This window comes from Pelomonas aquatica (assembly GCF_026712205.1).
Taxonomy (GTDB): domain Bacteria; phylum Pseudomonadota; class Gammaproteobacteria; order Burkholderiales; family Burkholderiaceae_C; genus Pelomonas; species Pelomonas aquatica.
Genome location: NZ_JAPPUW010000014.1, coordinates 110,799 through 167,834, shown reverse-complemented (window position 1 = coordinate 167,834; position 57,036 = coordinate 110,799). Strand labels below are relative to the sequence as shown.

Below are 57,036 nucleotides of genomic sequence, written 5' to 3'. Positions count from 1 at the left end.
AAATTCAGGCGCTGTTTGAAACCTGGACTTCCAGGCCTGGCCACCGCGCCAGCCGCTCGTACAACGATGCCCGCGAAATCTGCAGCAGCCGCGCAGCAGCCATGCGGTTGCCGCCGGTGGCCTGCAGCGCGCGGGCGATCGCCTCGCGCTCCAGCGCCTCTATCAGCTCGGGCAGCGGCGCGACGGCCTGGGCGGTCGTCACGGCGGCGGCCTGCGCAGCGGGCGCCTCGACCGGAGCGGGCGCCGCGACGAGTCCGTGGCCACCTTGGAAATGCTGCGCCGTCAGCTGCATGTCGTCGCTCATCAGGCTGACCTGCTCCAGCGTGTTGCGCAGCTCGCGGATATTGCCCGGCCAGGCCTGCTGCATCAGCCATTCGATGGCGTCGGGGCTCAACAGCTTCTGAGGCATGCCGCTGCGGCGGGCGATGTCTTCGCCCAGCGCCTCGGCCAGCGCCTCGATGTCGTCCAGCCGCTCGCGCAGCGCCGGCACGCGGATGGGCAGCACGTTGAGGCGGTAGTAGAGGTCGGCGCGGAACTGGCCGGCGGCGACCATGGCGGCGAGGTCGCGGCTGGTGGCCGCGATCACGCGCACGTCCACGCGCATCACCGTGTTGCTGCCCAGCGGCTCCACCTCCTGCTCCTGCAGCACGCGCAGCAGCTTCGCTTGAAGCGCCAGCGGCATGTCGCCGATCTCGTCGAGGAAGAGCGTGCCGCCATCGGCCAGCTTGAACTTGCCGTCGCGGCCCTTGCGGTCCGCGCCGGTGTAGGCGCCGGGCGAGACGCCGAAGAACTCGGCTTCCAGCAGCGTCTCCGGCACGGCAGCGATGTTCACGCCCACCAGCGGGCGGTGCGCGCGGCGTGAGGCCGAGTGGATGGCGTGGGCCATCAGCTCCTTGCCGGTGCCGGTCTCGCCCAGCAGCAGCACGGTCGAGTCGGTCTGCGCGACGCGGCGTGCCTGGCGCTTCACTTCGAGCGCGGCGGGGCTGGCGCCGATGAAGCTCGCGATCGTGTACTTGGGCCGGCGTTTTGCTGAAACTTCGGCGGCGAGCTGGCGCCGCGTGTCCTCCAGCTCCTGCTGCAGCCGCCCGAACTTCTGGATCAGCGGCTGCATCGTCGTCTCGGGGTGGTCCAGCAGCACCAGGCCGAGCGCGCCGATGACCTCGCCCGCGTCGTTCCTCAGCGGCAGCCGGCTGACGAGGAAGGTGCCGGCCCGGTTGGTCAGCAGGTCCACGAGGACGGGCTTGCCGGTCTCCAGCACCTGCAGCATCTGCGTGTTGGGCACCACGTCCTCGACCGGGCGGCCGACGAACTCCTGCTCGTCGGCAAAGCCGAGCGCCGGCAGGAAGCGCTTGTAGCCGTCGCTGATCCAGACCACGCGGTGATGGCGGTCGATGACCATCATCCCTTCCGTCGACCGGGCCAGCACGTCGAACATCGACTGCGCGGCCAGGCGCAGCAGGCCGTCGACATCCTGGGGGATGTCGGCGACGGCGCTTGTCTGGTTTTTGGACAGGGGCATGGCCGGCGCAATGTACCGCGCCAGGCTCCCTGCCGGACCAGGTTTCAGGACATGGACGGGCACTTAGAACTTGTAGGTGCCGCCGACCGTGAAGCTGCGCGGCGGGCCGTAGAAGGCGTCCAGCACGCCGAGGGCCGCGATGTCGTAGCCGTCGGTCTTGTAGGCCCTGTTGGTCAGGTTGCTGCCCTGCAGGAAGAAGCTCAGCCTGCGATCCTTTTCCCAGATCAGGCCGGCATTCACGAGCGCGTAGGAATCCTGGGCCAGCGCCTCGTTGTGCTGGCCGGGGTTGTCCGGCGGCAGCATGGTCGGATACACCTTGCTGCGGTAGCTCAGGCCCAGGCGTGTGCGCAGCGTGCCCACGGGCATCGGGCTGATGTGCTCCACATTGAGGCCGGCCTGGAACTTGGGCGTGTTGGTGAACTTCATCACGCTGGCGATGTTCACGTCCTGGCCGCCCTTGCGGTCGATGTACTCGTCGTACTTGGCATCGGTGCCGGCGATATGGCCGCTGAGGCGCCATGCCGTGCTGGGCATCCACAGGACTTCCAGCTCCGCGCCGTTGACCGTCGCCTTGCCCGCGTTCAGCATGTCTCCGAAGAAGCCGGACGCACCGCTCGGGAGCTTGTAGCTGGTGAACACCGACAGCTGCACGTTCTTGTAGTTGTTGTGGAACAGCGCCGCATTCAATTCGAGGCGGCCCTGGTCCAGCACGGTCTTGGCGCCGAACTCCAGCGAGTCCAGCTTCTCGTCCAGGAAGGGCTGGTCCGATCTGGGGAAGACCGCCGTGTTGGCGCGGATGTTGTAGCCGCCGCTCTTGAAGCCGCGCGAGGCCGTGGTGTAGAGCTGGACCTCCTTGCTGAGCTTGTACTCCAGCGACAGCCGCGGCGAGGTGTTGCTGACGGAGAGCGTCTTGTCGAAGTTGGCCAGCGTGGCGATCGGCGCGCCGCTGAACGTGGCGTTCGCGAAGGCCTGGTTCAGCACGACGGCATGCTTGTCCTCCTGCGTGTAGCGCAGGCCGGTGCTGACGCTGAATTGCGGCGTCAGGCGCCAGCTCCAGTCGCCGAATGCCGCCTTGCCCTTGGTGTAGACGGTGCCATTGGTCGTGCCGAACGAGCGGTTGAAGAAGTTGTTGCTCACCGTACCGCCCGCGCGGCCATCGAAGGCGTAGACACCGATGACGCCGGAACTGGCCTGCCCCTCGAAGATGGCCTGCAGCTCATGGCTGTTCGAGCTGTCGTGGTACTCGGCGCGCACGTCGGCGATCTTGTTGGGCAGGCCGTCGAAGTCGATGGCCGTGCTGGTGTCCGACGCGCGGTGGGCGCCGATGTACTTCAGGCTCCAGGCCTCGCCGACGCCCCAGTTCAGCGTCAGCGACTCGCCCTTGCTGTTGGTCGAGTTGGCGTTGGGCATGCCCGCCGCGATGTCGTAGCGGCTGTCGCCGGGCGGCGTCTGGGCCGGGTCGAACCGGTTGACCGCCAGGCGCTGGAAGCCGCGCATATGCGAGGCGTCCTGCGTGCGGTCCACCGACAGTTGGGCGCTGAAGGTGGAGCCGGTCGGGAACCAGCCGGCCGAGAAGCGGCCGCTGGTCGTGTCCTGGTCGCTGACCGGGCTGCCGTCGGTCAGATTCCTGCCGTAGCCGTCGCGATTCAGGCTGGCGCCGGCCACGCGCAGGCGCAGCTGGCCATCGGCCACCGCCGTGCCCACGGCGCCCTTGGCCGTGACCTGGCCGTAGTTGCCCATCGCCAGCGTCACCTGCCCTTCAGTCTGCGTCGGCAGCGGCTTGGAGACGTATTTCACGGCGCCGCCCACGGTGTTCTTGCCGTACAGCGTGCCCTGCGGGCCGCGCAGCACCTCCACGCGCTGCACGTCGTAGACGTCCAGCAGCGCGCCCTGCGGGCGGGCGATGTAGACGTCGTCGAAATAGATGCCCACGCCCGGGTCCACGCCCCACAGCGGGTCGGCCTGGCCGACGCCGCGGATGAAGGTCGTGATCGTCGTGTTGCTGCCGCGCGCGGCGTAGATGGTCAGGTTGGGCACCTGGCCCTGCAGGTCGCCAAGATCCCTGATCGCGAGCCGCTCCAGCTGCTCGGCCGTCAGCGCCGTGACGGCCACCGGCACGTCCTGCAGCGACTCCTCGCGCTTGCGCGCCGTGACCTTGACGACCTCCAGCGTCGCCACCTGGGGCTCGGCGGCGGCCGGCGCGGTCTGCGCGGCCGCGGGCAGGGGCGCGCCGAGCGCGGCGAGGATGGCGAAGTGCAGACGCGAGCGCGCCGGATGGCGTCGGGGCATGGCTTGTCTCCTGGTGGTCTATGTCGTTTCGAATGCCAGGCGCCCAGGCGCAAAAGCCATGCCCGCGCCAGACCGGGGCGGATCAAGTGAAAACCCTTGCGCGCTTACCCGTGGTTTTGCTGCCTGCAAGGCCGGCACTGTCCGCAGATCAGTCATTCCGATCGGCGCGCGCTGTCCAGCCGGCAGACAGCAGCCCTGCGTGCTGCAGGGGCGCGGCGGCGTCGCTATGCTGCGCCGCTGCCCGCCATCCTTCCGGAAACCCACCATGCCCAAGCGCCTGCTTCCCGCCGCCCTCACCCTGGCCCTCTGCGCCACCACCGCCCTCGCCGCCGGCCCCCAGCTCAAGGGCCAGGCGCCCGGCTGGTACCGGCTGCAGCTCGGCGATTTCGAGATCACCGCGCTGTCCGACGGCAGCATCGACCTGCCGGTCGACGAGCTGCTGCAGCAGCCCAGGCCGCTCACGCGGAAGGCCCTGCAGCGCGCCTACCTGGGCCTGCCGCTGGAGACCTCGGTCAATGCCTATCTGGTCAACACCGGCGCCCGGCTCGTCCTCGTCGACACCGGCGCGGCCGGCCTGTTCGGCCCCACCGCCGGCCGCATGCTGGCCAACCTCAAGGCCTCGGGCTACACGCCCGAGCAGGTCGACGAGATCGTCGTCACCCATATGCACGGCGACCACATCGGCGGCGCGGCGGCGGCCCTGTTCCCGAACGCGACGCTGCGCCTGGACAGGCGCGACAGCGACTTCTGGCTGAAGCCCGAGCAGGTCGCCAAGGGCGGCGACGAGGGCAAGGCCGTCGCCGCCATCGTCAAGGGCTTTGCCGACGCGGGCCGCTTCAAGCCCTTCGACGGCAGCAGGAGCGGCGTCGACATCGTGCCCGGCGTGAAGGCCTACCCCGCCTACGGCCACACGCCCGGCCACAGCAACTACGTCGCCGAGAGCCAGGGCCGGAAGATCATGTTCTGGGGCGACCTGATGCACGTCGCCGCCGTGCAATTCCCCGATCCGTCGGTGACCGTGCAGTTCGACTCCGACCCCAAGGCCGCCCGCCCCGCGCGCGAGGCCGCCTACGCCGCCGCGGCCAGGGAGGGCTACTACGTCGCCGTGACCCACGTCAGCTTCCCCGGCATCGGCCAGCTGCGCGCCAACGGCAAGGGTTATGACTGGCTGCCGGTCAACTACTCGACGAATCGTTGATCGCCGCCCGGCGACCCTCGCGCACCGGGCGCGCGAGGATCGTCAGCTTCCTTCGCCCGGCGGCGTGTCTTCGACGACGGTCTCGGCGAGCTTCGCCGCCCTGCCCGGCCAGGCCTCGCCCGCGCTGAAGCAGGCCCAGGCCCAGCCCACCCAGCGCAGCAGCGAGGCCGCCAGCCACAGCGCCCAGGCCAGCATGGCCGCGCGGTAGAGCCACAGCGGCGCGCTGAAGCACCAGGCGCCGGCCGTGTGCTCCGCAAAGCGGTCGCTGGTCCAGTTCAGCAGATGGCTGTTCGAGCCCGGCCCGGCGACGAGCAGGTCCGGGTAGCCCAGCAGGCCGGTGCGCAGCACGTCCAGCAGCGCGCCGATGGCGAACAGCGTCCACAGCACCAGGCCCAGCTGCACGACGCTGCGCAGGGCGCGCGTGCCGTGGCCGGCCCAGCGCCGCCGCGCCTCCAGCCCGGCGAACCAGCCGGCCAGCACGGCCAGGGCGGACAGCGACACCGGCGCCACGCCCAGCACCAGCAGCACCCAGGCCGGCCGGCCCATCAGGCCCCTGAGCCCTTCCAGGCCGCGCGGCGCGAACCAGGCCAGCGCCAGCGCGATGACGAGGGCGCCCCAGATCAGCACGGCCGGCCCGATCAGCGGGCCGCCGACGGCCAGCACGATGCGGTCCGCGGGCACGTTCAGCGTCAGCTGGTCGTTGACGCCGCCCAGGCCCAGCGCCAGGCCCGCATGCCGCCACCAGGCGCCCATGCCCGCCGGCTCGCGCCAGCGGATCTCGGCCGTCTGCGCGCCGGGCGTCAGCGCACCGTCGCGCAGCTGCAGGGCCAGCGGCTCGCCATTGAGCTTCACGCCCAGCAGCTCGGCGCCGGCCGGCAGCTTCAGCGTGTGCGGGCCGCCGAGGCTGGCGCGCAGCTTCAGCCCTAGCGCCACGTCGCTGCTGCGTTCGCCGGGCGTCACCGTCGTCTGCGCACCGTCCAACGTCAGCGTCTGGCCGCCGACGCCGGCCGGCTTCCTGACGCTCAGCTTCAGCGTCTCGCCGGGCCAGGGCCGCCACTCGGGCAGCCACTCGCCGTCCTGCTGCAGGGCCGTCGCGGCCAAGCCGCCGGCCTCGGCATGCCATTGCGTCGACGCGGCCAGCGTCCATTGCTCGACCTGGTGGGGCTCGCGGCCGGCCCGCAGCGTCAGCGCCTCGCCGGGCTGCAGGCTGCTGGCCACGTCGGCCTCGTCCTCGGCGCCCAGCTGCAGGCTGGCCACGCCGCCGTCCACCGTCACGCGGGCGTCGCTCACGGCCTCGCCGGGCAGCAGGGCCCAGCGCACGCGCAGCGGCGCGCGGCTGGGCGCGATGCGCTCGACGTGAGTCTGCACCTGCCAGCGCAGGCTTAAGGACAGGCGGCGCTGCACGCGCACCAGCGGCGGCAGCGCGTCGCGCTGGGTGCCGGCGTCCTCGGTGCGTCCAATGCCGCCGGCCGCCACGGCCTCGCGGCTCAGCGAGATCGCGCCGCTGGCCTGGCCGCGCGGGTCCAGGCCGGCCAGCGTCCAGCCCTTCAGCTCGGACTGCAGCTCGCGCGGCGGCAGCGGCAGCGCGATGTCCAGGCCGCTGGCATTGCCGACGTCGGCGGCCAGCACGAGCTGGTGCACGCCGGCCGGCACGGCCAGCCAGAGGCGCCCCTGGTCGTCGCGGCGCGTCGCGGCCGGCTGGCCGTCCAGCAGCAGGCTGGCCGGCTGCCAGCCCTTGCCCTGGCCGGGCAGGGGCACGGCCACCAGGGCCTGGGCATGGATTTCGGCGCGCAGCTGCACGGCCGGGCCTTGCGCGCTAACGAGCAGGCGCGCCAGCTCGGCGCAGCGCGGCAGGCAGCCCGGCGGCGTCGCGAGCTTGGCGCGCAGGGCCTGCAGCTGGTCGTCGCTGGGCCAGGCCGCGCCACCGTCCTCGGCCTTGGCGGCGGCGGCCGGCGCGGCCGCGTCGGCGGGTGCGGGCGCGAGGCTCAGCGCGGCCAGCAGCGCCACGGCGACGCCGGCGCCACCGCGAGGTCTACGGAGCACGAGAGGCAGCCGCCAGCCCGCCATGGCGGCCAGCGCCAGCACGAGCAGGGCCAGCCCGATCAGCTTCGTCAGCGTCGTCGCCCAGGGCGGCAGCAGCCAGAGGTTCAGCGTCTGCTCGGGCGTCACGGGCCCGCTCCAGCTCAGCGCGTGGCTGCGCCACTGCCAGGTCGGCAGGCCGGGGCCGGTCTGCACGCGGGCCGTCGGGTCCACATGGGCCATCTCGCTGCTTGACGATAGGGAGAGCTCGCGCGGCGGTATGAAGGCGGGAGCCGGCGCGCTCTTGCGCTGCAGCCCGTCGCGCAGGCGCTCGCCGGCAATGCGCTTCTCTTGGAGGACCACCGCGGCAGGGGCGGCGGCGGGTTCCTCGGCCATGGCCATGCCCTCATGCTCCAGGCTCGGGTAGATGGACTGCCGCACCTCCTGCACCGCGAACGGCAGCAGCACGAGGCCGATCAGCACGGCCAGCGCGAGCCGGCCGCGCGCGAAGCCGGCCTGCATATGCCCCGCCGGCAGCGCGCGCGCCAGCGCCGTCAGCGCGAGCAGGCCGAACCACAGCGCGGCCGGCGGGCTGCCGGGCGTGTGCCAGGTCAGCGCCAGCGCGACGCCGAGCAGCAGGCCGACGCGCCAGCCCAGCAGCCGGTAGGCGGCCAGCGCGGCCAGCAGCACGAAGAAGAAGTCCCACAGCGTCCACATCGACACCCAGGCGCCGTCGGCGCGGCTGGGGCCCTGGGCGTAGAGCAGCCGCCAGCCGGGCGGCAGCTGCAGCGTCGCCTGGAGCTGGTTCACGCCGACGCTCCAGCCGCTGGCCGGCAGCGCACCGTCGCGCGGCCAGCGGCTGTCGGCATCGAAGCTGGCCGCGAGCGAGCGCACCTCGATGCCCTCCGGCCCCTGCGGGTCAAGGCGGGTGATGGGCTGGTCGTCGCCCATGATGGAGGCCCGGCCGAGCTGCCCGGGCGCGGCCATCGTCAGCCGCGAGCTGGCCGACAGCTGTCCGCTGAACTGGTCGTTCGCGGTCAGGCCGCCGCCGTCGAAGTCCAGCCACAGCCGGCGCCGCAGCTGCAGGCTGTCCGGCGCCGGCTTGGCGTTGCCGCGCTGCAGCTCGGTCAGCTTCAGCGTCTCGCCGGGCTTCACGCGAAAGGCCGGCAGCGCGCGCCAGGCCTCGGGCATCTCGACCTGGCGCGGGTCCACGGCCGCCGGGCCTTCGGGCCGGATCAGGCGCAGCGCCGGCTCGGCCTTGACGACCCAGACTTCCTCGCCGCCGCCCCCCTCCGGCAGCTTGAGCGCCTGCAGCGGCGAACTCAGCCTGGCCTGCAGCTCGACATGCCAGGCGCCGGGGCGGGCCTGCACGACGAGGCGGCCGTCCTCGGCCAGGCGCGCGGGCAGGGGGCTGTCCAGCTGCATCGCGACGAAGCCCGGCAGCAGCGCGCGCGGCAGCTCCACCGCGCGGGCGCGGCCGGCCACGCGCAGCTCAAAGGCGGTGGTCACGCGCAGCGGCAGGTCGTCGTCGACGAGGCGGGCGGTCTTCAGGTCCAGGCTGTCGCTGGCCTCGGCGGGGCTGGCGACGGCGCGCAGCCACAGCCGCCCCTCGGCATCGGGCACGCGCCCCTGTGTGGCGCCGTCGCTGCTGACGACGATGGCACCCAGGCCCGCCGGCACGGCCAGGTTCTGCGGCATCTCGCGGGCACCCCAGGCGATGCGGCCCTCGACGACATGGGCGCCCGGCGGCAGCCAGACGGCCGGGTGGCCGTCGTTCTCGGCCACGGCCAGGGCCTTGCCGGCGGCCTTCACGTCCTGCGGCCAGGCGCCGGCCTCGCCCGGCAGGGCCACGCGCGCGGGCGCGCCGAAGACCTGCACTTCGAGCCTGAAGCCGGCGTCGCGCGGGCCGACGTCGAGCTGCAGCCGGCCCGGCCACACGCAGACGGCCGGCACGGCCGCGTCATGCGGTGCCGGGCAGCCCAGCGGCGGCTGGCCCTGCAGCGCCCAGGGCAGCCAGTCGCGCGCGGCGGCGGGCAGCTCGGCGGGGAGCAGCGGCGCGGCCGGGGCTGCCAGTGCGGCCAGCAGCAGGCCGGCGATGCAGCGGGCGCCCAGGCGGCGGATCAGGTTCTTGGCGAACATCGGCGCTCTCCCTGTTGGGAGGCCGATGGTCGCAGACTCGGGCAGCCCCGGGCATCGGTGCTGCTGCGGGTCCGGCGGATCCGGGATCAAGACTTGACCCGCGCGCCGCGTCCGCTCGAACAGGTGCTTATCCGTCCAGCCTTTGCTGGAACACCAGGCCGGCGTGCTCGCGCAGCGCGTGGAACTTGATCCTGGGCCAGTTGGCCTCGATGGCACGCAGCTCGGGCGCGTATTCGACGAGCACGGTCGGCGCGTCGACCGCGTCGTAGGCCATGCGGTGGTCGTTGGCGTCGATGAAGCGCTTGAGCTCGGCCGCGTCGTCGCAGGTGACCCAGCGCGCCACCTGGAAGCGGCTCGGCATGATGCGGGCCTTGCAGCCGTACTCGTGCTCCAGCCGGTGGGCCACGACCTCGAACTGCAGCTGGCCGACGGCGCCCAGCAGCAGCACGCTGCCGGCGATGGGGCGGAACACCTGGATGGCGCCCTCCTCGCCGAGCTGCTGCAGGCCGGCCTTGAGCTGCTTGGTCTTCAGCGGGTCGGCCACTTCCACCGAGCGGAACATTTCCGGCGCGAAGAAGGGCAGGCCGGTGTACTGCAGGGCCTCGCCTTCGGTGATGGTGTCGCCCAGCTGCAGCACGCCGTGGTTGGGGATGCCGATGATGTCGCCGGCGAAGGCCTCGTCCAGCAGCTCGCGGCGCTGGCTCAGGAAGCTGACGACCGTGTTGGGCCGCAGCTCCTTGCCCGAGCGCACGACCTTGAGCCGCATGCCGCGCTCGAAATGGCCCGAGGCCACGCGCAGGAAGGCGATGCGGTCGCGGTGGGCCGGGTCCATATTGGCCTGGATCTTGAACACCACGCCGCTGAACTTGGGCTCCTCGGGCTGCACGGTGCGCTGCATGGCCTGGCGCGCGTCCGGCGCGGGGGCCAGCTCGACGAGGGCGTCCAGCACCTCCTGCACGCCGAAGTTGTTGACGGCCGAGCCGAAGAACATCGGCGTCTGCCGGCCGACGAGGAACTGCTCGGGGTCGAAGGCCGGCGCGGCCGCGGAGACCAGCTCGATCTCGCCCTTGGCGTTGTCGTACTGCATGCCGAAGCGCTCGGCATAGGCCGGGTTGTCCAGGCCTTCCAGCACCTCCTCGGTGCCGGCCACGCGGTCCTCGCCGGGCGAGAACACGCGCATGCGCTGCTGGCGCAGGTCCATCACGCCGTGGAACTGCTTGCCCATGCCGACCGGCCACGTGAACGGCACGACCGTCATGCCGAGCTCGCGCTCGATCTCGTCCATCAGCGCCAGCGGCTCCTGCACCTCGCGGTCCATCTTGTTGACGAAGGTCAGGATGGGCGTGTTGCGCGCGCGGCAGACCTGCAGCAGGCGGCGCGTCTGCGGCTCCACGCCGTTGGCCGCGTCGATGACCATCAGCGCCGCGTCGACGGCGGTCAGCACGCGGTAGGTGTCTTCCGAAAAGTCCTGGTGGCCCGGGGTGTCCAGCAGGTTGATGACGCAGTCGCGGTACTCCATCTGCATGACCGACGAGGCCACCGAGATGCCGCGCTGCTTCTCGATCTCCATCCAGTCCGACGTCGCATGCCGCGAGGCCTTGCGCGCCTTCACCGAGCCGGCGATCTGGATCGCGCCGGAGAACAGCAGCAGCTTCTCCGTCAGCGTGGTCTTGCCCGCGTCGGGGTGGCTGATGATGGCGAAGGTGCGGCGGCGGCGGACTTCCGTCTCGATGCGGCTGGCGGTGGGTTCGGACATGCTGGGGGTGGCGGGCGCTGGTGCCCGCGGACAGGCAAACGCATGATTATCGAGGGCTCGACTGCTTTCTCCGTGCGGGGCTCGGTGTTGCGCTTCAGTGCCTGCCAGCCCCCCGCACCCGAGGGGGCGCGGCATCCGCGCTACGCACAGTGACGGTGATTTCGTTTGAAATGCGCGCCTTGCCGTTGAATCCTAAGCTCACTGTCTCATGACGCACCTGAACAAATTCGTCCTTGCCATCGCGACTGCCGCCATGGCGCAATTGGCTCATGCTGCCCCCATCGCGCTGACCAACGCGGGCTTCGAGGCCAACTGGACGAGCGTGGCTTTCGCCGGCTCCGACGGCCACGTGACCTTCAACTACGCGCCGACCGGCCCGAACGTGGGCTGGTCGTTCGGCGCCGGCACGGGCGTGGCCGGCGCCTACGATCTTCTGGCGGCATTCGAAGGCTCGCGCTTTGCGCTGCTGCAGGGTGCCAGCAATCCCATGAGCCAGACCTTCTCGCTGGCCGGCGCGATGGATGTGAACCTGAGCTTCGAGTTGGCGCTGCGCCCACGCTATGCCCCCGGCCAGGTGGTTCGCGTCAGCGTCGATGGCCAGACCGTCGGCGAAGCGACCGCTGCAACGGGCTGGCATCTCCATGCCCTGGACCTGGGCCTGCTGTCCAGCGGCACGCATGAATTGGCCTTCCAGGGGCTGTCTGGCTCTGTCGGTGACACGACCGCGTTCCTGGACGACGTGCGGCTGGATGGCCAGGCCTCGCGGGCGTTGCCCGAGCCGGCCGGCCTGCCGATGACGCTGCTCGCTGCGGGCGTGGGCCTGGTGGCCTGGCGTCGCCGCGCTCGCTGAGTTCGAGCACCCGCTTCGCCGCGCGGACCACAGGGCTTGAGCCTGATCGCCGCGGGGCGATCAGCCCCTAGTCAGTCGGCAGGAAAGGCTTGACTACGCCGAGCAGCCGCTCGACATAGCCGTCCTTCTCGCCCACCGGCGCTACATAGTGCAGCGCGCCGCGTGCCGCCTCCAGGCCGGCGCCGCGAGCCATGACCCAGGCGGCCAGGTATTGCGAGGCCAGGCAGCCGCCGGCCGTCGCGATGGGGCCGCGGGCGTGGAAGGGCTCTTCCAGCACGCGCACGCCGGCCTCCACCACCCAGGGCTTGGTCGTCGAATCGGTGCAGGCGGGCATGTCGGCCAGCAGGCCCAGGCGGGCCATCAGCAGCGTGCCCGAGCATTGGCCGCCGATCAGCTGGCGCACCGGGTCGAGGCGCAGCCGGTCCAGCAGCGCGCCGTCCGCGGCGATGGCGCGGCTGTGGATTCCGCTGCCGAACAGCACGACGTCGGCCTCGTTGGCGAACTCCAGCGGCTGCTGGGCCTGCACGGTCACGCCGTTCATCGACCTGACCTGGGCGGCCGGGCTGGTGATCTCGGCCTTCCAGCCCAGCGCGTGCAGCCGGTTGATGAGGCCGAGCGCGACGAAGCTGTCGAGCTCGTTGAAGCCGTCGAAGGTCAGGATGGCGACCTTCATCCGACTGCTGCCCTTATTCCGCCAGGATGCCGCGCAGCATCCACGCCGTCTGTTGGCTGCGCCGCCAAGCCGCTGGCGCTGCGCGCCGGTCCGCTTCGCGTCCCATGGCTACTCCTCCAGCAAGCTCCGGAGCATCCATGCGGCTTGTTCGTGCACGGTCAGGCGCTGCGTCAGCAGGTCGGCGCTGGGCTCGTCGCCGGCCTTGTCGACCAGCGGGAACAGCGAGCGGGCCGTGCGCGCGACGGCCTCGTGGCCCAGCATCAGCAGCTCGACCATCTTCATCGCCTTGGGCGGCGCGGCGGGCGCGTCGGGCAGGCCGCTGAGCTTGGCGAACTGGGCATAGCTGCCGGGCGCCGCGTGGCCCAGCGAGCGGATGCGCTCGGCGATGGGGTCGACCGCGTTCCACAGCTCGGTGTACTGGGCCATGAACATCGCGTGCAGGCTGTTGAACATCGGCCCGGTCACGTTCCAGTGGAAGTTGTGCGTCGTCAGGTAGAGGGTGTAGGTCTCGGCCAGCAGCTTGGACAGGCCGGCGGCTATTGAACCGCGATCCTTCTCGCTGATGCCGATGCCGAGCGTGGGGGCGGCGGATTTCTTGGCCATGGGGCACTCCAGAACAGGACCGCGCGAGCCTAACGGATTCGCGGCGCCATCGCATCCCGCCGCGTTTGCGGTGGGCCTTGTGGACGCTGCCGCCGGCCGTCGCTAGAGTGGGCGCGGGGAGTGTTTGGCGATGGCGCCGCGATGCCCGGCTGCCCTGCACAGGAGAGGCCATGCTTGCAATGTTCAAGTCCCTGCGTGCCCAACTGGTGGCACTGGCGGTGTTGTCCATGTTCCTGGGCCTGCTGGCCCTGGCCGTGGCGAACTACCTGACCGCGCGCGGCCAGGTGCTCGACGACCTGCAGAAGAACACGCTGGGCCTGGCCCAGGCCCAGGCCCAGGCGATCTCGGATTGGGCGGCGTCCAAGGCGGCCGTCGTCAAGTCGACGACGCCGGTGGCCGCCGTGCCGGAGGCCGATGCGCAGAAGTTCCTCGTGCAGGCGCACGACTCGGGCGGCTTCGACAACAGCTATGTCGCGTTCGAAGACAAGCGCATCCTGTTCAACGCGCCGCAGAACCTGCCGCCGGGCTATGACCCGACCGGCCGGCCCTGGTATCTGCTGGCCGCGGGCGCCGGCGGCCCGGTGCTGACCTCGCCCTACAAGGACGCGGCGACGCAGCGCATGGTCGTGACCTTCGCCGTCGCGGTGAAGGAGGGCGGCAGTACCAAGGCCGTGGCGGCGGGCGACGTGTTCCTGGACAACGTCGTCAACATCGTCAAGTCCATCAAGCCGACGCCGAGCAGCTTCGCCTTCCTGACCGACAAGGACGGCAACTTCATCGCCCACCCCGACCTGAAGCGCGGCGGCACGCCGGCCAGGGACGTCGTGGCCGGCCTGACGCCGGAGCGGCTGCACCAGCTGGCCGCGGGCGCCAGGCTGGAGCCGGCCGACATCGACGGCGTGGCCCACGAGCTGCTGGCCACCGAGGTCAAGGGCACGGACTGGGTGCTGGTCATCGCGCTGAACAAGTCCGAGGCGCTGGCCAGCCTGCGCAGCCTGGCGGTCAGCTCGCTGCTGGCGGCGGCGGTCGTGCTGGTGCTGGCGGGCCTGGTCATCGGCGGCCTGGTGGCGCAGCGGCTGCGCCGCCTGGCCCAGCTCGACGAGGTGATGCGGGACATCGCCTCCGGCGACGGCGACCTGACGCGCCGCGTCAGCGCGGCCGGCGAGGACGAGCTGGCCGCGATTGCGCGCAGCTTCAACACCTTCGTCGAGAAATTGAGCGGCGTGCTGCGCGAGATCCGCGACAGCAGCGAGTCGGTGCGCACGGCCTCGCAGGAGATCGCGATCGGCAACCAGGACCTGTCGGCCCGCACCGAGCAGACGGCCAGCAGCCTGGAGCAGACCTCCAGCTCGGCCGAGCAGCTGACCGACACGGTCAAGCTCAACGCCGAGCGCGCGGCCCAGGCCAACCAGCTGGTGTCGGCCGCGTCGTCGGTGGCGCAGCGCGGCGGCGATGTCGTGTCGCGCGTCGTCAGCACGATGCAGGACATCAGCGCCAGCTCCAGCCGCATCGCCGACATCATCGGCGTCATCGACGGCATCGCCTTCCAGACCAACATCCTCGCGCTGAACGCGGCCGTGGAGGCGGCGCGCGCGGGCGAGCAGGGGCGCGGCTTCGCGGTGGTGGCCTCGGAGGTGCGCTCGCTGGCCCAGCGCTCGGCCGATGCGGCCAAGGAGATCAAGACGCTGATCTCGGCCTCGGTGGAGCGCGTGGAGAGCGGCTCGCGCCTCGTGCACGAGGCCGGCGAGACGATGACCGAGATCGTCGGCTCGGTCGGCCAGGTGACCGGCATCATGCAGGAGATCGCCGCGGCCAGCAGCGAACAGAGCGGCAGCATCGCCGAGGTCAGCACGGCCGTCGGCCATCTGGATCAGCTCACGCAGCAGAACGCGGCGCTGGTGGAGGAATCGGCCGCCGCAGCCGAGGCGCTCAAGCAGCAGGCCGAGCGCCTCGCGGCGGCCGTCGGCGCATTCCGGCTGGCCGGCTGAACCGGGCATTTCGGGCGTCCCCTCGGGGGACCGGCCGGCCACGCCCGCGTTCAGCGATGCGGGGCTGGCCGAGGGGCTTCACCGAATGTCGAAGCGGTCGAGGTCCATGACCTTGGCCCAGGCGGCGGCGAAGTCGGTGACGAACTTCGCCTTCGCATCGGCACTGGCATAGACCTCGGCATAGGCACGCAGCACCGAGTGGGAGCCGAACACGAGGTCGGCCCGCGTGCCGGTGTACTTCAGCGCGCCGCTGCTTCGGTCACGGCCCTCGAAGACCTCGGCCTCGGCGTCCACGGCCTTCCACGTCGTGCCCATGTCGAGCAGGTGGACGAAGAAGTCGTTGCTCAGCGTGCCGGGCCTGTCGGTGAAGACGCCGTGCGCGCTGCCGTCGGCATTGGCGCCCAGCACGCGCAGGCCGCCGACCAGCACGGTCAGCTCCGGCGCGGTCAGCGTGAGCTGCTGGGCGCGGTCGATCAGCAGGGCCTCGGTCGGCGCGCCGATGCGGCCGGCGCGGTAGTTGCGAAAGCCGTCCGCCTTGGGCTCCAGCACGGCAAAGGACTCGACATCGGTCTGGTCCTGGCGCGCATCGACGCGGCCCGGCGTGAAGGGCACGCTGACGCTGACGCCCGCGGCCTGGGCCGCCTGTTCGACGCCGACGCCGCCGGCCAGCACGATGAGGTCGGCCAGCGAGGCCTTGCCCGAGGCCTGCTGGATCTCGGCCAGCCGGGCCACGGCCTTGGCGACGGGCCGGTTGACGGCCCAGTCTTTCTGCGGCGCGAGGGCGATGCGCGCGCCGTTGGCGCCGCCGCGCTTGTCGCCGCCGCGGAAGGTCGACGCCGAGGCCCAGGCCACCGAGACGAGCTCGGCCACCGTCAGGCCCGAGGCGGCGATGCTGGCCTTCAGCGCGGCGATGTCGGCCGCGCCCGGGTTGTGCGTGGCGGCGGGCAGCGGGTCCTGCCAGAGCAGATCTTCCTTGGGCACCTCGGGGCCGAGGTAGCGGGCCTTGGGGCCCATGTCGCGGTGGGTCAGCTTGAACCAGGCGCGGGCGAAGGCATCGGCGAAGGCCTGCGGGTCCTCGTGGAAGCGCTTCGAAATCTTGCCGAACTCGGGGTCGAAGCGCAGCGTCAGGTCGGTCGTCAGCATCGTGGGCTTGTGGAACAGGCCCTTCACATGCGCGTCGGGGATGACGGCCTCGGCGTCCTTGGCCACCCACTGCTTGGCGCCGGCGGGCGAGGTCGTCAGCTCCCATTCGTACTTGAACAGGTTCTCGAAGAAGCCGTTGCTCCACAGCGCCGGGGTCTGGGTCCAGGTCACCTCGATGCCGCTGGAGATGGTGTCCTTGCCGTGGCCGCTGCCGAAGCTGCTGACCCAGCCCAGGCCCTGGGCCTCGATGCCGGCGCCCTCGGGCTCGGGGCCCTTGTGCGACTCGGGCGCGGCGCCGTGGGCCTTGCCGAAGGTGTGGCCGCCGGCGATCAGCGCGACGGTCTCCTCGTCGTCCATGGCCATGCGGCCGAAGGTGGCGCGGATGTCCTTGGCCGCGGCCAGGTAGTCGCCGCTGGCATTGGGGCCCTCGGGGTTCACGTAGATCAGGCCCATATGGGTGGCGGCGAGGTTGTCGTCCAGCTCGCGGTCGCCATGGAAGCGCTGGTCCGTGGCCAGCCATGTCGTCTCGGCGCCCCAGTTCACGTCCTGGTCGGGTTCCCACACGTCCTCGCGGCCGCCGGCGAAGCCGAAGGTGCGGAAACCCATGGACTCCAGCGCGACGTTGCCGGCCAGGATGAAGAGGTCGGCCCAGGAAATCTTCTGGCCGTACTTCTGCTTGATGGGCCACAGCAGGCGGCGGCTCTTGTCGATGTTGACGTTGTCGGGCCAGGAGTTCAGCGGCGCGAAGCGCTGCTGGCCGCGCCCGCCGCCGCCGCGGCCGTCCACGGTGCGGTAGGTGCCGGCCGCATGCCAGGCCATGCGCACCATCTGCGGGCCGTAGTGGCCGAAGTCGGCCGGCCACCAGTCCTGGCTGGCGGTCATCAATTTGACGAGGTCGGCCTTGAGGGCGCGGTAGTCCAGCGACTTGAAGGCCGCGGCGTAGTCGAAGCCCTCGCCCAGCGGGTTGGACTTGGCGGCGTGCTGGTTCAGCAGGTCCACGCGCAGCTGCTTGGGCCACCAGTCCCGGTTCGTCGTGCCGCCGCCGGCGGCGTGGTGGAAGGGGCACTGGCCTTCGCTCTTCGGGGTGGGGTGGTTCATGTCGGCTCCGGGGCTTGCCAAGGGAACCCAGAGCTTAGAGACGATGCCCCGGCCGTGGTGTGAATTCGAGCGAAGGCGGCGATAGCCAAAATCTCATGGCGCGATGCGATAGAGCGTATGGCTGCCGCCGGACGAGGTGACGGTGGCGCTCATGCCGTCGGCCGACAGCTGCACCGTGCCCGACCAGCTCGTGTTGGCCGACGTGCCAATGTCGAAGAAGCCCGCGCAGCCATTGGTGTCGTAGAGCTTGCCCGAGACCAGCAGCGTGCCGCTGGCCTTGTCGAAGCTGTAGCTGGCGTACTCACCGCCGGGCGGCCCGCAGTGGCTGGCCTCGGTGTCGCCCAGCGGGTCGATCATGACCACCTTGCCGGTGGGCAGGAACAGGAAGTGCTGGGTGTTGAACTCGGTCGCTGAACCCAGCGCCCACAGGCCGGTGAGGCCGGTGGTGTCGTTGCCGAGGCGGGTGAAGGTGTTGCCGCCGCTGATCGCGAGCTGCGTCGCGGTGATGGTGAGCGTCTCGCTGGCCTGCTGGGCCGCGCTGCGTCTCAGGTTGCCCCAGGCGCCCAGGGAGTTGCTTTCCACCAGCGCGCGGAAGGTCTTGCTGTTGGCATCGAAGTCCAGCGTGCCGAGCTCATGCCCGGTTTGCCCGCCATTGACGGCCGGGCCGGCACTGCCGAGCAGGTAGCGACCCTGATCGCCCACGCGCAGCACGCCGACGCCGACGCCGTCCTGCTGGGTCCACACGCCCTTGGCCGTCGTCAGCGCCGCCTGGCTGGCCGCGGACAGGTCGGCCCAGCGCGTCGTCGGGCCGATGACCGGCATGCCCGGCAGGGCCGCGAGCACCGCGTTGGCGGCCTCGAGGTTCAGGCGCAGCAGGTTGCTGCTCCTGCCGGCCGGGGCCTGGAAGCCGTAATGGACCTTGCCGCCGCGCTCGACGAAGACGCGGCTGTAGCCGGCCTGCTGCATCAGCGCCGGCAGGCCGGTGAAGCTCATCACGCGGGCATCGCCCAGCGTCTGGATGCTGTAGCTGCCGCTGCCCAGCGGGCTGCAGTTGCGGGCGCTGGCATTGCTGGCGCGGCTCAGGCAGCTGTAGTAGGTGGTCGCCTGGCTGCCGGCGCCGGCGAAGGCGACGCGCAGGCGCAGCTCGGTGCTGTACCAGTTGCCGGTGCCGGCCGGCGGCGTCGCAGCGCCGCGCAGCACGCCCAGGCTCGCGGTGGACGTGCTCCAGGACTCGTTCGGGTCCAGGCTGGCGTCGCTGCCGCTGGTCGCCTTCGCGAACACGCAGGGCTTGCCGGGGTTGCCGGCGATCAGCGCGTCCAGCGTCGTGAACGGCGCGGCCGTGGCCGCCGTCGCCGCGGCGCAGGCCACGCCGGGGGTGGCGCGCGCATCGCCGCCGGCGGCGACGTCGGCGCCGAAGCCCACGACGACGGCGCCGTCCTGCACGTCGTAGGCGATGGCGGTCTCGGTGACGGTGTTGGTCTGGTAGAAGAGCTTGGCGCCGGCCGGGAAGCTCGCGCCGCCGAAGCTGGCCGGATCGCCGGGCCCCCAGTTCGCATAGGCCATGCCGCCGGCACCGCCGGGGTAGCTGCGGATCTTGTTCGTGAACACGCCGGCCAGCCCCAAGCCGGCGAGGTCGACGGCGCTGCGCAGCGTGCGGCCCTTCTCCAGGCCGTCGCAGTAGTTGTAGGTGGCGCGGCCCTGGGCGTCGCGCACCGTCGCCGTGCTGCGGTCGCTTAAGCGGCAGGCCACCCAGGCGCTGCCGTTCCAGTGCAGGTCGCCGCGGCGCGCATAGCTGCCGCCGTTGGCCCAGGCCTGCGTCGTGCCGGCGCTGCTGTAGCCGCTGCCCTGGCTGAGCATATGGACCGACGCATAGCGGATCAGGCCGTTGGCATCGGGCGTGTTGTCGGCCGCGCTGTTCTGCAGATGGCGCAGATACCAGTTGTTCGCGTCCGTGTAGCGCAGCGCCAGCAGCTGGCCCGTCGGGACGGCCGTCGTGGGCGAGGTGTCGGCCGGCAGCTTGGCCGCACCGATGGCGGTCTTGGCCTCGTCGGCCGTCACGCCGGCCTGGGCGACGACGGCCTTGGCGGCGTCCGCCAGCGCCGTCGTCAGCGCCGCGCCGGTGGTGCCGGCGACGCTGCTCTCCGCCGCCTTGCCGGCGATGGTGGCCAGGGCGCCGATGACGGCGGTGGTGACCTGCCGGGCCACGTCGGCCGTCGAGGCGGTGGCGCCGCTGAGGTCGGCCTGGCCGGCCACCGCCTTCAGCGCGTCGGCCTGGGCCAGCGTCGTCGCCTGCACGAGGCGGGCGACGAGGGCGGCCTGCCTGCTGCCGGCATCGCTGGCGGCCGTGAAGTCGGCCAGCGGCGACACGGCCAGGCCGGCCTGGGCCTGCACCAGGGCCGTGGCCTCGGCGACGCTGGCGCCGCTGGCGTCCACATGGCCCTGCACCAGCGTCGTCAGCGGGCTGACGAAGACGCTGTGCGCCGTCGTCGTGCCGGTGGCCGGCGACTGCAGCTTGAACTCCACGCCGACGGCGGCGCCCGTGTCGGCGTCAACTGCCGATTTCGGCACCTGCACGACGATGCGGTGCTTGCCCACGTCGGCCGGCGCGACGGCCAGGCTGAAGGCGCCGTCGGCGCCGGTCGCGGCCGACGTCGGCTCGCCGGGATCGCAGGCGCCGTTGTCGTTCAGGTCATAGCAGGCCGTCGCGCCGGACAGCGGGCCGTCGACGGCCTTGCCGGTGATGGTGACTGCGGTGGGTACCGGCGGAGGCGGCGCAGGTGAATAGCTGGAGCCGCCGCCGCAGCCACCCAGCAGGGCGGCGCTGGCCAGCAGCGTGGAGGCGGCGACGGGCGCCGGGCAGCGGCGCAGCGGAGGCAGGTTCATGATGGCGTCCCGGTAGTACCGCTCTGGGTGGCGGCGAGGGCTGCATGCTCGGCCGCCCTCCGGGGCGCGTCATCACCAGTTTTGGCGAGCCCTCATGAAAGCCGCGTGACCCCGCCCAGCTCGCAGGCATAGATCGCATTGCGCAGCGCCGCGATGGCCTCGTAGCGCGTGAAGCTGCGCCGCCAGGCGAGCACGACGCGGCGCGTCGGGATGGGCTCGCTGAAGGGCACGAAGCGCAGATGCGGCGTGGGGTCGCGCGGCACGCTCAGCGCCGGCACGACGGTCACGCCCATGCCCGAGGCGACCATGTGCTTGATGGTCTCCAGCGACGAGCCCTCGAAGCTGCGGCGTATGCCCTCGGCGTCGCTGGAGAAGCGCGCGAACTCGGGGCAGACCTCCAGCACATGGTCGCGGAAGCAGTGGCCCGTGCCGAGCAGCAGCATGGTTTCGCGCTTGAGCTCCTCGGCGCTGATCGCCTCGCGCGTGGCCAGCGGGTGGGCGGCCGGCAGCGCGACGACGAAGGGCTCGTCGTAGAGCTGGGCCGTGGCCAGGCCGGCATCGGGGAAGGGCTCGGCCATGATGGCGCAGTCCAGCTCGCCGGTGCGCAGCATCTCCAGCAGCTTGACCGTGAAGTTCTCCTGCAGCATCAGCGGCATCTGCGGGTAGAGCTCGATGGTGTGCCTGACCAGCTCGGGCAGCAGATAGGGCCCGATGGTGTAGATGATGCCCAGCCGCAGCGCGCCGGCCAGCGGGTCCTTGCCGCGCTTGGCGATCTCCTTGATGGCGCCGGCCTGCTCCAGCACCGACTGCGCCTGGCGCACGATCTCCTCGCCCAGCGGCGTCACGCTGACCTCGTTGCCGCCGCGCTCGAAGAGCTTCAGGTCCAATTCCTCCTCCAGCTTCTTGATCGCGACCGACAGCGTCGGCTGCGACACGAAGCAGGCCTCGGCCGCGCGGCCGAAATGGCGCTCGCGGGCAACGGCGACGATGTAGCGCAACTCGGTCAGGGTCATGGCGGTGGGGGGGGCTTCTCGGCGGGGACCCGAACGCTACACTGCGCCCGCCCTGGGTGGTGATTCAGGGTTTACGCGGAGACGCTGCAATGAAACTGCCCGTGCCATTTCAATTCGAGCGGGCCGAGCGCCGGGCCGCTCCCAAGCCGGCCCGCATCCCCCTGGGGGATCGGCCGACGTACTCGTCGGACGAGGGGCTGACATGACTACCGAACGCAAGCCGATGACGCTGCCGCGCCTGGCGCAGATGCATGCCAGCGGCGAGAAGATCGCGATGCTGACCTGCTACGACGCGGCCTTCGCGAGCCTGCTGGACGAAGCGGGCGTGGACATCCTGCTGATCGGCGACTCGCTGGGCAATGTGCTGCAGGGGCGCGGCTCCACGGCGCCGGTCAGCCTGGAGGACATGGTCTATCACACCTTCTGCGTGTCGCGGGGCCACAAATGGGCCTGGATCATTGCCGACCTGCCCTTCGACAGCTACCACGTGTCCAAGGAAGAAGCCTGGAAGAGCGCGGCGGCGCTGGTGAAGGCCGGCGCCCATATGGTCAAGCTCGAAGGCGGCGGCTGGACGGCCGAGACCGTGCGCTTCATCAGCGAGCGCGGCATCCCGGTCTGCTGCCACCTGGGCTTCACGCCGCAGACGGTGCACGCGCTCGGCGGCTTCAAGGTGCAGGGCCGCGACGAGGCCGGCGCGGCGCGCATCAAGCGCGAGTCGCAGGAACTGGTCGAGGCCGGCGCCGCCATGCTGCTCTACGAGATGGTGCCCGCCGCGCTGGCCGCCGAGATCACGGCCGCCTCGCCGGTGCCCGTCATCGGCATCGGCGCCGGCGTCGGCTGCTCCGGCCAGGTGCTGGTGCTGCATGACATGCTCAACATCACGCCGGGCAAGAAGCCCCGCTTCGTCAAGGACTTCATGGCCGGCAAGGACTCGGTGCTGGCGGCCGTGAAGGGCTATGTGGACGAGGTCAAGGCCGGGACCTTCCCGGTCAACGAGGTGCACGGTTTCCTTTGACATTGCGGGACAGACCGCAGCCGCGCAGCGGCAAGCTCTGTCCCCAACTGATTGAGACTTATGCAAGTCATCCACACCATCCCCGAACTGCGCGAGGCCCTCGCCGTCCACCGTCAGCGCGGCTTCGTGCCGACGATGGGCAATCTGCACGACGGCCACCTCGCGCTCGTGAAGCAGGCGCGCGAGCTGGTCGGCCCCACGGGCGCCGTCGTCGCGAGCATCTTCGTGAACCGGCTGCAGTTCGCGCCGCACGAGGACTTCGACACCTACCCGCGCACGCTGGAGCGCGACTGCGGGCTGCTGGAGGCCGCCGGCTGCGATGTCGTCTTCGCGCCCGGCGAGAAGGAGCTCTACCCCGAGCCCCAGAGCTACAAGGTGCTGCCGCCCACCGAACTGGCCGACATCCTCGAAGGCCATTTCCGCCCCGGCTTCTTCACCGGCGTCTGCACCGTCGTGCACAAGCTCTTCAACATCGTGCAGCCGACGCTGGCCGTGTTCGGCAAGAAGGACTACCAGCAGCTGATGGTGCTGCGCCGCATGACGGCGCAGATGGCCCTGCCCATCGCCATCCACGGCGGCGAGACGCGCCGCAGCGACGAGCCTGGCAATGAAGGCCTGGCCCTGTCCTCGCGCAACGGCTATCTGAGCGCAGCCGAGAAGGCCGAGGCGCTGCGCCTCTCGGCCACGCTGAAGGCGCTGATCGCCCGCTGGCAGGCCGGCGAGCGCGAGCTGGCCGCGCTGGAGGCCGATGCGATGCAGGCGCTGCGCGATGCGGGCTGGGCGCCGGACTATCTGACGCTGCGCCGCCAGCATGACCTGGGGCCGGCCGTCGACGGCCAGCCGCTGGTCGCGCTGGGCGCCGCGCGCCTGGGCCGCACGCGGCTGATCGACAACCTCGAAGTCGTCGGTTGACGCTGCTCGGCTCGATGCCGAAGGCCGGCGCGGTAAAGGCATGTAACGCGGGTCAACAGCGCGTCGCGGCCGGCGTTGAGCCGGCATGCCAACGGAGTTCGCCATGCGCCTGACTGCCCGAATCACCAGCCTCGTCCTCGCGGTCGGCACGGCGGCCCTGCTGAGCGCCTGCGGCGGCGGCGCCGAGGTCGACATCAGCGGTGGTGGCGGCGGTGGCGGCGGTGGCGGCACGCCCTACCCGCAGCCCAACCCCAACCCGGACCCGCCCACGCTGTCCTGCAGCCAGGCCGGCCTGGCGGCGTCGGCGGCCAGCAAATGGGGCACGGTCTGCATGCTGACCAGCAGCGGCGAGATCGTCGTCGAGCTCTACGACAGCTATGCGCCGCAGACCGTGGCCAACTTCTACAACTATGTCGCCGCCGGCTTCTACACGAACACGCTGATCCACCGCGTCGACCGCGACTTCGTCGTGCAGGGCGGCGGCTACACCAGCGGCATGGTGGCCCGGGCCCCGCTGTACGGGCCCATCAAGCTGGAGAGCAACAACGGCCTGTCCAATCTGCGCGGCACGCTCGCGATGGCCCGCCGCAGCGCCCCCGACTCGGCCACCAGCCAGTTCTTCTTCAACGTGCAGGACAACGCCAGCCTCGACTACCAGAGCGCCAGCAACCCCGGCTATGCGGTCTTCGGCCGCATCATCTCGGGCCTGGCCACGCTGGACGCGATCAACGTCGTGCCGACCTACACCTACAGCCCGACCGACATCGAGCCGCGCACCGAGGTGCTGGTCTACTGGGCGCAGCGGCTGAAGTAGGCACCGCCCGCCCCGGCGGCCCGCCATTCGTCCGCGCGGCGCGCCGCTCGTCATCCAGGCCCGGCGCACGGCCGAGGGCGTCGGCAACATGGCCTCCATCACGAACCTGATGGAGACCTCGATGACCCGCAAGACCTCCCGGGCCGGCCTGTTCGCCGCCGCCGTCGGCATCGCCACCGCCCTCTTTGCCGGCCATGGCCGGGCCGCGCCCGCCGAGTTCCGCGACCTGCGCGTCGAGGTCGTCGGCCAGGGCCGGCCGGTGCTGATGATCCCCGGCCTGAACAGCGCCGCCAGCACCTGGAGCCAGACCTGCACGGCGCTGCAGCCCGGCGTGCAATGCCACATCGTGCAGCTGCCCGGTTTTGCCGGTGCGCCGGCCGTGGCGACGGACAACTTCCTGGGCGGCATGCGCGACCGCCTGCTGGCCTATCTGGAGGAGCGCCAACTCGACCGGCCCGTCGTCATCGGCCACAGCCTGGGCGGCGTGCTGGCCCTGCAGATGGCGGCCGAGAAGCCGGGCCGCATCGAGCGCCTCGTCATCGTCGACGCGCTGCCCTTCCTGGCCGGCCTGCGCGGCCTGAGCCCGGAGGCCGCGCGCGGCGCCGCGGCGGCCATGCGCCAGCAGATGCTGTCCGCCACGCGCGAGCAGTGGGAGGCCGGCACCCGCCAGGGCGCGGGCGGCATGAGCCGCGACCCGGCCCATGCCGAACGCATCGTCGCCTGGGGCCTGGCCAGCGACCGCGCGACGACGGCCCAGGCCATGTCCGAGCTGTGGGCCGAGGACCTGCGCCCGCTGCTGCCGCGCATCGCCGCCCCGACGCTGGTGCTGGGCGCCTGGGCCGCCTTCGAACCCATGGGCTCGACGCTGGACAGCACGCGGCGCATCTTCGAGACCCAGTACGCCGGCCTGAAGGGCGCCAAGGTCGAGATGAGCCAGCGCGGCTACCACTTCCTCATGTGGGACGATGCCGACTGGCTGGTCGGCGAGGTCAAGGGCTTCCTGGCCCGGCGCTGAACGACGGGAGCGGAGGAGCATGAGGACAGGCAGCCGGATCGCCGTGCAGGCGGCGCTGTGGAGCGGCTATGTGGCCGTGTCGCTGGCGATGATCGCGGCCTTCCAGGGCCTGACAGGCTCGATGGTCTTCGTCATGGCCCTCGTCGGCGCCGGGCTGTGGGCCGCCAGCGAGGGCCTGCGCGCGCTGGCCCTGCGCGGCCGCTGGCTGGACCTGCCGCCGCCTGCGCTGCTGCCCCGCCTGCTCTGCACGCCGCCGCTGCTCGCGCTGGGCGTGCAGCTGGCCGTCTACGCCGTGAACTGGGCCGGGCTGGCGGCGGGCCTGCTGCACTTCCCGCCGGGCACGCCCCATGGCATCGGCGTGCTGCTGGGCTACACGATGAACACCGCCATCATGCTGTGGCTGTGGCTGGCGGTCTGGTTCGGCCTCAGCTGGCTGCGGCGCTGGCGCCTGGGCGAGATCGCCAAATGGCAGGCCGAGGCCGCGGCCCGCGCGCTGGAGCTGCAGGTGCTGCGCGCCCAGATCAACCCGCACTTCCTGTTCAACGCGCTGAACAATCTGCGCGCCCTCGTCAACGAAGACCCGGCCCGCGCCCGCGAGATGCTGACCCGCCTGTCCAACACGCTGCGCCACACGCTGCAGCACAGCGCCCGGGAGCGCGTGCCGCTGGCCGACGAACTCGCCGTCGTGCGCGACTATGTCGCGCTGGAGCAGCTGCACCACGAGGAGCGCCTGCGCGTGGACTGGCAGGTCGACCCGGCCGCCATGGCGGCGAGCGTGCCGCCGATGCTGCTGCAGCTGCTGGTGGAGAACGCCATCAAGCACGGCATCGCGCGCACGCCGGGCGGCGGTGTCGTCGATGTCCGCATCGCCCGCGATGGCGAGAAGCTGTCCCTGGCCGTCGGCAACCCGGGCCAGTGGAAGCCCGGCAGCAGCGACGGCACCGGCCTGGGCCTGGCCCACCTGCGCGAACGCCTGGCGCGCGCCGGCGGCGAGGGCGCGGACTGCCGCGTCGATGCGGCGGACGGGCGCGTGCAGGTCAGCGTGGAGATGACGGCGGCATGAGGATCTTCATCGTCGAGGATTCGCGCCTCGCCCGCCAGGAGCTGCGCACGCTGCTGGCCGCCATCCCCGATGCCGACATCGTCGGCGAGGCCGCCGAGCTGGCGCCCGCGCGCGCGGCCATCGACCAGCTGGCGCCCGAGCTGCTGCTGCTGGACGTGGAGCTGCCCGGCGCGACCGGCTTCGACCTGCTGGACCAGCTGGAGCACCTGCCGCTGGTCGTCTTCACGACGGCCTACGACCAGCATGCGCTGGCCGCCTTCGAGCGCAACGCGCTGGACTATCTGCTCAAGCCCATCGCCCCCGAGCGGCTGGAGGCGGCCCTGGCCAAGGCGCGCGGGCGGCTGCGGCCCGCGCCCGCCGCTGCCGCGCCGCCCGCGGCCGTGAAGGGCGCCGACGACATGGTCTTCCTGCGCGACGGCGAACGCTGCTGGTTCGTGCGCCTGGGCGACATCGCCGGCTTCGAGTCCTGCGGCAACTACGCCCAGGCCTGGTTCGACGGCCAGCGCCCCCTCATCAACCGCACGCTGACCGCGCTGGAGGAAAGGCTCGACCCCCAGCTCTTCTTCCGCGCCAGCCGCAGCCACCTGATCAACCTGCGCTGGGTGCAGGGCATCCAGCCCTGGAGCAACGAGGGCTACCGCGTGAGCCTGCGCGACGGCCACCAGGTCGAGGTGTCGCGCCGCCAGGCCAGGCTGCTGCGCGAGCGGCTGGAGCTGTAGCAGACTGCTGCCATGCCCGCCGCCCACGCCCGCCCCATCCGCCGCATCGCCATCAGCACCGGAGGCGGCGACGCGCCGGGCCTGAACGCCGTCATCTGCGCCGTCACGCGGGCCGCGCTGCTGCGCGGCTGGGACTGCGTCGGCATCCGCGACGGCTACGACGGCCTGCTGCGGCCCGAGCGCTACCCGCAGGGCGGCTGCATCGCGCTGACGCGCGAACGCGTCGAAGGCATCGCGAGCCTCGGCGGCACGCTGCTGGGTTCGACGAACCAGGGCGACCCCTTCGCCTTCCCCATGCCCCAGGCCGACGGCAGCGTTCAGCTGCAGGACCGCTCCCAGGACCTGCTGGACGCGCTGGCCCGCGAGGGCATCGACGCCCTCGTGGCCGTCGGCGGCGACGGCTCGCTCGCCATCGCCCACCGGCTGGCCCGGCGCGGCCTGCGCGTCGTCGGCGTGCCCAAGACCATCGACAACGACCTGGACGGCACCGTCACGACCTTCGGCTTCGACACCGCCGTCGGCTTCGCGAGCGAATGCATCGACCGCCTGCACACGACGGCCGCCAGCCACCACCGCGTGCTCGTCGTCGAGGTCATGGGGCGCTACGCCGGCTGGATCGCGCTGCACGCCGGCCTCGCGGGCGGGGCCCACGCCATCCTGCTGCCCGAGCTGCCCTTCGACCTGGCGCCAGTGGCCGAGATGGTCCGGGGCCGCGATGCCAGCGGCCTGGCCTATTCCATCGTCGTCGTCGCCGAGGGCGCCTTTGCCAGGGACGGCGCGCGGGCGCTGCAGGCCGGCGCCGCGGCCGGCCATGCCGAGCGCCTGGGCGGCGTGGGCGAGCAGGTCGGTGCCGCTCTGGCGCGGCTGACGGGCAAGGACGCGCGCTGCGTCGTGCTCGGCCACCTGCTGCGCGGCGGCAGCCCGAGCGCCTTCGACCGCGTGGCGGCGCTGCGCTTCGGCGCCGCGGCCGTGCGTGCGCTGGCGGCGGGCCAGGGCGATGTCATGGTGGCGCTGGACGGCAACGACGTGCGCCCCGTGCCGCTGGCCGATGTGGCCGGCCGCATGAAGAGCGTGCCGCTGGACGGCGACACGCTGGCCACGGCCCGCGAGCTCGGCATCTGCCTGGGCGGCTGACGCGCGCGGCGCGTCGGCCGCCGCTGCGGCCTGGCAGCGCGCTTCGACGCTTCGTCGCGCGCCGGATGACGGCGCTGCCGGCGGCGGCGAAGATGCGCGCCTCTCCAACCTTGACTTCGAGAACCCGAATGAACCGTGCCATCGCCTTCGCCGCCGCCCTGGCTGCCGCCGCCCTGCTCAGCGCCTGCGTCTTCGCGCCGCCGGTGACGACCTCCAGCGACTCCGCCTCCATCACGCGGATGAGCGAGCAGGCCGTCGCCACCTGCGGCGCCGGCAATGTGAAGGAGGTCAACGCGAAGAGCTACAGCTGCAAGTGAGGCCGGGGCCGCCGCTGCACAGGCCCTATGCCTTCAGGAACTCCGCCTTGGTCCCGAGCCAGCGGGCCACCTGGCGGCGTGCCGCCTCGGGATGCGCGTCCAGCAGCCGCGGCGCCAGCGCGCGCGCGGCGACGAGCAGCGGCGCGTCCTCCTGCAGGTCGGCGAAGCGCAGCAGCTCGGCGCCACTCTGGCGCGAACCCATGAACTCGCCGGGGCCGCGGATGTCGAGGTCGCGGCGCGCGATCTCGAAGCCGTCGGTCGTCTCGGCCATGGCCTTGAGCCGCGCCTTGCCGGTGTCGGACAGCGGCGGGCTGTAGATCAGCACGCAGACGCTCGCCTTCGCGCCGCGGCCGACGCGCCCGCGCAGCTGGTGCAGCTGCGCCAGGCCGAAGCGCTCGGCATGCTCGATGACCATCAGGCTGGCATTGGGCACGTCCACGCCCACCTCGATGACGGTGGTGGCCACCAGCACGCTCATCCGCCCGCCGGAGAACTGCGCCATCACGGCCGCCTTGTCGCCGGGCGACATGCGGCCGTGCAGCAGGCCCACGCTCGCGCCGGGCAGGGCCGCGCTCAGCTCCGCGTGCGTCTCGGTCGCGTTGCGCAGGTCCACCGCCTCGCTCTCCTCGACCAGCGGGCAGACCCAGTAGACCTGGGCGCCGTCCGCCACCGCGCCGCGGATCTTGTCGACGACGTCGTGGCGCTTGGACTCGGTGAACACCTTGGTCACGATGGGGCTGCGGCCGGGCGGCAGCTCGTCGATGGTGGACACGTCCAGGTCGGCGAAGTAGGTCATCGCCAAGGTGCGCGGGATGGGCGTGGCGCTCATCATCAGCAGATGAGGTTCGAGGTCCATGGCCTTCAGCTTGTTCCTCAAGGCGAGGCGCTGGGCCACGCCGAAGCGGTGCTGCTCGTCGATGATGGCCAGGCCCAGCTTTGCGAAGCGCACCTTGTCCTCGATGACGGCATGCGTGCCGATGACGAGCCGCGCCTCGCCCGAGGCCGCCGCGTCCAGCATCTTCTGCCGCGCCTTGCCCTTCACGCTGCCGGTGATCCAGGCGACCTGGAGCCCCAGCGGCTCCAGCCAGCCGACGAGCTTGCGGAAATGCTGCTCGGCCAGGATCTCGGTCGGCGCCATCAGCGCGCATTGCCAGCCGGCATCGATGGCGACGGCGGCGGCCAGCGCGGCCACGACGGTCTTGCCCGAGCCGACGTCGCCCTGCAGCAGCCGGTGCATCGGCCGGGGCCGTGCCAGGTCTTGCGCAATCTCCTCGGCCACGCGCTGCTGAGCGCCGGTCAGCCGGAAGGGCAGGGCCGCCAGCAGCTGCTCGTGCAGGCCGCCGGGGCCGGGCCGCAGCGCCGGCGCCTCCAGCAGCGCGCGCTCGCGCTGGGCCTGCAGCTGCGACAGCTGCTGGGCCAGCAGTTCCTCGAACTTGAGCCGCTGCCAGGCCGGGTGGCTGTGGTCTTCCAGCGCGGCCAGCGAGGCGCTGGGCGGCGGGTGGTGCAGACAGGTCAGCGCGTCCTTCAGGCTGGGCAGGCCGCGCGGCACGACGCCGGCCGGCAGGATCTCGCGCAGGTCGGCCCGCGCCAGGCCCGAGGCCACGGCCTTGCGCAGATAGGCCTGGGGCAGCTGGGCCGAGGCCGGGTAGACCGGCGTCAGCGCCTGGGCCAGCGGCGTGCCCTCGTCGACGACCTTGACGACGGGGTGGACCATCTCGCGACCGAAGAAGCCGATGCGCGGCTCGCCGCGCAGCCGCAGCCGCACGCCCACCGCCATCTGCTTCTGCTGAGACGGGTAGAAGTGCAGGAATCTCAGCAGCAGCGCGCCGGATTCGTCCTTCACGCGCACCAGCAACTGGCGGCGGCTGCGCAGCTCGATCTGGCAGTCGACGACGACGCCCTCGACCTGTGCCGGCTCGTTGTCCTGCAGCGCGGCGATGGGCGTGATGCGCGTCTCGTCCTCATAACGCAGCGGCAGGTGCAGCGCGAGGTCGATGTCGCGCACCAGGCCGAGCTTCTCCATCGCTTTCTGCGGCGCGGATTTGGGCTTGTCCGGGGGCATGGTCATGGCCGCGATTCTGGCGGCATGGAATAGTTGGCGGCCCCCGCGTGTTTACCGTCATGTCCATCCACTTCGAGAGCCCGACATGAAACCCCACCTGCCGGCCTGCGCGGCCGCCCTGCTGCTCGCCACCGCCTGCGCGTCCACGCCGCCCGCGCCCGCCACCGCGACCGATGGCGTCCTCGTCGGCGCCAACGGCATGACGCTCTACACCTTCGACAAGGACGCCGCCGGCAGCGGCAAGAGCGTCTGCAGCGGCCCCTGCGCCGCCAACTGGCCGCCGCTGCCCGCAGCCGCCGGCGCCACCGCCAGCGGCGCATGGAGCGTCGTCACGCGCGACGACGGCGGCCGCCAATGGGCCTACAAGGGCAAGCCGCTCTACTTCTGGGCCAGGGACCAGAAGCCCGGCGACCGCACGGGCGACGGCTTCAACAAGGTCTGGCAGCTCGCCCGGCCCTGAACATGAACCCCTCGCCCGGTCTTGCTCCGCTGGACGCGGGAATTCCCAGTCGGTCTTGCAGACCGCGCAGCCGACAGCGCGGCTGCTCCTCGGCAGGCACGGCCAGTCCACAGGACTCGCCGTGTCCAGCCTCGGCCCCCGCGGGGGCAGCGATGCTTGGCGGCTCGACCGCCAAGCACATCGCCTGCGCGGGCCGGCTTGGGAGCGGCCCGGCGCTCGGCCCGCAATAGTCGAGCTCCGCCGTGGCCGTCGAACAGCTGCTCGCCCACATCCCGGCCCTGCGCCGGTATGCGAGGCTGCTCACCGGCGACGCGACGCAGGCCGACGACCTCGTGCAGGACACGCTGGAACGGGCCTGCCGCAAATGGAGCCTGTGGCGGCCCGGCACGGCCCTGCGGCCCTGGCTGCTGTCCATCATGCACAACCTGCACGTCAACTTGCTGCGCGACTGGCATCTCGACGACGGCCACGCGACGCTGGACGATCTGCACGAGCTGCCCGATCCGGCCGCGCCGGCCGGCGAGCGCCTGGACCTGGAGCGCGCCCTCGCCGCGCTGCCGCCGGGCCAGCGCGCGGTCATGCTGCTCGTCGCCGTCGAGGAGTACACCTATGCCGAGGCCGCCGGCATCCTGGACCTGCCCATAGGCACCGTCATGTCGCGCCTGCACCGCGGGCGCGAGGCCCTGCGCCTGCGCCTGACGCCGCCCGTCCGCAGCGGCGCCCAGATCGTGAACCTGGCACGGATGAAGCGATGAGCCAGCCCACCTCCCCCACCGAAGCCGCGCCGTCCGCCGAGGAAGCGCGTCTGCATGCCTTCGTCGACGACCAGCTGTCGCCCGAGGAGCGCGTGGCCGTGCTCGAACAGCTGGCCGCCGACCCCGAGGCCGCCGCCCGCGTCGCCCAGTGGAAGGAGCAGCGCCAGGCCGTGCGCGCGCTGGCCCGCGACTGGCCGCTGGACGAGACGCCGGCCGACCTCGGCAACATCGTGCTGCGCGCCGCCGCGGCCCGCCGCTGGCGCGCCGTGCTGCCCCAGGCCCTGGCCGCCGGCCTGCTGCTGGCCCTGGGGCTGGGCGGCGGCTACCAATGGGGGCGGCACGACGCCGGCATGCCGGCCATGCCCGTCGCGGCGCCGACCGACCGCGCCGCCAGCGTGCCCGAGTTCGCCCGCGAGGCCGGCGTGGCCTTCGCCGTCTACAGCAGCGAGAAGCGCCATCCCGTGGAGGTGTCGGCCGTCGAGCAGGCCCACCTCGTGCAGTGGCTCAGCAAGCGCCTGGGCCGGCCGCTGAAGGTGCCGGTGCTGACCGAGCGCGGCTATGCCCTGCTCGGCGGCCGCCTGCTGCCCGGCGACGCCAGCCAGCCCGGCAGCCCGCGTGCCCAGTTCATGTACGAGAACGCCGACGGCGACCGGCTGACCCTCTATGTGGCCGTCTTCGCGCCCGGCACCACGCCGGCGGGCGCCGAGTTCCGCCTGCTGCGGCAGGACGGCCGCACGACGCTCTACTGGGCCGACGGCGACTTCGGCTATGCCCTCAGCGCCCAGCCCTCGGTCGAGCTGCAGCCGCTGGCGCAGCGGGTGCATCAACAGCTCACGGGCTAGCGGAAATAGCGCTGCCGCAGCTTGTCGTAGCGGCCGTCGCGCTTGATCGCGTCGAGCTCGGCCTGCAGCCGCCGCACCAGCGCCGGCTCGGCCTCGTGGTGCAGGCCGTACCAGTAGGACTTGGCCACGTCCAGCGCCATGACGGGCTGCAGCGTCGCGTAGGGCAGCTGCAGCTGGCGCATCGCCCAGGCGGCGGCCCAGTCCAGCAGCGTGACGAACTCCATGCGGCCGGCCAGCAGCTTGCGGACGTTGGTGGCGTCGTCCAGGCCCTGTTCGAGCTGGACGCCGGGGCGCAGGCCGGCGGCCTGCAGCTGGCGGTCGGCGGCGGAGTCGCGCACGACGCCGATGCGGGCGCAGCCGAGCTCGGGGAGCTGGGCGAGCTTCAGGTCGGGGCGGCTGGCCAGCCTGTAGACCAGCACGCGCCGCTGCGCGATCGGGCCGACCCACTGGAACTGCGCCTCCCGCTCCGGCGTGCGCGTCAGCGAGAACAGCGCGCTGCCCGGCCGGGCCTCGGCCTGCTGCACGGCGCGCTGCCAGGGCAGCACCTGCAGCTGCAGCGGCAGGCCGGCGCCGGCCGCCATCAGCTTCAGCAGCTCGACGCTGAAGCCCTGCGGGCCGGCCTCGTCCTGGTAGTTCAGCGGCGGCAGGTTTTCGGTGAAGCCGAACAGCATGCGCTCCGCCGGGGCGGCAAGGGCCGGGAGGCGCATGCCGGCCAGGGCGGCCAGCGCGAGACAGGAACGACGCTTCACGGGGCGGATTCTGGACCGTCGTCGCGCGCCGGCCGCTGCGGCCGCGGCTTTGACCCCAGGCGCCCGAATCAGCCCGGTGTCGGCACGCCGGCCATGCGGTCGAAGGCGATGAAGAACTGGCGGGCCAGCGCGAGCAGCTGGCCCTGGCTCAGCTCTGCCGCGGGCCGGTAGTCGGCGATGCGCGGCGCGAGCTGCGGCCGCTGGGCCTCGACGTAATGCTTGAACTGGCCGATGACGGGATGCGAGCCGGTCACCAGCACCTCGCGGGTGTCCTGCAGGGCCTGGCAGACCGCCTCGAACAGTGCCTGTTCTCCGGCGTGCCGGGCGTCGGCGTGCGCGCGGCGGTGGTGGGGCTCGATGCGGGCGGCATGGACCTGGTGCGCATCGAAATGCAGCACCTGGGCATGGTGGTGGTCGAGGTGGACGGCGGCGTGGAACATCAGCTTCTCCGAGGTTGCCGGGGGTTCGCCGAACCCCACGGCGGCATGCTCCTGCCGCCGCCCGGGCGCGTCCTTGAGATGGGTCAAGGCGGCGCGATGGGACAATGCCGCCCCTTTGGCACGGGTCTGTCCGGCCCTCAAGCGCGCCCATGAGTTCCTCTTTGCCGCCGGCCCATTCGGTCGCCGATTTCGATTTCGACCTGCCCCCCGAGCTGATCGCCCAGCATCCCGCGGCCGAGCGCAGCGCCTCGCGCCTGCTGGACGCGGCCGGCACCGAGGCCGTGGACCGGGTCTTCCGCGAGCTGCCCGAGCTGCTCGCGCCCGGCGACCTGCTGGTCTTCAACAACACCCGCGTCATCAAGGCCCGCCTGTTCGGCGTGAAGGCCACCGGCGGCGCGGTGGAAGCCCTGGTCGAGCGCGTGCTGCCCGGCACGCAGGAGGTGTGGATGCATCTGCGCGCCAGCAAGAGCCCCAGGCCCGGCAGCCGGGTGCGCTTCGCCGACGCCTTCGACGCCGAGGTGCTGGGCCGCTGCGGGCCGGACAACGGCCTCTTCCACCTGCGCTTCGCCGGCGACCCCTTCGCGCTGCTGGAGTCCCACGGCCATGTGCCGCTGCCGCCCTATATCGCCCATGCCGACGGGGCCGACGACGAGCGCCGCTACCAGACCGTCTTCGCGAAGGAGCCGGGTGCCGTCGCCGCGCCGACGGCGGCCCTGCATTTCGACGCGGCCCTGCTGGTGCGGCTGGCCGCGCGCGGCGTGGCGCAGGCGCATGTGACCCTGCACGTCGGCGCCGGCACCTTCCAGCCGGTGCGCGTGCAGACGCTGGCCGAGCACAAGATGCACAGCGAGTGGTTCGACGTGCCACAAGCGACGGTGGACGCCGTGGCGGCCTGCCGCGCGCGCGGCGGCCGGGTCGTCGCCGTCGGCACGACGACGCTGCGCGCGCTGGAGTCCGCGGCGCGCGGCGGCCAGCTGCAGGCGGGCGCCCGCGAGACCGACATCTTCATCACGCCGGGCTTCGAGTTCCGCGTCGTCGACCGCCTCGTCACCAACTTCCACCTGCCCCGCAGCACGCTGATGATGCTGGTCAGCGCGTTCGCGGGCCATGAGCTGGTCATGGCGCTCTACGGCCACGCCATCGGCGAGCGCTACCGCTTCTTCAGCTATGGAGACGCGATGCTGCTCGCGCGCACCTGACCCTCGGCTGCAACAATTCGACCCCCATGCTGAAGTTCGACCTCCTCAAGACCGAAGGCCGCGCGCGCCGCGGCACGCTGACGCTCAACCACGGCGTCGTGCAGACGCCCATCTTCATGCCCGTGGGCACCTATGGCACGGTCAAGGGCGTCACGCCGCGCTCGCTGGAGGCCATGGGCGCGCAGATCATCCTCGGCAACACCTTCCACCTGTGGATGCGGCCGGGCCTGGACGTCATCCGGCAGTTCGGCGGCCTGCACCGCTTCGAGAGCTGGAACAAGCCCATCCTGACCGACTCCGGCGGCTTCCAGGTCTGGAGCCTGGGCGACATGCGCAAGATCAGCGAGGAGGGCGTCAAGTTCGCGTCGCCGGTCAACGGCGACAAGCTGTTCCTGACGCCCGAGATCAGCATGCAGATCCAGACGACGCTGAACAGCGACATCGTCATGCAGTTCGACGAATGCACGCCCTACGAGAGCAAGGGCAAGCTGACGACCGAGCGCGAGGCGCAGCAGTCCATGGAGATGTCGCTGCGCTGGGCACGGCGCTGCATCACCGAGTTCGAGCGCCTGCAGAACCCCAATGCGCTGTTCGGCATCGTGCAGGGCGGCATGTACACCCAGCTGCGCGACGCCTCGCTGGCCGGCCTGGCCGAGCTGGAGCTGCCGGGCTATGCCATCGGCGGCCTGTCGGTGGGCGAGCCCAAGGCCGAGATGCAGCGCATCCTGGAGCACACCGGCCACCGGCTGCCGGCCCACAAGCCGCGCTACCTGATGGGCGTGGGCACGCCGGAAGATTTGGTGGAAGGCGTCAGCCAGGGCATCGACATGTTCGACTGCGTCATGCCCACGCGCAACGCGCGCAACGGCCATCTGTTCACGCGCTTCGGCGACCTGCGGCTGCGCAACGCCCGCTACAAGGCCGACGAGCGGCCGGTGGACGAGACCTGCCGCTGCGAGTGCTGCAGCGGCTTCAGCCGCGCCTATCTGCACCACCTCGACCGCTGCGGCGAGATGCTCGGCCCGATGCTGACCAGCATCCACAACCTGCACTACTACCTGAACCTGATGCGGGAGATGCGCGACGCGCTGGACGCCGGCGGCTTCGAGGCCTGGCGGGCGCAGTTCCGGGCCGACCGGGCGCGCGGGGTCTGAGCGGCCAAGCGGCTAGCATCGCTGGCCCGGCTGCCCACCAGTGCATTGCGACCCCCATGCCCGAAATCGTCTTCAAAGGCAAAGAGTACGTCTACAACCACCACCTGGGCGTGCCCTACCGGCCGCTGGTGGCCGATGCGGCCAAGGGCGTCGGCGCGCCGGACCTGAGCGGCAACCTCGTCATCCACGGCGACAACCTGCAGGCGCTCAAGAGCCTGCTGCCGCGCTACGCCGGCGCGGTGGACCTGATCTTCATCGACCCGCCCTACAACACCGGCAACGAGGGCTGGTGCTACAGCGACGGCGTCAACTCGCCCATCATGAAGGAGTGGCTCTCCACCAACCCGGTGGACGGCGAGGACCTGCTGCGCCACGACAAATGGCTGTGCATGATGTGGCCGCGGCTGACGCTGCTGCGGGAACTGCTCAGCGAGCGCGGCTCGATCTGGATCACGCTGGATGACAACGAGGTCCATCGGGCGCGGATGGTGTTGGATGAGTTGTTTGGGGAGGAGAACTTCATCGCGACGTGCATCTGGCACAAGATGGACAGCCCGAAGAACACGGCTGAGCACTTCAGCGTGGATCACGACTATGTATTGATCTACGCAAAGGACGCTGCGCAGTGGAGCCTTAATCTCCTTCCACGCACCGAAGGGATGCTTGCGAGGTACCAGAACCCCGACAACGATCCGCGTGGCCCGTGGTTGCTGAGCGATCTCGATGCGCGTAACGCCTATTCCAAAGGCTTGTACCCAATCACTACGCCGACCGGCCGTGTTATCGATGGCCCGCCGAAGGGGAAGTATTGGCGGATCAGCAAAGAGAAGTTCGACGAGATGAATGCGGACAACCGCATTTGGTGGGGCACTGACGGCAACGCGGCGCCGAACATCAAGCGGTTCTTAAGTGAGGTCAAAGACGGCGTAGTTCCGCAAACCATCTGGCCTTGGCAAATCGTAGGCAGCACACGCAACGCCAAGACGGAGCTTCTCAATTTGCTCTCCAGTGGCCTTGAGCACGAGATATTCGTTACGCCCAAACCCACTGCACTTGTTGAGCGCGTCCTTGAAATCGGCGCGGCACCCGATTCCCTCATCCTCGACTCCTTCGCCGGCTCCGGCACCACGGCCCACGCCGTGCTGAAGGCCAATGCCAGGGACGGCGGCACGCGCCGCTTCATCCTCGTCGAAGGCGAGGACTATGCCGACACGCTGACCGCCGAGCGCGTGCGCCGCGCGATCAGGGGCTATGCCTGGAGCGGCACGCAGCGCGAGACGCTGATGGAAGAAAAGATCACGCTGACGCAGTTCAAGAAGGCCGCCGAGTGGCTGGCCAGGGTGGACGCGATCAAGCGGGCCGAAGGGCTGGGCGACGACGATGGCGCGCAGGCCTCGCTCGATGCCGCCACCCCGGTGAAGCGCAAGCGCTTCGACAAGATCGAGGTCAAGGTGGACGAGGGCGTGCTGCGCGTGGAGGGCGTGCGCCGCATCAGCGAGATGGCGCCGGGCCTGGGCGGCGGCTTCACCTACTGCACGCTGGGCGATGCGGTGGAGCTGGAGAAGCTGCTCAGCGGCGAGCACCTGCCCGGGCGCGAGGCGCTGGGGGCCTGGCTGTTCTACACGGCCACCGGCGCCACGCTGCCGCCAGCGCCCAAGGGCGCGCCCCCGCATTACCTGGGCGAGGCGCTGGACCGGCATGTGTGGCTGGTCTACGAGCCGGCGCTCGGCTTCCTGAAGAGCCCGGCCGCCGCGCTGACGCTGAGCCTGGCCGAGAGCCTGCAGGCCTGGGGCCGCGAGCATGACGCGGCGCGGGGCCAGGCGCCCAAGGGCCACCTGGTGTTCGCGCCGGCCAAGTACCTGAGCAACCAGCAGCTCAAGGAGCATGGCGTGGACTACGCGCCGCTGCCGTTTGCGCTGTACCGGGAGGCCTGAGGCCATGGATGCACGCTTTGCGCTGGCGCTGCAGCATTTCGAGCAGGCGCTGGCCACCTTGCAGGAGGCGCTGGCGCTGCCTGAGGACCCGTTCATCCGTGACTCGGTGATCATGCGCTTCACCTACGCCTTCGAGGCGGGCTGGAAGGCGGGCTACCGCTGGCTGAGCGCGCGCGGGCTGGATGTGGACGAGGGCGCGTTCGAGGTGATCCCGGAGCTGTTCAAGCGCCGGCTCATCACCGACGCCCAGGCCTGGGGCGAGCTGCGCAAGATGCGCAACCGCACCGCCCACACCTATGACGAGGCCGTGGCGCGCCTGGTGGCCGCGTTTGCGCGGACGCAGGCGCTGCCGCTGCTGCAGGCCTTGCGTGACGAGCTGAAGGCGCGCGCCGATGACTGATGCGGGCCTGACTTCCTCGCCGCGGCCGGCGGGCGGGCATGGCATCGCGCCGGGCGCCGTGGCCGACATCGTGGCCCTGTGCGAACGCACGCCCGGGCTGGAGCGTCTGTGGCTGTTCGGCTCGCGCGCCTTGGGCACCCACCGGGAGCGCTCGGACATCGACCTCGCGGTGGATGCGCCGGGCTGGAGCGCGGCCGAGGCGCTGCGCTTTGTCGACGCGCTCAAGGCCCTGCCGGCGGTCTATCCGGTCGACGCGGTGTGGTGGCAGGGGGAGCTGGGCGAGTCGTTCCGCCAGCAGATCGCCGCTGCCCGGCGGGTGCTCTGGCAGCCCGCGGCGCTGGCGGCACCGGCGCGCGTGCGCGGCGCGGGCGTGGAGCTCAAGAAGTTCCAGGAAACCGTGCTCACGCAGCTGGCGCTCTATCTGGCCGAGCTGGGGCGCCATGCCCAGGCGGCCGAGCGCACGACGGCGGCGCTGCGCGTGGCCGAGGAGCCGCCCGACTCGGAGCTGATGCGCGCGGCGCTGGACTTTCCCGCCAAGGCCTGGCGCAGCCTCAGGCAGCTGGGCGCATTGCCCGAGGCGTTTGCCGCGCAGTCGCATTCCAGCCGCTTCGATGGCGCGGGCCGGCCCATTCCCAATGTCTGCCTGAAGGTGCCCACCGGTGGCGGCAAGACGCTGCTGGCCGCAGCGGGCGTGGGTCAGGTGTTCAGCCACTGGTTCAAGCGCCACACGGGCCTGGTGCTGTGGGTGGTGCCCAACGAGGCGATCTACCAGCAGACGCTGAAGACCCTGGGCGACCGCGACCATCCCTACCGTCAGCTGCTCAACGTGGCCGGCGCGGGTCGGGTGAAGATCCTGGAGAAGACCGCGCCGCTGACGCGCCAGGACGTCGACGGCCACCTGTGTGTGATGGTGCTGATGCTGGCCAGTGCGGCGCGGCAGAGCAAGGAGACGCTGAGGTTCTTCCGCGACCGGGGCAATGTGCTGGGCTTTCTGCCGCGCGAGGATGACCTGCCGGCGCATTTCGAGCTGCTGCGCGAGGTGCCGAACCTGGACGTGTATGCACCCTTTGGCGCCACCCAGGAGGAGGCGCGCGCGCAGATGGGCAGCCTCGTGAAGAGCTCGCTGGGCAATGTGGCGCGCATGATCCGGCCGATGGTGGTCATCGATGAAGGCCACCATGGCTATACCGAGAACGCGCTGAAGACGCTGGACGGCTTCAACCCGGGCTTCCTGCTGGAGCTGTCGGCGACGCCCCGCGTGGCATCGGCCAAGGGTTCGGGCTCCAACATCCTGGTGGATGTGCGCGGCACCGACCTGGACGAGGCGCAGATGATCAAGCTGCCCATCCATGTTGACGTGCAGCACTGGAGCGACTGGCAGGCCTGCCTGGCGGCGGCGGTGCAGCGGCTGGATGGCCTGCAGCGCGAGGCGGACGTACTGCGGGGCGAGACGGCGCGCTATGTCCGCCCCATCCTGCTCGTGCAGGTGGAGCGCACGGGGGGCGATGCGCTGGACGCCGGTTTCATCCACGCCGAGCACGCGCGGGCCTTCCTGCTGCAGCTGGGCTTGAGCGAGCGGCAGATCGCGGTGAAGACCTCGGAGAAGAACGAGCTGGCCTCGCCCGAGAACATCGACCTGCTCAGCCCGCAGTGCGAGGTGCGCGCCATCATCACCAAGCAGGCGCTGCAGGAGGGCTGGGACTGCCCGTTTGCCTATGTGCTGTGCGCGCTGGCGGCGGGCCGAAACATCAGCGCCATGACTCAGCTGGTGGGCCGCATCCTGCGCCAGCCGCAGGCGGTGAAGACCGGCCGCGAGGCGCTGGATGCCTGCTATGTGCTTTGCCACGACGCGAAGACGGCCGAGGTGGTGAAGGCCATCCGGGCGTCGCTGGAGGGCGAGGGCATGGGTGATCTGGCCGTGACGGTGAGCGGCGGCGGGGGCGAGACGCCGGAGCGGCGCACGGTGCGGCAGCAGCGTCGCGAGCCGTTCCGGTCGCTGCGCATCTTCCTGCCGCGCGTGACCTGGGCCGAGCCAGGCCGGCCGCGCCGCGAGCTGGCCTACGAGAGTGACGTGCTGGCGCAGATCGACTGGGCGGGCTTCGACGCCGCGAGGCTGGTCGACGCTTGGGCGCCCAACCGCGAGGCGGTGCTGGGCGAACGCTTCGACGTGGGCCTGGAAATCCTGCAGCGACACGGCCTGGCGCGCCCGTCGGGCGTGGTGGCCGACGCCGCCGGCAGGCTGGACCGCAGCCGGCTGGTGCGCGCGCTGCTGGACATCGTGCCCAATGCCTGGCTGCTGTGGGACTGGGTGAATGCGGCGGTGCTCGCCCTGCTGGCGCGCGGCCAGTCGGAGATGCAGTTGGCGGCCAGCAGTGCCTCGCTGATCGAGCATCTGCGGCGGACGCTTGAGGCCGAGCGTGACCGCCGTGCGGACGAGGTGTTCGCGAAGGGCGTAGCGCGCGGCTTCATCGAGTTCGCGCTGCGCGCCGACCGGCAGGACTACGAGCTGCCCGAGAGTGTCGAGTTCGAGCAGGGCGGCACACTGCATGCCCTGCTCAACGAGGCGGGGCTGCCGGCAACCAAGTCGCTGCTGGAGCCGGTGTACGAGAGTCCCGACCTCAATGGCTTCGAGGCCCAGTTTGCGGGCTATCTGGACGTCAAGCAGGCGGTGCAGTGGTGGCACCGCAATGTGGCCCGCAGCCAGTACGGCTTGCAGGGCTGGAAGCGCCACAAGGTCTACCCCGACTTCGTGTTTGGCCTGGTCGGCAATGGGCAGGGGCAGCGGCTGGCGCTGATCGAAACCAAGGGTGCGCATCTCGGGGGCAGCGAGGACACGGTCTACAAGCAGCGGCTGCTGGCGAGGTTGGGCGAGGCCTTCCGCGACGAGCGCTGGCAGAGCGTGGGTGACCTGGCCCTCGCGGACCCCGAGGGTCGGACGGTGTTGGCTTGTGATCTGTTGATGGATGCAGGCTGGCGCGGCGCGCTGGAGGCGCGTTGGTTCGCCGATGAGACCGCGCGATGAAAGCCCTGTTCGCCCCGCTGCGCTGGCTGTTCCGCGTCGTCTTCGCGCTGCTCATCCTGTTCGAGGAATGGGGCTGGGAGCCGCTGCGGCGGGCCTTTGCGCTGCTGGCGCGGCTGCCCGTCATCCGCCACTTCGAGGCCCTGCTGCGCCGCCTGCCGCCGCGCTGGGCCTTCGTCGTGCTGCTGCTGCCCAGCCTGTTCATCCTGCCCATCAAGCTGCTGGCCGTGTGGTTCGTCGCCAAGGGGCATGTCGTGTTCGGCATCGGCGTCATCGTGGCGGCCAAGCTGGGCGGCACGGCGCTGCTGGCCTGGCTGTTCCAGCTGATCCAGCCGGCGCTGATGCAGCTGCCCTGGTTCGCCCGCGTCTATGCGCGCTGGACGGGCTGGAAGGCGGAGCTGCTGGCCTGGGTGCGGGCCAGCGCGGCGTGGCGTACGGCGCGCGCGATCAGGCTGCGGGTGAGGCGGCTGTTCCGAGCAGACCGGCCACCTGCAAGCGAAGCGCCTCGGGACTGACCTCGGCCGGCGCCAGCGCGTCGCCGACGTTCAGCGACACCCGGCTCCAGAAGCCGCGCCGCAGCGGCTTCACCATCGCCCGGCCGCCCTCGACGCGCGAGAAATAGCTGCCCCAGAGATTGCCCAGCGCCATCGGGATGACAGGCATCTCGGGCAACCCCTCGACGAGCTTCATGACGCCGCCCCTGAAGGGCTGCAGCGCGCCGTCCCGCGTGATGCCGCCCTCGGGGAAGATGCAGACCATCTCGCCGTCCTCCAGCACCGCGCGGGCGGCCTCGAAGGCGGCTTCGTAGGTGGCGGGGTCGTCTTTCTGCGGCGCGACGGGGATGGCCTTGGCGAGGCGGAACAGCCAGCCCAGCACCGGCATGCGGAAGATCTGGTGGTCCATCAGGAAGCGGATGGGCCGGGGGCTCGCGGCCATCAGCAGCACGGCGTCGACGAAGCTGACGTGGTTGCAGACGAGCACGGCCGGGCCGCTCGTCGGCAGGCGCTCGTCGTGATGGATGCGGAAGCGGTAGACCAGGCGGGTCAGCAAGAAGGCGACGAAGCGCAGCAGGTACTCGGGCACGATCAGGAAGATGTAGGCCGCGACGACCGCGTTGGCGATGCCGAGGGCCAGGAAGACCTGCGGGATGGTCAGCCCGGCGCCCAGCATCGCGCCGGCGATGACGCTGCTGGCGATCATGAAGACCGCGTTCAGGATGTTGTTGGCCGCGATGATGCGGGCGCGGTGCGTGGGCTGGGCGCGCAGCTGGATCAGCGCATACATCGGCACGCTGTACAGGCCCGCGAACAGGGCCAGCGCGCCCAAGTCGGCCAGCACGCGCCAATGCGCGGGCACGGCCAGGAAGGCGCCGACGCCGAGGCTGTCGGCGGGGGGCAGGCCCTTCAGGGTGGACACGGCGAAGTACAAGTCGATGGCGAACACGCTCATGCCGAGGGCGCCCAGCGGCACGAGGCCGATCTCGACATGACGCTTGGACATGACCTCGCACAGCAGCGAGCCGATGCCGATGCCGATGGAGAACACGGCCAGCAGCAGCGACGCGACCTGCGGGCCTCCATGCAGCACCTCCTTGGCGAAGGCCGGGAAGTTGGACAGGAAGACCGCGCCGAAGAACCACATCCACGAGATGCCGAGCAGCGAGCGGAACACGGCCACGCCCTCGTGCGCGAGCCTGAGGTTGCGCCAGGTCTCGGTGACGGGGTTCCAGTTGATGACGAGGCCGGGGTCGGTCGACGGGCTGGCGGGGATGGCCTGGGCGGTCGCGCGGCCGGCGATGGCGAGGGCCAGGCAGGCCCAGGCGACGTGGTGCGGGCCGATGACGGCCTGGTCCACCAGCACGCCGCCGAGCAGCTGGCCGAGCAGGATGGCGACGAAGGTGCCCATCTCCACCATGCCGTTGCCGCCGGTCAGCTCGCGCTCGTTCAGCTGCTGCGGCAGGTAGGCGTATTTGACGGGGCCGAACAGCGTCGAGTGCAGGCCCATCAGGAAGACGCACAGCAGCAGGGCCGGCACGTTGGTCGCGTAGAAGCCCCAGCCGGCGATGGCCATGATGGCGATCTCCAGGCTCTTCACGAGCTGCATCAGCCGGGCCTTGTCGTGCTTGTCGGCCAGCTGGCCGCTGGTGGCCGAGAACAGCACATAGGGCAGGATGAAGAGGGCCGCGATGACCAGGCCCGCGAGCTTGGGCGGCAGCCAGGCCAGCTGCAGCTGGTAGGTGATCATCAGCGTGAACGCGAACTTGAAGACGTTGTCGTTCGCGGCGCCGAGGAACTGCGTCCAGAAGAAGGGCGCGAAGCGGCGCTGGCCGAGCAGGGCGAACTGGTTCGGATGTTCTTGGCTCATGGGCGGGCGGGTGATGGAGGTTCGGATGGGCTCACGCCGGGATGGCCGCGATCTTGCGCGATGCCGCGCGTGTCGGCCTCGGGAATAGTTCCGAGGCGGGCGGCCGAAGTGGCTGCGCGTCGCGAAGACGGCCGGCGACAGGCGCGGGTGCCAGCCCTCGCGCGTGAACAGCGAGGCGCAGTGTCTTCGAGGCGTTCAGGGATCTGGAAAGCTCCGGCCCGGGCCTTACCAGAACTCCCAACGGCCGGTCCAGATGACCCACAGGCCGAGCAGCGCGTTCGTCACCGCGTGCGCGACGACGGCCGTCCAGAGCTTGCCGCTGCGGCGGTAGAGCCACGCATAGGCCAGGCCGGCGATGACGGCGGCCAGCCACAGCGTGTGGGCCAGCATGAAGACGAAGGTGGACACCACGACGGCCTTCAGGCCGACGGTCTGCGGGTCGACGCGCTCGAAGCCGGGGTGCTGCACCCAGCGCATCAGGAAGCTGCGCCAGAACAGCTCCTCCATGACAGGCACGATCAGGACCGCGCCGGCCATGCGCAGCGCGATCAGCGGCCAGACGGGCCGCCCGTCGGCGTCCAGCGGCACGAAGCTGGCGGTGGCCTCGCCGAGCTGCATCCACGGCGCGTCCAGCCTCACCCAGGCGGCGAAGACGGCGATGCCGACGACGACGGCCCAGCCGGTCTCGCGCGCGTCGGGCAGGTTCTGGCGCGCCAGTTCGCCGTAGCCGCGCCAGTAGCCGGCCAGCAGCGCGGCGACGACGAGGGTCTGCGCGCCGTAGATCCAGCGGGCGTCCAGCCCCAGGCCGCCGGGCAGATAGCCCCGCAGCGCGAGCAGGGCCATGAAGACGACGAAGGGCAGGCAGCGCGCGAACGCGGCGGGGCTGATTGCGGGTGGCGCGGCGGGCATGGCGGGCGCAGCTTAGCCCGGCGGGACGGCGGCCCGGGCCGGAGCGAACCCCGAGTCTCAGGGGGCCGGGGTTTTCAGCAGCCCATCCCTGAAGGCCGCGAAGACGCCATTGGTCCAGCCGAAGCCGTCCTGGGTCTCGTACTCGCCGCCGCCGCCGGGGCGGTCGCGGGCCACGTCGTATTTCTCCAGCAGCCGGCCGGTGGCCAGGTAGACGCGCTGGACGCTGGCGCACCAGCGCTCGGCGATGTCGCGGGCCAGCTCCGCGTGGCCGTAGCGGGCCAGGCCGAGCGCGGCCACCCACTGCAGCGGGGCCCAGCCGTTGGGGGCGTCCCATTGCTGGCCGGTGACGAGGGTCGTCGACAGCAGGCCGTTGGCGCCGAGCAGCTGCCGGCGCACCTGGGTGGCCATCGCGTCGGCCTGGGGCTGGGTGGCCATGCCGAGGTAGAGGGGCATCAGCGCGGCGGCCGTCAGCGGGCGCGGGTCGCCGGCATGGGTCCAGTTCAGGTCGGCGAAGTGCCGGGCGTCGGCGCGCCAGAAGCGCGTCTGCAGCAGCTCGCGGCGCGTGGCGGCGCGGGCCGCGAAGGCCTGGGCCGTGGCGGTGTCGCCGCTGCGCGCGGCGCCCAGCGCGATGGCGTTCTCCAGGCCGGCGAGCAGCGCGTTGAGGTCGACGGGCGCGAGGGCCGTCGTGGCGATGGTGGCGATGTCGGCCGGGTCGGTGCACCAGCGGCCGGAGAAGTCCCAGCCGCTCTCGGCGCCGGCGCGCAGGTCGCGCCAGACCTGCTCGCGCGGCCGGCCGCCGGCCTTCTCGGCCGTCTCGACGTCTTCGCGCCAGCTCTCCTCGCGCGGCGTGCAGCGGTCGTCCCAGTAACGGTTCAACAGCGCGCCATCGGCCGTGCGCAGCACGCGGCGGTGGGCCTGGCCGGGCGCGAGGCCGGCCGCGCCGTCCATCCAGAAGGCATGCTCGGTCTTCAGCGCGCCGAGGTGGCCCGCGAAGCCGGCGGCCGGGTCGTCGGCGTGCAGCAGCTCGACCATCTTGAAGAACAGCGGCGGCTGCGAGCGGCTCAGCATGTAGCTGCGCGTCGCGTTGGGGATGAAGCCGTAGCTGTCCAGCAGATAGGCGAAGTTGGCGAGCAGCTGCTCGGCCAGGTCGCGCCGGCCGTCGGTGACGAGGCCGCGCATCGTGAAATAGCTGTCCCAGTAGTAGAGCTCGCGGAAGCGCCCGCCGGGCACGACATAGGGCTGGGGCAGCGCGAGCAGGCTGTCGCCGTCCTGGGCCTGGGTGTGCTCGCGCACCAGCAGCGGCCACAGCGCGCGGATGTGCTCGCGGATGCCCAGGCGCAGGCCGACCGGGGCGCTGTGCCCGGGCAGCACGAAGTGGGCGTGCACGAAGTCGGCCAGCGCGAAGCCGGGCTGGCGGCGCTCGGCCTCGAAGCGTGCGCGGATCAGCGCCGGCGCGGCCTTGGGCCGGGCGTCGACAAAGCTCTTGCCGTCGCCGAAGACGCGCTGCATCTGCACGTCGATGAAGAGTTCGCCGTACAGCTCGTAGGGCGTGGCGGCCAGGCGTTCGGCGGCGCGCGGGAGGGGGACGGTCATGACGAGAGATGCCGGCGCAGCCGGTTGAGCGAGACGGCGAGCACGGCGACGGGCAGCAGCAGCAGGCCGAAGGCCGTGCTGCCGTCGAAGGCGACGAAGAGGCGGCCGGTGACGAAGCTGCCGAGCGTGCCGCCGAGGGCGGAGAAGACGACGATGAGGCCGGTCATGGCCGCGTGCCGGCGCTGCGGCAGCGCGCTCAGCATGGCCGAGTTGATGGCCGGGTAGATGGGCGCCAGCAGCAGGCCGGTGGCCGGCAGCAGATAGGCCGCGGGCGGCGCATTGAGCCAGCCGCTGCTGTCGCCCAGGGGCCGGGCGTGCGCGGCCAGCGGCAGCGCGACGAGGATGAGCGCCGCGATGCCGGCGAGGCAGGCGATGACGACGGCGAACCAGCCCAGCCGCCCGATGACGGCCGCGCTCGTCAACCGGCCCAGCGCCGTGCTGGCCGGCATGATGACCGCCAGGCCCACGCTCATCGCGGTGGGCAGGTGCAGCACCTCCTTGTTGAAGCTGGGCAGCCAGGTGGAGATGCCCTGCTCGATCAGCACATAGAGGAAGGCCGACAGCAGGAAGACGACGACCAGGGCCAGGCGCAGCAGCGGCGCCATCGCGAGCAGGTCTTCGCGCAGCGTCGTGCCGGGCGACTGGATGGGGCCCTCGTCCAGCGGGCTGGCGAGCAGCAGCACGAAGGCCGCCGCGGCGGTGGCGGCGAGCAGCGGATAGACGCCGAGCCAGTGCGTGCCTTCGGCATGCGCGGCCTGGCTGAACAACAGATAGCCGCCCAGCACGCCGACCATGAACAGGCCTTCGAGCAGGTTGGTGAAGCGGGCGTGGCCGGCGCGGTCCTGCGTGACCAGGCCGATCATGGAATAGGCCGAAACCTTGACCAGCGCGAAGCCGGCGCCGAGCGTGGCGAACAGCAGCTTGATGGCCCAGAAGGCGCTCAGCACCGGCATGGCGAGGCAGGCCGCGCCCACGGCCGCCAGGGCCAGCAGCATGGCGCGCTTGAGGCCGAGTCTTGGAAGCAGCGATGCGACGAGGAAGGACGTGACCGCGATGGGCAGGTCCTTCCAGGCGTCGAGCAGGGCGGCGTCCTGGCGGGCGACGCCCAGGGTCTGAACGACGAGCAGATTGACGGCGCCGACGCTGTTCAGCAGGGCGCCGAACAGCATGTAGGTGAGGATGATGGCGAGCTTGGTGCGTTGCGCGCCGGCTGAGGTGGTGTGGGTTGTCATTCCGGCATCTTGTGATTGGCGAGGCCCATGCCGGGACGTCGCCCCGGCGGGCGACCTACTTTCTGAGCGACCAGAAAGTAGGCAAAGAGTCGCCCCCGAACCGCCCTGCCCTTTGCTGCGCAGCGGGCTGCCCTGCGGTACTCAAGCCTTGAGGCCTCGCGCAGAACTCGCTTCGCTACGCTGCGCTCAGACAACTGCGCGAAGTCAGAGCTTGAAGCGCGCTGCGCGCGCGGCCTCAAGGCTTTCCGTTCCTCGGCGGGCTCAAAGGGGGGCTGAAGGAACAGCCACGACCGAAGGGCGTGTGCGTTTGGCTGTTGGCTGTTCGGCTGTTTCGGCTCTCCCCTTCTAAACCGCCGAGAAGCGCAGGAGTCCGGGGCGCGAGCGCAGCGAGCTTCAAGAACTGAATTCGCGCCCCTTTGTTTGAACGGAGCGTAGCGAAGTGAGTTGGGCGCGGCCCCGGGTTCCGAGCATCGCAGGGCACCCCGAAGGGGCGGTTTTGCAGGGGCCGCTCTTTGCCTACTTTCTGGCGGGCCAGAAAGTAGGTCGCCCGCCGGGACTGAGCCCGGACACAAGGCAGTCCACTGCGGACTGCCTTGTGCCTGGCGAAGGGCTTGCCGCTTGCAAGCGGCAAGCCAGAAATCCCGGCTGGGCCTCGCCACAAAGACAAAGCAACGAGCAAGCATCCGAATCAGAACTGGAAGCCCACGCTCAACTCGTAAGCCCGCCCAAACAGCGGCCGCGCCAGGAACACCCCGTCCTGCCCGACGCCCTGCCCCGGCACGCGGAAATTGCCTTCCGTCAGCCCGACCTTGTTGGTCAGGTTGGTCCCGGTCAGGCGGATCTCCAGGCCGTTGTCCATCGTGAACACCGCGCCCGCGTCGAGGGTCTGGTAGGCCGGCAGCTTCAGCGTGTTGGTCTGGTCCGCGAAGCGCTCGCCGACCTGGCTGAAGGTCGCGAAGGTGCGCAGCTGGCCATAGGCCGTCTGCGTCTGCCAGCTCGGGGTCAGGCGGGCCTGGAACTTCGGGGCGCGCTCGACGCGGTTGCCGCTGTACTGCTGGAAGTCCTGGTACTTGGCGTCCTGGAAGTTGCCCGTCGCGGCGATCTCGAAGCCGTAGCCGGGGCGCAGCGCCAGCTCGAACTCCAGGCCGGTGGCCTTGCTGTTCGGGCGCAGCACGACGTTGCCGGCATTGGTGAACTGCTGGGTCTGCGAGTTGGTCAGCTGGTTCGAATACGCGGTCAGGAAGGCGCTGTAGAGCTTGGTCGCGGTCTTCAGGCCGATCTCGTACTGCGTGATGTCCTCGACCGGGTCCTTGGCCTCGTTGGCGCCGCGGCCGCGCAGCACGTCGAAGTCGGGCATGCGGTGGCCCTTGTTCACGCGCACGAAGGCGCTGAGATCGCGGCTGAAGGCGTAGTTGGCGCCGGCCGTGAAGGAGCTGCGGCTGAGCTTGCTGTCGATCAGCGTGTTCGTGCCGTTGAAGTAGGCGAGGTTGTTGTTGTAGAGGGTCGTCGGGTCGTTATCCAGGTCGCCGTTGCTGACGTTGGCGATGGTGCCGGTGATGTGCTGGGTCTCGCGGCGCGCGCCCAGGTCCACGCGCAGCGCCTGGGTCAGCTGCCACTCGTCGGCGACGAAGAAGGCGCGCGTGTCGCCGCTGTAGCTGGCATCGAGGTTGTAGGAGAACGGCGGCGTGACGTAGCCGTTGCGCGAGGCCTTGACGCCGTTGTCCAGCACCACGTCGATCAGGCGGGCGTGGGGCTGCACCGTCATCAGCTGGGCCTGGCCCAGGGTCCAGACGTCGTGCGAGCTGTAGCCGGCCAGGTAGAGGCCCAGGGTCAGGTTGTTGCCGGGCGCGATCTCCCTGGACAGGCGGGTCTCGTTGGTCGTCGAGCGCAGCGTCTTGTCCACCGCCCACATGCCGTTGACGATGACGGGCATGGCCATGTTGGTGATGGCGCCGCCGCCGTTGGTGTAGGCGGCCGTGCCGGTGGTGGCGGCCTTGCCGGCGGCCGCGGTCACGGCGGGGCTGTTGGCCGCGCTGACCTGCGAGGCGATGTAGCTGCCCAGGGTCTGCGGGTTGGCGCCGGAGAACAGCGCGTAGGTCGGCACGTCGCCGCTGGTGTGGCCGAGCTTGTTGGTCAGCGTCCAGTCGCCGAGCCGGGTGTCGAGGTTGGCGCCATAGGTCTGCACGGTGGCGCCGCGGCCGTCGGCCAGGTCCTTGGTGACGGTGCTGCGCAGGATCTCGGGCTGGCCATTGGGCAGGGTGCGGCCGGTCGCTCGGCCGGTCTCCAGCACGATGTTGCGCAGCTCGTTGCCGTAGAAGTAGGCCGTGCTGGCGTCGAAGCCCGGGTAGCTGGACACGCCCTTGCCGTCGGCGCTGCCGACCACCGGGATGGCCGTGTAGAAGGCGTTGCGGTCGTTCAGCGCGCGGGCGTAGAGCTGCAGGTTGCCGTCGTCGAGCTTGCGGTTCAGCACCAGGCTGAGCTGGCCGCCGTCGTCGGCCGGGAACTGGGTGTCGCGCAGGCCCTGGCTCTGGCGCCAGAAGCCGCCGACCATCACGGTCCATTTGTCGGACAGCGGGCCGGCGTAGACGCCGTCCACGCGCTTCAGGCTGCCGGTGCCGGTGGTCACGCGCAGGCTGCCCTCGGGGCTGCGGCCGTCCTTCTGGATGAAGTTGACCGTCACGCCGGGCTGGCCGCTGCCGAAGATGGGGCTGGGGCCGCCGCGCAGCACTTCCATGCGGTCGATGGTGTCGTCCAGCCGGAAGAGCTGCGAGTGCTCGAAGAAGCTCAGCGTGGGCAGGTGGTAGAGCGGCGCGCCGTTGAGCTGGAAGGTCGAGTAGGGGCCGTCGCCCGGCGTCGGGAAGCCGCGCACGCGGATGTTGGCGCCGGCCTGGCCGCCCGAGGTCTCGACGAAGACGCCGGGCACGGTCTTCAGGATGTCGGCCGTGCTGGTGGGCGCGGCCTGCTTGATCTGCTCCTCGGTGGCGGTCGTGATCGAGAAGCCGGCCTCGAGCTTGCGCACGCCTTCGCGGCGTGCCGTGCCGGTGACGACGACGGCTTCGAGTTCCTTCACTTCGGGCGATTCCGCGGCCGGCTTGGTCGCGGGTTTGGCGGCCTCCTGGGCCAAGGCGGCGCCGCACAGCGCGGTGGCAGCCAGGGCGATCAGCTGGGGGCGGAAGAAGGCGCGGGCGCCGTTGCGCGGCGCGGCATGGGGGCTGGGCATGGATGTCTCCGGTGGTTGTTGTGCGTCCCGAAAACCGGCGCGGCCGTCGTCGACTTTCGATGGGCTGGACTTTGCCGGCAAATGTTATCGATGTCATTTGGGTAAACACCAGTGTTGCAGCGACATGACATCGATGGCATCGATTGCGGTCCAATAGGAGGTCGGGCGGAAAGGTCCAGGATCACTCCGCGTGACGGAAAGCACCACGCCTCGTCGAGTCAGCCGGCTGGTCCCAGGTTCCGGTCCGGCATGAAAAACGGGCGCCCGAGGCGCCCGTTGTGCATTGCGGCCGGGTCGGTCAGCCGAGCTCGGCCAGCCTGGCCTCGATGGCTGCCTTGATCTGCTGCAGCTGGGCCGGCACCTTGGCGCCGAGCTGGGCGAACAGCGCGTCGTGCAGCTTCATCTCCGCCTGCCACTCGGCGGCGTCGATGCGGGTCACGGTGTCGAACTGGTCGGCGCTGAAGTCCAGGCCCTGCCAGTTCAGGTCGGCGTAGTCGGGCGTCACGCCGAAGAGGTGCTCGCCGCCATGGCCGCCGCCGTCGATGCGGTCCAGCATCCACTTCAGCACGCGCATGTTCTCACCGTAGCCGGGCCAGACGAACTTGCCGTCGGCGCCCTTGCGGAACCAGTTGACGCAGTAGATGGCCGGCAGCTTGGCGCCTGTTTTTTCACAGACTGCCTGCAGCTTGGCGCCCAGGCTGAGCCAGTGCTGGAAGTAGTCGGCCATGTTGTAGCCCATGAAGGGCAGCATCGCGAACGGGTCGCGGCGCACGACGCCCTGCTGGCCGGCCGCGGCGGCGGTGGTCTCGGAGCCCATCGTGGCGGCCATGTAGACGCCTTCGGTCCAGTTGCGCGCCTCGGTCACCAGCGGCACCGTGGTGGAGCGGCGGCCGCCGAAGATGAAGGCATCGATGGCCACGCCGGCCGGGTTGTCCCAGTTGGTGTCCAGCGCCGGGTTGTTGGTCGCGGCCACCGTGAAGCGTGCGTTCGGGTGGGCAGCCTTGGCGCCGGTCTCCTTCGCGATGGCGGGCGTCCAGTCCTTGCCCTGCCAGTCGATCAGGTGGGCGGGCAGGGCCTTGTCGGCCGTATCGGCCTCCATGCCTTCCCACCAGACGTCGCCGTCATCGGTCAGCGCGACGTTCGTGAAGATCACGTCGCGGTCCAGGCTGGCCATGCAGTTGGGATTGGTCTTGTGGTTGGTGCCCGGCGCGACGCCGAAATAGCCGGCCTCGGGGTTGATCGCGTAGAGCCTGCCGTCGGCCCCCGGCTTGATCCAGGCGATGTCGTCGCCGATGGTCGTGACCTTCCAGCCCTCGAAGCCCTTGGGTGGCACCAGCATCGAGAAATTGGTCTTGCCGCAGGCGCTCGGGAAGGCGGCGGCGACGTGGTACTTCCTGCCCGCCGGGCTCTCGACGCCCAGGATCAGCATGTGCTCGGCCAGCCAGCCCTGGTCGCGGCCCATCGTGGACGCGATGCGCAGCGCGAAGCACTTCTTGCCCAGCAGCGCATTGCCGCCATAGCCCGAGCCATAGCTCCAGATCTCGCGCGTCTCGGGGTAGTGGACGATGTACTTGGTGGTGTTGCAGGGCCAGCTCACGTCGGCCTGGCCGGCCTCCAGCGGCGCGCCCACGGTGTGCACGCAGGGCACGAAGTCGCCGTCCGCGCCGAGCAGCTCGATGACCGCGCGGCCCATGCGCGTCATCGTGCGCATGTTGACGGCGACGTAGGGGCTGTCGCTCAGCTCCACGCCGATGTGGGCGATCGGCGAGCCCAGCGGCCCCATGCTGAACGGCACGACGTAGAGCGTGCGGCCGCGCATGCAGCCCTTGAACAAGGCCTTGTCGCCGGTCTGCAGCAGCGCGCGCATCTCGGCCGGGGCCATCCAGTTGTTGGTGGCGCCGGCGTCATCCTTGTTCTCGGAGCAGATGAAGGTGCGGTCCTCGACGCGGGCGACATCGCTCGGGTCGGAGTTGGCCAGATAGCTGCCGGGGCGCAGCGCGGGGTTGAGTTTCTTGAAGGTACCGGCGGCGACGAGCTTGTCGCACAGGCGCTGGTATTCGTCGGTGCTGCCGTCGCACCAGTAGACGTCGGCCGCCTCGGTCAGCGCCGCGATCTCGGCCACCCAGGCGATCAGCCGGGCGTGTTTGACGTAGGCAGGCAGGTTCAGACGCAGGCCCTGCATCGCGGGTTGGTTCATGGTGGAAGCTCCGATCATGGTGATGTGTTTGGGTCAGCCACCGGAGCTGGCCCAAGCACACCGGGCTGGGGCCAGGATTGTCGAATCCAATGTAATCACGCCGTAACCACCGGGATCGGTGGGGTCATGCAAAACCGGAATAAGCCCATGCTGCCGCGGCCGTCAGGCTCATGGCGGCAGCGAAGTGTGTCTGGGGTTTACGCGAAGTTGGCGTGAAATTCGACGGAATTTCGACTGTCGACTCTGAACCTTCTGGAGGTGCCGCCCAGCCGGGCTCTGGCCCGGCGGCCTGAAGGTGCGGACCGATGCGGACACGATCCGCGCTGGCCTGGCCGGAGGCGCAGGCCGGCTGCCGCCAGCCCGCAAGGCCTTCCTAGAATTGCGCGATGAGCCCTTGCGCCGCCCCCGTCGTCTGCATCGGCGGCCTCAACATCGACCGCAAGCTGCGTCTGCTGGCCGAGGCTCTGCCGGCCTCGTCCAATCCCTGCGAGGCGCATGAGACGCCCGGCGGCGTCGTGCGCAACGTGGCCGAGAACCTCGCGCGCCTGGGCCTGCCGGTGGCGCTGGTCGCGGCGGTCGGCGACGACGCCGGCGGCCGTCTGCTGCTGGCGCAGGCTGCCGAAGTCGGCATCGACACGCGCGCCGTCATCCAGCGGCGCCGCCACGCCAGCGACAGCTACACGGCCGTGCTGGCGCCCGACGGCAGCCTGGCGCTGGGCCTGGCGGCCATGCCGCTGGTCGACGGCCTCGGTCCGCCGGCGCTGGCGGCCAGCCGGGCGCTGCGCGCGGGCGCGGCCCTGGTCGTCGCCGACGGCAACCTGCCCGCCGCTGCCTGGCCGCTGCTGCTGGCCGAGGCGCGCGACGGCGGCGTGCCCCTGGTGGGCGTGGCCGTGTCCGAGGCCAAGATGGCGCGCCTGCCGGAGTCCCTCGCCGGCCTGCACCTGCTGATGCTGAACGCCGGCGAACTCGGCACCGTGGCCGCCGAACCGGCCGCGGCCTTCGCGGCCCTGCATGCGCGCGGCGTGGCCCGCGTGCTCGTGTCCCGCGGTGCGCAGGGCCTGCTGCTCAGCGAGGCCGGCTGGGCGCCGCGCCACTGGCCGGCGCCGGCGGTCGACATCGTCGACGTGACCGGCGCGGGCGATGCGCTGGCGGCCGGCGTCTGCGCGGCCCTGCTGCGCGACGGCGGCGACTTCGACGCCGCGGCCCGCCTAGGCCTGGACCTGGCCGCGCTGACGCTGCAGACCGAGGCCAGCGTCCACCCCGAACTGACCCCCCGCTTCCTGGAAGAACGATGAACGAACTGATCCAACTCTCGCCCGAAGTCGCCGCGGCCCGCGCCGAGGGCCGGCCCGTCGTCGCGCTGGAATCCACCATCATTGCCCACGGCATGCCCTGGCCGCAGAACCTCGACACGGCCCGCGAGGTCGAGGACCTCATCCGCGCCGAGGGCGCCGTGCCGGCCACCATCGCCGTAATGGCGGGGCGCATCCGCGTCGGCCTGACCGCTGCCGAGCTGCAGCAGTTGGCGCAGTCGCCCGATGCGATGAAGCTCAGCCGCCGCGACCTGCCCTATGCCATCGCCACCGGCCGCCTGGGCGCGACGACGGTGGCCGCGACGATGATCTGCGCCCAGCTGGCCGGCATCGAGGTCTTCGTGACCGGCGGCATCGGCGGCGTGCACCGCGGCGGCGCCGACAGCTTCGACATCTCGGCCGACCTGCAGGAGCTGGCGCGCACGCCGGTGGCCGTGGTCTGCGCCGGCGCCAAGTCCATCCTCGACCTCGCGCTGACGCTGGAATACCTGGAGACCCACGGCGTGCCGGTGCTCTCCATCGGCCAGCACAATTTCGCCGCCTTCTTCACGCCCGACAGCGGCCTCAGGGCCGATTTCCGCATGGACGATGCGGCCGAGCAGGCCCGCTTCATCCGCGCCAAATGGGCGCTGGGCCTGGGCGGCGGCGTCGTCGTCAGCAACCCCGTGCCGGCGGCCCAGGCCATGCCCCGCGAGGAGATCGCCGCGATCACCGCCCAGGCCCTGGCCGAGGCCGAGGCCCAGGGCATCCAGGGCAAGGCCATCACGCCCTTCCTGCTGGCGCGCATCAAGGCGCTGACGGGCGGGCGCAGCCTGGCCACCAACATCGCCCTCGTGAAGCACAACGCGCTGGCCGGCGCGCGGCTGGCGCGCGCGCTGCATGGCTGAACCCGCGCGAGGTCGCCGAGTTCGCGGCGCGAGCCGCCTGATCAGGCCAACTTGAGGCGGCCCTCGCGGGCGGCCATCTGCAGGCTGCCGGCGGCGCGCTCGATCATGCCGATGACGGCGTCGAAGCCCTGGGCCGGGCCGAAGTAGGGGTCGGGGACGTTCTGGCCGGCCAGCTCGGGCACGAAGTCGGTCAGCATCAGGATGCGGGCACGCAGCTCGGGTGCGGCCTGGCCGCGCAGCGCCTCCACATGCTCGGCCTCCATCGCCAGCACGAGGTCGTACTGGCCGAGCTGCTCCGGGTCGGCGCGGCGCGAGCGCCATTTGCGGTCCAGGCTGTAGTTGTGGCGGGCCAGGGCCGCCGCGGCGCGCGCATCCACCGGGCCGCCGCGCGGGTCGGCATGCACGCCGGCCGAGGCGATGGTCTTGAACACATCACCCAGCCTGGCCTTGAAGACGGCCTCGGCCATCGGCGAGCGGCAGATGTTGGCGGTGCAGACGAGCAGGATGGCGGCCATGGCTTCAGGTCTTGGCGAGTTCGGCGCGCATCGCGTCGATCACCGATTTGTAGTCGGCCTTGCCGAAGATGGCCGAGCCGGCGACGAAGGTGTCGGCACCCGCCGCGGCGATCTCGCGGATGTTGTCGACCTTGACGCCGCCGTCGATCTCCAGCCGGATGTCGCGGCCGCTCCTGGCGATGATCTCGCGCGCCTTCTGCAGCTTCTGCAGTGCCGTCGGGATGAAGCTCTGGCCGCCGAAGCCGGGGTTCACGCTCATCAGCAGCACCATGTCGACCTTGTCGATGACCCACTCCAGCACGTCCAGCGGCGTGGCCGGGTTGAAGACCAGGCCGGCCTGCTTGCCCTCGCCCTTGATGAGCTGCAGCGTGCGGTCGACGTGGGCGCTGGCCTCGGGGTGGAAGCTCACCATGTCGGCGCCGGCGCGGCAGAAGGCCTGGGCCAGGCTGTCGACGGGCTGCACCATCAGGTGCACGTCGATGACGGCCGGGCTGCCGTCGGGCTTGACCGCGTGCTGGCGCAGCGCCTCGCAGACCATCGGCCCGAAGGTCAGGTTGGGCACGTAATGGTTGTCCATCACGTCGAAGTGGATCCAGTCGGCGCCGGCGGCCAGCACGTTCCTCACCTCCTCGCCCAGGCGGGCGAAATCGGCGGACAGCAGGCTGGGGGCGATGAAGTGTTGGCGGGCAGACATAGCCCGCAATTCTAGATTCCGGGCCTCTTGAACCGGTCGCGCGCCTTCTGCGCCTCGGCCCAGTGATGGCAGCCGGGCTGGTGGTCGTTGATGAGGCCCATGGCCTGCATCAGCGCATGCATCGTCGTCGGGCCGACGAACTTCCAGCCGCGCTTCTTCAAGTCCTTGGACAGCGCCTCGGAGGGTGCCGACTGCGCCAGGTTGTGCGCCACCGAGTTCTTCGGCGGCTCGAAGCGCCACAGATAGGCGGCGAGCGAGCCCTCGGCGGCGACCAGCTCCACGCAGCGCCCGGCGTTGTGGATGGCCGCTTCGATCTTGCCGCGATGGCGCACGATGCCGGCATCGGCCAGCAGCCGCGCCACGTCGGCCGCGCCGAAGCGGGCCACCCGGTGGTAGTCGAAGCCTGCGAAGGCCGCGCGGAAGGCCTCGCGCTTGTTCAGGATGGTCCGCCACGACAGGCCGCTCTGGAAGCCCTCCAGGCAGAGCTTCTCGAACAGCCGGAAGTCGTCGGCCACGGGGCTGCCCCATTCCTCGTCGTGGTAGCGCAGATAGGTCTCGTCGCCGGGCGCGGCGGCGCACCAGGCGCAGCGCGGCCGGCCGTCGGGAGGGAGGTAGAGGGGTTTCATGGGGAGGTGTCGGCGATGGCCATGTCGGCTGCGGCTCTTCGCCGGGCCCAGCAGTGCGCCCGGCGGGCAGAGACAGTGCAGCACTTAGGATCGCGCATCTCGACGGAGATACGCCCGAGCATAGCGTTCGGGCCCGATAATCTTCCCATGGCCACCCCCCGTTTCAGCTGCGGCGCCGCGGTGCAGGCCCTGCCCGAGCAGACTCATCTCGAGCAGGGCCTGTACGCCTACAGCTACACGATCACGATCGAGAACACCGGCGACGTGCTGGCCCAGCTCATCGGCCGGCACTGGGAGATCACCGACGCGCGC

The 57,036-nt window shown here is 71.1% G+C and carries 44 protein-coding genes (1 of these 44 cut by a window edge); 23 read left to right on the top strand and 21 right to left on the bottom strand.

Annotated elements, in window-relative coordinates:
- Positions 1-4 precede the first annotated feature (4 nt).
- Both NYP07_RS16210 and NYP07_RS16205 read right to left on the bottom strand, forming a co-directional pair.
- On the bottom strand, positions 5-1,519 hold the full coding sequence (locus NYP07_RS16210) for a sigma-54 interaction domain-containing protein (protein WP_268152230.1): 1,515 nt from the start codon (positions 1,517-1,519) through the stop codon (positions 5-7).
- Positions 1,520-1,582: 63 nt separating this feature from the next.
- Positions 1,583-3,808: a TonB-dependent receptor gene (locus NYP07_RS16205; RefSeq protein ID WP_268152228.1), complete on the bottom strand. Its 2,226-nt coding sequence runs from the start codon at positions 3,806-3,808 to the stop codon at positions 1,583-1,585.
- A gap of 265 nt (positions 3,809-4,073) precedes the next feature.
- On the opposite strand from NYP07_RS16205, the gene NYP07_RS16200 reads away from it, so the two are divergent.
- Positions 4,074-5,006, top strand: coding sequence for an MBL fold metallo-hydrolase (locus tag NYP07_RS16200; RefSeq protein WP_268152226.1), 933 nt, complete (start codon positions 4,074-4,076; stop codon positions 5,004-5,006).
- A 42-nt stretch (positions 5,007-5,048) separates the two neighbouring features.
- On the opposite strand, the gene NYP07_RS16195 is transcribed toward NYP07_RS16200, so the two are convergent.
- Both NYP07_RS16195 and NYP07_RS16190 read right to left on the bottom strand, forming a co-directional pair.
- Positions 5,049-9,164, bottom strand: a complete 4,116-nt coding sequence (locus NYP07_RS16195; RefSeq protein ID WP_268152224.1) for a hypothetical protein — start codon at positions 9,162-9,164, stop codon at positions 5,049-5,051.
- A 127-nt stretch (positions 9,165-9,291) separates the two neighbouring features.
- Positions 9,292-10,920, bottom strand: coding sequence for a peptide chain release factor 3 (locus NYP07_RS16190; RefSeq protein ID WP_268152222.1), 1,629 nt, complete (start codon positions 10,918-10,920; stop codon positions 9,292-9,294).
- A gap of 208 nt (positions 10,921-11,128) precedes the next feature.
- On the opposite strand from NYP07_RS16190, the gene NYP07_RS16185 reads away from it, so the two are divergent.
- Positions 11,129-11,770, top strand: a complete 642-nt coding sequence (locus NYP07_RS16185) for a hypothetical protein (protein WP_268152220.1) — start codon at positions 11,129-11,131, stop codon at positions 11,768-11,770.
- Between the two features lie 67 nt (positions 11,771-11,837).
- Here NYP07_RS16185 and NYP07_RS16180 read toward each other — a convergent pair whose 3' ends face one another.
- Both NYP07_RS16180 and NYP07_RS16175 read right to left on the bottom strand, forming a co-directional pair.
- The gene (locus NYP07_RS16180) at positions 11,838-12,443 is read right to left on the bottom strand and encodes a type 1 glutamine amidotransferase family protein (protein WP_268152218.1); all 606 of its coding nucleotides are present in this window, start codon (positions 12,441-12,443) and stop codon (positions 11,838-11,840) included.
- 108 nt (positions 12,444-12,551) lie between these two features.
- Complete coding sequence (locus NYP07_RS16175; RefSeq protein ID WP_268152216.1) at positions 12,552-13,046, bottom strand: Dps family protein; 495 nt, start codon at positions 13,044-13,046, stop codon at positions 12,552-12,554.
- Positions 13,047-13,216: 170 nt separating this feature from the next.
- Here NYP07_RS16175 and NYP07_RS16170 point away from each other — a divergent pair, with 170 nt between their 5' ends.
- Positions 13,217-15,034 carry a methyl-accepting chemotaxis protein gene (locus NYP07_RS16170; RefSeq protein ID WP_268152214.1) on the top strand — a complete coding sequence of 606 codons (1,818 nt, stop codon included), beginning with the start codon at positions 13,217-13,219 and terminating at the stop codon, positions 15,032-15,034.
- Between the two features lie 78 nt (positions 15,035-15,112).
- Here the strand turns inward: NYP07_RS16170 and katG are convergent, their stop codons facing one another.
- From katG to NYP07_RS16155, 3 genes are all read right to left on the bottom strand, one after another.
- Positions 15,113-17,275: a catalase/peroxidase HPI gene (katG, locus tag NYP07_RS16165; RefSeq protein ID WP_268152212.1), complete on the bottom strand. Its 2,163-nt coding sequence runs from the start codon at positions 17,273-17,275 to the stop codon at positions 15,113-15,115.
- A gap of 93 nt (positions 17,276-17,368) precedes the next feature.
- Positions 17,369-20,158: a hypothetical protein gene (locus NYP07_RS16160; RefSeq protein ID WP_268152210.1), complete on the bottom strand. Its 2,790-nt coding sequence runs from the start codon at positions 20,156-20,158 to the stop codon at positions 17,369-17,371.
- A gap of 92 nt (positions 20,159-20,250) precedes the next feature.
- A complete protein-coding gene (locus NYP07_RS16155) occupies positions 20,251-21,171 on the bottom strand; it encodes a hydrogen peroxide-inducible genes activator (protein ID WP_268152208.1) in 921 nt (306 codons plus the stop codon).
- Positions 21,172-21,373: 202 nt separating this feature from the next.
- Here NYP07_RS16155 and panB point away from each other — a divergent pair, with 202 nt between their 5' ends.
- The 8 genes from panB to NYP07_RS16115 all read left to right on the top strand — a co-directional run bounded on the left by panB (position 21,374) and on the right by NYP07_RS16115 (position 28,160).
- Complete coding sequence (gene panB / locus NYP07_RS16150; protein ID WP_268152206.1) at positions 21,374-22,186, top strand: 3-methyl-2-oxobutanoate hydroxymethyltransferase; 813 nt, start codon at positions 21,374-21,376, stop codon at positions 22,184-22,186.
- Between the two features lie 60 nt (positions 22,187-22,246).
- Positions 22,247-23,098, top strand: coding sequence for a pantoate--beta-alanine ligase (gene panC, locus NYP07_RS16145; protein ID WP_268152204.1), 852 nt, complete (start codon positions 22,247-22,249; stop codon positions 23,096-23,098).
- Between the two features lie 103 nt (positions 23,099-23,201).
- Positions 23,202-23,912, top strand: coding sequence for a peptidylprolyl isomerase (locus NYP07_RS16140; protein WP_268152202.1), 711 nt, complete (start codon positions 23,202-23,204; stop codon positions 23,910-23,912).
- A 121-nt stretch (positions 23,913-24,033) separates the two neighbouring features.
- Positions 24,034-24,927, top strand: coding sequence for an alpha/beta fold hydrolase (locus tag NYP07_RS16135; protein WP_268152200.1), 894 nt, complete (start codon positions 24,034-24,036; stop codon positions 24,925-24,927).
- Positions 24,928-24,946: 19 nt separating this feature from the next.
- Positions 24,947-25,990 (top strand): sensor histidine kinase, encoded by a 1,044-nt coding sequence (locus tag NYP07_RS16130; RefSeq protein ID WP_268152198.1) that lies wholly within the window; start codon positions 24,947-24,949, stop codon positions 25,988-25,990.
- Positions 25,987-26,709 carry a LytR/AlgR family response regulator transcription factor gene (locus NYP07_RS16125; RefSeq protein WP_268152196.1) on the top strand — a complete coding sequence of 241 codons (723 nt, stop codon included), beginning with the start codon at positions 25,987-25,989 and terminating at the stop codon, positions 26,707-26,709. Before NYP07_RS16130 ends, NYP07_RS16125 begins: the two co-directional genes overlap by 4 nt.
- Positions 26,710-26,721: 12 nt before the next feature.
- Entirely contained in the window at positions 26,722-27,843 is a 1,122-nt protein-coding gene (locus tag NYP07_RS16120) for a 6-phosphofructokinase (protein WP_268152194.1), read from the top strand.
- Positions 27,844-27,971: 128 nt separating this feature from the next.
- Positions 27,972-28,160, top strand: coding sequence for a hypothetical protein (locus tag NYP07_RS16115; protein WP_268152192.1), 189 nt, complete (start codon positions 27,972-27,974; stop codon positions 28,158-28,160).
- Positions 28,161-28,185: 25 nt separating this feature from the next.
- On the opposite strand, the gene recG is transcribed toward NYP07_RS16115, so the two are convergent.
- The gene (gene recG / locus NYP07_RS16110; RefSeq protein ID WP_268152190.1) at positions 28,186-30,228 is read right to left on the bottom strand and encodes an ATP-dependent DNA helicase RecG; all 2,043 of its coding nucleotides are present in this window, start codon (positions 30,226-30,228) and stop codon (positions 28,186-28,188) included.
- Positions 30,229-30,307: 79 nt separating this feature from the next.
- Between recG and NYP07_RS16105 the strand changes: the two genes are divergently transcribed.
- From NYP07_RS16105 to NYP07_RS16095, 3 genes are all read left to right on the top strand, one after another.
- A complete protein-coding gene (locus tag NYP07_RS16105; protein ID WP_268152188.1) occupies positions 30,308-30,682 on the top strand; it encodes a COG4315 family predicted lipoprotein in 375 nt (124 codons plus the stop codon).
- A gap of 242 nt (positions 30,683-30,924) precedes the next feature.
- Positions 30,925-31,437, top strand: coding sequence for an RNA polymerase sigma factor (locus NYP07_RS16100; RefSeq protein WP_268152186.1), 513 nt, complete (start codon positions 30,925-30,927; stop codon positions 31,435-31,437).
- On the top strand, positions 31,434-32,279 hold the full coding sequence (locus NYP07_RS16095) for an anti-sigma factor family protein (protein ID WP_268152184.1): 846 nt from the start codon (positions 31,434-31,436) through the stop codon (positions 32,277-32,279). Before NYP07_RS16100 ends, NYP07_RS16095 begins: the two co-directional genes overlap by 4 nt.
- Here the strand turns inward: NYP07_RS16095 and NYP07_RS16090 are convergent.
- Positions 32,276-33,028, bottom strand: a complete 753-nt coding sequence (locus NYP07_RS16090) for a substrate-binding periplasmic protein (RefSeq protein ID WP_268152182.1) — start codon at positions 33,026-33,028, stop codon at positions 32,276-32,278. The genes NYP07_RS16095 and NYP07_RS16090 overlap by 4 nt on opposite strands.
- A gap of 68 nt (positions 33,029-33,096) precedes the next feature.
- Positions 33,097-33,555 carry a hypothetical protein gene (locus NYP07_RS16085; RefSeq protein ID WP_268152180.1) on the bottom strand — a complete coding sequence of 153 codons (459 nt, stop codon included), beginning with the start codon at positions 33,553-33,555 and terminating at the stop codon, positions 33,097-33,099.
- A 62-nt stretch (positions 33,556-33,617) separates the two neighbouring features.
- On the opposite strand from NYP07_RS16085, the gene queA reads away from it, so the two are divergent.
- From queA to NYP07_RS16055, 6 genes are read left to right on the top strand one after another with little or no spacing between them, the layout of a single operon-like run.
- Positions 33,618-34,667 carry a tRNA preQ1(34) S-adenosylmethionine ribosyltransferase-isomerase QueA gene (gene queA / locus NYP07_RS16080; protein ID WP_268152178.1) on the top strand — a complete coding sequence of 350 codons (1,050 nt, stop codon included), beginning with the start codon at positions 33,618-33,620 and terminating at the stop codon, positions 34,665-34,667.
- A 26-nt stretch (positions 34,668-34,693) separates the two neighbouring features.
- A complete protein-coding gene (gene tgt, locus NYP07_RS16075) occupies positions 34,694-35,821 on the top strand; it encodes a tRNA guanosine(34) transglycosylase Tgt (protein ID WP_268152176.1) in 1,128 nt (375 codons plus the stop codon).
- 56 nt (positions 35,822-35,877) lie between these two features.
- The gene (locus NYP07_RS16070; RefSeq protein WP_268152174.1) at positions 35,878-37,755 is read left to right on the top strand and encodes a site-specific DNA-methyltransferase; all 1,878 of its coding nucleotides are present in this window, start codon (positions 35,878-35,880) and stop codon (positions 37,753-37,755) included.
- Between the two features lie 4 nt (positions 37,756-37,759).
- Entirely contained in the window at positions 37,760-38,155 is a 396-nt protein-coding gene (locus NYP07_RS16065; RefSeq protein WP_268152172.1) for an HI0074 family nucleotidyltransferase substrate-binding subunit, read from the top strand.
- Positions 38,148-41,177: a DEAD/DEAH box helicase family protein gene (locus NYP07_RS16060; protein WP_268152170.1), complete on the top strand. Its 3,030-nt coding sequence runs from the start codon at positions 38,148-38,150 to the stop codon at positions 41,175-41,177. Before NYP07_RS16065 ends, NYP07_RS16060 begins: the two co-directional genes overlap by 8 nt.
- Positions 41,174-41,689 carry a hypothetical protein gene (locus NYP07_RS16055; protein ID WP_268152168.1) on the top strand — a complete coding sequence of 172 codons (516 nt, stop codon included), beginning with the start codon at positions 41,174-41,176 and terminating at the stop codon, positions 41,687-41,689. The genes NYP07_RS16060 and NYP07_RS16055 overlap by 4 nt, the downstream gene beginning before the upstream one ends.
- Here NYP07_RS16055 and NYP07_RS16050 read toward each other — a convergent pair.
- The 6 genes from NYP07_RS16050 to NYP07_RS16025 form a co-directional block, all read right to left on the bottom strand.
- Positions 41,622-43,538, bottom strand: a complete 1,917-nt coding sequence (locus NYP07_RS16050) for an MFS transporter (RefSeq protein WP_268152166.1) — start codon at positions 43,536-43,538, stop codon at positions 41,622-41,624. The two genes, NYP07_RS16055 and NYP07_RS16050, sit on opposite strands and share 68 nt — an antisense overlap.
- Before the next feature lie 225 nt (positions 43,539-43,763).
- Positions 43,764-44,447: a CAAX prenyl protease-related protein gene (locus NYP07_RS16045; protein ID WP_268152165.1), complete on the bottom strand. Its 684-nt coding sequence runs from the start codon at positions 44,445-44,447 to the stop codon at positions 43,764-43,766.
- A 57-nt stretch (positions 44,448-44,504) separates the two neighbouring features.
- Positions 44,505-46,040 carry an alpha,alpha-trehalase TreF gene (gene treF / locus NYP07_RS16040; protein ID WP_268152164.1) on the bottom strand — a complete coding sequence of 512 codons (1,536 nt, stop codon included), beginning with the start codon at positions 46,038-46,040 and terminating at the stop codon, positions 44,505-44,507.
- Positions 46,037-47,272: an MFS transporter gene (locus NYP07_RS16035; RefSeq protein ID WP_268152162.1), complete on the bottom strand. Its 1,236-nt coding sequence runs from the start codon at positions 47,270-47,272 to the stop codon at positions 46,037-46,039. Before NYP07_RS16035 ends, treF begins: the two co-directional genes overlap by 4 nt.
- Before the next feature lie 688 nt (positions 47,273-47,960).
- The gene (locus NYP07_RS16030) at positions 47,961-50,492 is read right to left on the bottom strand and encodes a TonB-dependent receptor (protein ID WP_268152161.1); all 2,532 of its coding nucleotides are present in this window, start codon (positions 50,490-50,492) and stop codon (positions 47,961-47,963) included.
- A 298-nt stretch (positions 50,493-50,790) separates the two neighbouring features.
- Entirely contained in the window at positions 50,791-52,689 is a 1,899-nt protein-coding gene (locus NYP07_RS16025) for a phosphoenolpyruvate carboxykinase (GTP) (RefSeq protein ID WP_268152160.1), read from the bottom strand.
- A 386-nt stretch (positions 52,690-53,075) separates the two neighbouring features.
- Between NYP07_RS16025 and NYP07_RS16020 the strand changes: the two genes are divergently transcribed.
- Together NYP07_RS16020 and NYP07_RS16015 are read left to right on the top strand one after the other, a co-directional pair.
- Entirely contained in the window at positions 53,076-53,984 is a 909-nt protein-coding gene (locus tag NYP07_RS16020; protein ID WP_268152159.1) for a carbohydrate kinase family protein, read from the top strand.
- The gene (locus tag NYP07_RS16015) at positions 53,981-54,889 is read left to right on the top strand and encodes a pseudouridine-5'-phosphate glycosidase (RefSeq protein WP_268152157.1); all 909 of its coding nucleotides are present in this window, start codon (positions 53,981-53,983) and stop codon (positions 54,887-54,889) included. The genes NYP07_RS16020 and NYP07_RS16015 overlap by 4 nt, the downstream gene beginning before the upstream one ends.
- Positions 54,890-54,930: 41 nt before the next feature.
- On the opposite strand, the gene NYP07_RS16010 is transcribed toward NYP07_RS16015, so the two are convergent.
- Genes NYP07_RS16010 through NYP07_RS16000 form a run of 3 tightly spaced genes read right to left on the bottom strand, consistent with a single transcriptional unit; the run spans position 54,931 to position 56,724 of the window.
- Complete coding sequence (locus tag NYP07_RS16010; protein WP_268152155.1) at positions 54,931-55,404, bottom strand: low molecular weight protein-tyrosine-phosphatase; 474 nt, start codon at positions 55,402-55,404, stop codon at positions 54,931-54,933.
- A gap of 4 nt (positions 55,405-55,408) precedes the next feature.
- Entirely contained in the window at positions 55,409-56,098 is a 690-nt protein-coding gene (rpe, locus tag NYP07_RS16005) for a ribulose-phosphate 3-epimerase (RefSeq protein WP_268152153.1), read from the bottom strand.
- Between the two features lie 11 nt (positions 56,099-56,109).
- A complete protein-coding gene (locus NYP07_RS16000; protein WP_268152152.1) occupies positions 56,110-56,724 on the bottom strand; it encodes a DNA-3-methyladenine glycosylase I in 615 nt (204 codons plus the stop codon).
- Positions 56,725-56,871: 147 nt separating this feature from the next.
- Between NYP07_RS16000 and apaG the strand changes: the two genes are divergently transcribed.
- On the top strand, positions 56,872-57,036 hold the beginning of the coding sequence (apaG, locus tag NYP07_RS15995; protein ID WP_268152150.1) for a Co2+/Mg2+ efflux protein ApaG. Its footprint extends 210 nt past the window's final position; only the first 165 of its 375 coding nucleotides appear in the window; it begins with the start codon at positions 56,872-56,874; its stop codon lies off the right edge, out of view.

Bases quoted from the DNA above. Each gene is read 5' to 3' on its own strand.
- NYP07_RS16095 (WP_268152184.1), top strand. From the start codon at position 31,434: ATGAGCCAGCCCACCTCCCCCACCGAAGCCGCGCCGTCCGCCGAGGAA.
- NYP07_RS16140 (WP_268152202.1), top strand. From the start codon at position 23,202: ATGCGCCTGACTGCCCGAATCACCAGCCTCGTCCTCGCGGTCGGCACG.
- NYP07_RS16125 (WP_268152196.1), top strand. From the start codon at position 25,987: ATGAGGATCTTCATCGTCGAGGATTCGCGCCTCGCCCGCCAGGAGCTG.
- NYP07_RS16010 (WP_268152155.1), bottom strand. From the start codon at position 55,404: ATGGCCGCCATCCTGCTCGTCTGCACCGCCAACATCTGCCGCTCGCCG.
- recG (WP_268152190.1), bottom strand. From the start codon at position 30,228: ATGACCATGCCCCCGGACAAGCCCAAATCCGCGCCGCAGAAAGCGATG.
- panB (WP_268152206.1), top strand. From the start codon at position 21,374: ATGACTACCGAACGCAAGCCGATGACGCTGCCGCGCCTGGCGCAGATG.
- NYP07_RS16200 (WP_268152226.1), top strand. From the start codon at position 4,074: ATGCCCAAGCGCCTGCTTCCCGCCGCCCTCACCCTGGCCCTCTGCGCC.
- NYP07_RS16070 (WP_268152174.1), top strand. From the start codon at position 35,878: ATGCCCGAAATCGTCTTCAAAGGCAAAGAGTACGTCTACAACCACCAC.
- NYP07_RS16060 (WP_268152170.1), top strand. From the start codon at position 38,148: ATGACTGATGCGGGCCTGACTTCCTCGCCGCGGCCGGCGGGCGGGCAT.
- NYP07_RS16180 (WP_268152218.1), bottom strand. From the start codon at position 12,443: ATGAAGGTCGCCATCCTGACCTTCGACGGCTTCAACGAGCTCGACAGC.
- NYP07_RS16020 (WP_268152159.1), top strand. From the start codon at position 53,076: ATGAGCCCTTGCGCCGCCCCCGTCGTCTGCATCGGCGGCCTCAACATC.
- NYP07_RS16175 (WP_268152216.1), bottom strand. From the start codon at position 13,046: ATGGCCAAGAAATCCGCCGCCCCCACGCTCGGCATCGGCATCAGCGAG.
- NYP07_RS16190 (WP_268152222.1), bottom strand. From the start codon at position 10,920: ATGTCCGAACCCACCGCCAGCCGCATCGAGACGGAAGTCCGCCGCCGC.
- katG (WP_268152212.1), bottom strand. From the start codon at position 17,275: ATGAACCACCCCACCCCGAAGAGCGAAGGCCAGTGCCCCTTCCACCAC.
- NYP07_RS16115 (WP_268152192.1), top strand. From the start codon at position 27,972: ATGAACCGTGCCATCGCCTTCGCCGCCGCCCTGGCTGCCGCCGCCCTG.
- NYP07_RS16130 (WP_268152198.1), top strand. From the start codon at position 24,947: ATGAGGACAGGCAGCCGGATCGCCGTGCAGGCGGCGCTGTGGAGCGGC.
- NYP07_RS16170 (WP_268152214.1), top strand. From the start codon at position 13,217: ATGCTTGCAATGTTCAAGTCCCTGCGTGCCCAACTGGTGGCACTGGCG.
- panC (WP_268152204.1), top strand. From the start codon at position 22,247: ATGCAAGTCATCCACACCATCCCCGAACTGCGCGAGGCCCTCGCCGTC.
- NYP07_RS16195 (WP_268152224.1), bottom strand. From the start codon at position 9,164: ATGTTCGCCAAGAACCTGATCCGCCGCCTGGGCGCCCGCTGCATCGCC.
- NYP07_RS16035 (WP_268152162.1), bottom strand. From the start codon at position 47,272: ATGACAACCCACACCACCTCAGCCGGCGCGCAACGCACCAAGCTCGCC.
- NYP07_RS16205 (WP_268152228.1), bottom strand. From the start codon at position 3,808: ATGCCCCGACGCCATCCGGCGCGCTCGCGTCTGCACTTCGCCATCCTC.
- NYP07_RS16120 (WP_268152194.1), top strand. From the start codon at position 26,722: ATGCCCGCCGCCCACGCCCGCCCCATCCGCCGCATCGCCATCAGCACC.
- NYP07_RS16185 (WP_268152220.1), top strand. From the start codon at position 11,129: ATGACGCACCTGAACAAATTCGTCCTTGCCATCGCGACTGCCGCCATG.
- treF (WP_268152164.1), bottom strand. From the start codon at position 46,040: ATGACCGTCCCCCTCCCGCGCGCCGCCGAACGCCTGGCCGCCACGCCC.
- NYP07_RS16015 (WP_268152157.1), top strand. From the start codon at position 53,981: ATGAACGAACTGATCCAACTCTCGCCCGAAGTCGCCGCGGCCCGCGCC.
- NYP07_RS16025 (WP_268152160.1), bottom strand. From the start codon at position 52,689: ATGAACCAACCCGCGATGCAGGGCCTGCGTCTGAACCTGCCTGCCTAC.
- NYP07_RS16160 (WP_268152210.1), bottom strand. From the start codon at position 20,158: ATGAACCTGCCTCCGCTGCGCCGCTGCCCGGCGCCCGTCGCCGCCTCC.
- NYP07_RS16210 (WP_268152230.1), bottom strand. From the start codon at position 1,519: ATGCCCCTGTCCAAAAACCAGACAAGCGCCGTCGCCGACATCCCCCAG.
- NYP07_RS16030 (WP_268152161.1), bottom strand. From the start codon at position 50,492: ATGCCCAGCCCCCATGCCGCGCCGCGCAACGGCGCCCGCGCCTTCTTC.
- rpe (WP_268152153.1), bottom strand. From the start codon at position 56,098: ATGTCTGCCCGCCAACACTTCATCGCCCCCAGCCTGCTGTCCGCCGAT.
- NYP07_RS16065 (WP_268152172.1), top strand. From the start codon at position 37,760: ATGGATGCACGCTTTGCGCTGGCGCTGCAGCATTTCGAGCAGGCGCTG.
- NYP07_RS16045 (WP_268152165.1), bottom strand. From the start codon at position 44,447: ATGCCCGCCGCGCCACCCGCAATCAGCCCCGCCGCGTTCGCGCGCTGC.
- tgt (WP_268152176.1), top strand. From the start codon at position 34,694: ATGCTGAAGTTCGACCTCCTCAAGACCGAAGGCCGCGCGCGCCGCGGC.
- NYP07_RS16105 (WP_268152188.1), top strand. From the start codon at position 30,308: ATGAAACCCCACCTGCCGGCCTGCGCGGCCGCCCTGCTGCTCGCCACC.
- NYP07_RS16050 (WP_268152166.1), bottom strand. From the start codon at position 43,538: ATGAGCCAAGAACATCCGAACCAGTTCGCCCTGCTCGGCCAGCGCCGC.
- queA (WP_268152178.1), top strand. From the start codon at position 33,618: ATGAGTTCCTCTTTGCCGCCGGCCCATTCGGTCGCCGATTTCGATTTC.
- NYP07_RS16135 (WP_268152200.1), top strand. From the start codon at position 24,034: ATGACCCGCAAGACCTCCCGGGCCGGCCTGTTCGCCGCCGCCGTCGGC.
- NYP07_RS16155 (WP_268152208.1), bottom strand. From the start codon at position 21,171: ATGACCCTGACCGAGTTGCGCTACATCGTCGCCGTTGCCCGCGAGCGC.
- NYP07_RS16055 (WP_268152168.1), top strand. From the start codon at position 41,174: ATGAAAGCCCTGTTCGCCCCGCTGCGCTGGCTGTTCCGCGTCGTCTTC.
- NYP07_RS16000 (WP_268152152.1), bottom strand. From the start codon at position 56,724: ATGAAACCCCTCTACCTCCCTCCCGACGGCCGGCCGCGCTGCGCCTGG.